The organism is Sphingomonas chlorellae, assembly GCF_056485145.1.
Map to the genome: position 1 here is coordinate 1 of NZ_JBQXXM010000003.1, position 56,411 is coordinate 56,411.

The window sequence follows — 56,411 nt, forward strand, 5'->3', positions numbered from 1 at the left end:
GGCCCCCACCAAGACCCCAATCCCACTCCTCCCCGGCCCCGCCGGGGAGGGGGACCGCCGGCCGCAAGGCCGGTGGTGGAGGGGCCGCCGCGCGAGCGGCGGAACGGCCCCCACCAAGACCCCAATCCCAATCCTCCCCGGCCCCGCCGGGGAGGGGGACCGCCGGCCGCAAGGCCGGTGGTGGAGGGGCCGCCGCACCAGCGGCGGAACAGCCCCACCAAGACCCCAATCCCACTCCTCCCCGGCCCCGCCGGGGAGGGGGACCGCCGGCCGTGAGGCCGGTGGTGGAGGGGCCGCCGCGCGAGCGGCGGAACACCCCCGCCAAGCCCCAACCCACTCCTCCCCGGCCCCGCCGGGGAGGGGGACCGCCGGCCGCAGGCCGGTGGTGGAGGGGCCGCCGCGCCAGCGGCGGAACAGCCCCCAAAAAACCACGAAGACCCGCCCGCCGGACCAGCCGCCGCCTTACCGCCCCGCACCCCCGTGCAGCGCCGCGAGCAGTTGCGGATAGGCCGCATCCGCCACCGCGGTCTCGAACTGGCATCCGATCCGTCCGCCCAGCGCCCAGCGGACCTCCGCCGCCACGCTGCCCAGCCCGGGCAGCGCGATCGTCACCCGCTCGCCCTCGGCGACCGGCGTGTCGCATCGCGCCATCAGCCCGTGCGGCGACAGGTTGACGATCCGCGCCTCCGCCGCCTGTCCGTCCGCCCGCACGATGCGCGTGCGGTGATCCACCGCATCGCGCGGGTCCACGCGGGAGTCGACGGCTGCCCCTTTTCCCCAAAGCAGTGCCACATGTCCCTCGCTCAAGCCTGATGCGTTACATTTAGGACGCGCACCGGGCAGGGGGCGGCAACTATCGCAAGAAAGCTGCTTAACGCCCCATAAGCAAAGGGATTTACACGGGTGTCAGCTCTCGGGGGTCAGCAGCCCGTGGTGCTTGCGCCCGGCCGAGACGCGCACCGGCGCGGCCACCGTGACCACCAGCGTCTCGTCCTCGACCTTCTCGCCGTCGACGCGCGCGCCGCCGCCCTTGATCAGGCGGCGTGCCTCGCCCTTCGAGGCGCACAGCCCCAGCCCGACGAGCGCGTCGACGATGCCGATCGTGCCCCCGGCGACGTTCATGCTCGGCAGGGCCGCGCCCGCGGCGCCTTCCTCGAACGTGCGGCGGGCGGTCTCGGCGGCTTCCTCGGCGGCGGCACGGCCGCGGCACAGCGCGGTCGCCTCGTTCGCGAGGATCTTCTTCGCCTCGTTGATCTCCGAACCCGCCAGCGCCTCCAGCCGCGCGATCTCGTCGAGCGGCAGGTCGGTGAACAGCCGCAGCCGCACGCCGACGTCACGATCGTCGGTGTTGCGCCAGAACTGCCAGTAATCGAAATGCGAAAGCTGGTCGGGGTTCAGCCACACCGCGCCGCCCACCGTCTTGCCCATCTTGGTGCCGTCGGCGTTGGTCAGCAGCGGCGTCGTCAGGCCATAGACCTGCGTGCCGTCGACGCGGCGCGCCAGCTCGATGCCGTTGACGATGTTGCCCCACTGGTCCGATCCGCCCATCTGCAGCCGGCAGCCCTGGCTGCGCGACAGCTCCAGAAAGTCATAGGCCTGGAGGATCATGTAGTTGAATTCGAGGAAGCTCAGCGACTGTTCGCGGTCGAGCCGCAGCTTCACCGAATCGAAGCTCAGCATCCGGTTGACCGAGAAATGCTGGCCGATGTCGCGCAGGAACGGGATATATTCCAGCTCGTCGAGCCATTCGGCGTTGTCGAGCATCACCGCGTCGGTGGGGCCGTCGCCAAAGGTCAGGAAATTCTCGAACACGCGGCGGATCGACGCGATGTTCTGGGCGATCGTCTCCTCGCCCAGCAGCTTGCGCGCCTCGTCCTTGAAGCTGGGGTCGCCCACCTTGCCGGTGCCGCCGCCCATCAGCACGATCGGCTTGTGGCCGGCGCGCTGGAGCTGGCGCAGCATCATGATCGACACCAGATGCCCGACGTGCAGCGACGGCGCGGTCGGGTCGAACCCGATATAGCCGGGCACCACCTGCGACGCGGCGATCGCGTCGAGCCCGGCGGGATCGGTGATCTGGTGGATATAGCCGCGCTGGGCGAGCAGGCGGAGCAGGTCGGACTTGTATTCGGTCATGGTGCCGCGGCCATAGCCAATGCCGCGGCGCCAGTCATCCCTTTGGCGTCATCATCCCGTCATCGCCCGCCGCGCATCACCGCCACCGTGCCCGCGACGATCAGCGCGTCCTCGGCAAAGCCCGTCCGCCGCCGGCCATGGTCGCGGATCGCGCGCATCCGCGCGGCAAAGCTCAGATAGGCCGATGCCGTCGCCACGCCCGCCGCGAGCAGGGCGCCCGCCGCGCGCCGGCCGCGCGGGGCGAGTGCGGCCCCGGCGATCCCCGCGCTCGCCAGCCGCGCCGCGATCCCGCGCGGGTCGATCCGGTCGGGCGCGCTCGCCAGCTTGTCTCCCGCCATCTCGGCGATCGCCAGCGCGGTCGTGCCCGCGGCGATCAGCGGGTGGCCGAGCAGCCGCACCGCGCGGTCGCGTTCGGGCAATTCGGATCGCGCGGCGGCGATGCTGGCGGCGGCGAGCGGCGTGATCGAACGCGATCCGGCCACCAGGCCGATCAGGGCGGAACGGAGCATCGGAACTGCCTTTCGTTGCGAACGGGTTCGCCCGCCAACGCACCGCGCCCGCCAAACGCTCCCGCGCCCGCCGCTTCCCATCGCCGCGCGCCCGGCCTAGGTTCCGGCGCATCGCAACCAGCACGGCCGCCATGTCGAACCCTCCGCACCGCCGTTTCGCGCCCGCCGACCGGCTCGTCGCGCATCCCGCGCACCCGCCGCGCCGCGTCGCCGGGGTCGAATGTCGCCTCGCCCGCGCGGGCGGGCTGCTCGAACTGCGCTACCGCATCGCCGCGCCCGTCGCGGCGCTGCGCCTCGCGCCGCCTGCCGCGCCCGATCGCACCGACGGGCTGTGGCAGACGACCTGCCTCGAGCTGTTCGCCGCCGCCGACGACGGCACGTCGGGCTATGCCGAGTTCAACTTCGCCCCCTCGGGCCAGTGGGCCGCCTATCGCTTCGCCGCGCCGCGCACCGGCATGGCGCCGCTCGCGCTGGCGCAGGCCCCGGCGATCGGGCTGGCCGGGGATGCCGATGCCGTCATCCTGTCGGTCCGCCTCGCGGGGCTCGCGCCGGGCGCGCTCCGCCTCGGCATCACCGCGGTGATCGAGGAGGCCGACGGCACCCGGTCCTACTGGGCGCTCGCGCATCGCGGCGATCGCCCCGATTTCCACGATCCCGATTGCTTTGTGCGCCAACTGCCGCCAGCAGACTGATGGTCATGCTTTTCGGAATCGATCGCCTCCTCGCCGAGCCCGACCTGCGCAAGCCGCTCGACGGCCGCCGCGTCGCGCTGCTCGCGCATCCCGCCTCGCTCACGCGCGACCTCACCCATTCGCTCGACGCGCTCGTCGCGGCGGGGGTCAACGTCACCGCGCTGTTCGGTCCGCAGCACGGCGTGCGCGGCGATCTTCAGGACAACATGATGGAATCGCCGGATTTCACCGATCCGGTCTATCATGTCCCCGTGTTCAGCCTGTACGGCGAGGTGCGGCGCCCCACCGATGCCTCGATGGACAGTTTCGACGTCATGCTCGTCGATCTCCAGGACGTCGGCTGCCGCATCTACACCTTCGTCACGACGCTGCTCTACGTGCTCGAGGCCGCGGCCAGGCACGGCAAGTCGGTGTGGGTGCTCGATCGTCCCAACCCCGCCGGCCGCCCCGTCGAGGGGCTGACGCTGCGGTCGGGCTGGGAAAGCTTCGTCGGCGCGGGGCCGATGCCGATGCGCCACGGCATGACGCTCGGCGAGCTCGGGCTGTGGTTCGTCGACCAGTTCGGGCTCGATGTCGACTATCGCGTCGTCGAGATGGCGGGCTGGGCGTCCGATGCCGCGCCGGGCTTCGGCTGGCCGCCCGAACGGCCGTGGATCAACCCCAGCCCCAACGCCGCCAACGTCAACATGGCGCGCGCCTATGCGGGCACGGTGATGCTCGAAGGCACGACGCTGTCCGAAGGGCGCGGCACCACGCGCCCGCTCGAACTGTTCGGCGCCCCCGATCTCGATGCGCGCGCGGTGATCGCCCAGATGCGCGCGCTCGCGCCGCACTGGCTGGCGGGCTGCACGCTGCGCGACATGTGGTTCCAGCCCACCTTCCACAAGCATGTCGGCCGGCTCTGCGCGGGCGTGTTCATCCATGCCGAGGGGCCGGATTACGATCACGCGGCCTTCCGCCCCTGGCGGCTCCAGGCGGCGGGGTTCAAGGCGATCCGCCGCCTCGCGCCCGATTATCCGCTGTGGCGCGACTTCCCCTACGAATATGTGTTCGACCGGCTGGCGATCGACGTCATCAACGGCGGGCCGGGGCTGCGCGAATGGGTCGACGACGCGGCGGCGACCGCGGCCGATCTCGATGCGCTCGCGGGCGCCGACGAGGCGGCGTGGCGCGAACGCCGCGCGCCCTTCCTGCGCTATTGATCCGCATGGCCGGGCGGCGGGGCATTGACGTGAACCGCGCGCCGGGCTCACCCATGGGCTTTCGGGCCGCAATTCCTGCAAGGTGGTGCAACGAACGACGATGCTGGCGGGGCTGATTTTCGCAATCGAGGAGGCAAGCGACCGGCCGGGGTCGCTCGTCGCGACGCTGCCGTTCGGCGCGACGAGCCTGCTCGAACATCAGGTGCGGCTGCTCGACGCCGCGGGGGCCGAACGGGTGCTGATCGCGGTCGGGCGGATGACGCCCGCGCTGCTCGCCGCGGTCAACCGCGCGGCGCAGCGCGACATCGCGGTCGACATGGTCCGCTCGGCCGAGGAGGCGGCCGAACGGCTGCCCGACGGCGCGCGCATCGTCGTGATGGCCGACGGCATGGTGACCAGCGAGCCCGTCGTCGCGCGGCTCGCCGCCGAGGGCGCGCAGGCGCTGCTCGTGACCGAGGATGCGCAGTCGCCCGCCGCGATCGAGCGGCTCGACATGCGCTGGTGCTGGGCCGGGCTCGCGCGGATCACGCTGCCCCAGCTCGCCGAGATCGCGCACATGCCCGAGGATTATGATTTCCAGTCGGCGCTGCTGCGCGTCGCCGCGCAATCGGGTGCCGAACTCGTTCCGCTCACCCCCGGCTGGGCGCGCGCGGGCCATGCCGTCGAACGCACCGCAGAGGCGCTGGCCTCGCGCAGCACCGGCGTCATCGCCGCGATCACCGATCGCCGCCACGACTGGGCCGATCGCTGGCTGTTCACCCCCGTCGCGCGGCGGCTGCTGCCCGAACTCGTGTCGCGCACGCTGCCCGGCTGGGGCGTGTCGGCGGCGGCCGGGCTGGTCGGGGCGGGGGCGGTCGGCGCGATCGTCGCGGGCTATGCCGGGGCGGGCGCGCTGGTCGCGCTGCTCGCGGTGCTGCTGCTCACGCTCGGCGCGGGGCTTGCCGCGCTGCGCGGCGAGGAACAGCGCGCCGCCGCGCACGAATGGGCACAGCTCGGGCTTGCCGCTGCGGTCGCGCTCGCGCTCGCCCATGCCGGCTGGCGCGGGGGGCAGGGGGTGGCGCCGCTCGTCCTCGCGCTCGTCGCGATCGGCGCGCAATGGCTCGTCGAGCGCATCCCCGCCTCGCCGCGCGCCTGGTGGAGCAGCGCGGGGGCACAGCTCGTCCTGCTCGCGCCGTTCGCGCTCGTCGGCCATGCCGCGCTGGGGCTTGCGCTCGTCGCGCTCTATGGCTTCGTCACGCTCGGCGCCGCGGTTGAGGGGCTGCGCGAAAAGGCTTAGGCTCGTCTTAACATTGTTTGCTTAGTCCGGGGTCCATGTCTGGCACCGAGGTCGACTTGCGCGGGGGCGATGCCGCCGGCGTCAACGAGCTGCTTGCCCGTGCGGCGGCTTCGCCCTCGGCTGCGCGCGACGATCTGACGATCGCGATCGACGATTTCTTCCTGCCCGATCATGCCCGGCTCGACGAACGCACGCGCGCCGCGCTCGCCGCGCTGCTTCATGCGCTGGTCGAAACCTTCGAGGGCGAATTGCGCGGCCGCGCCGCCCGGCTGCTCAACGCGCGCGGCGAAGGCACGCTGTCCGACGCGCTGCTCGATCCGGGCGATTCGGTGCTGCCGCGGCTCGCGCGCGCCGGGCTGCTGCGCGACCGCGAGCTGATGGGCGAACTCATCGCGCGCGTCCGTCAGGATGCGCTGGCGGGCGCGCTGCCGATGGCCGCGCCCGAAGAGCCCGATCGCCCCAGCCTCATCAACCGTTATGTCCAGCATCCCGATCGCGTGCTCGCCGCCGCGGCGATGGCGGTGCTGGTCGCCGAAAACCGCCGCCGCACCGGGCTCGAATCGGGGCCGCTCCAGCACAGCGACCTGCCCGCCGAACTCCATCACCGGCTGCTGTGGTGGGTCGCCGCCGCGCTGCGCGAACGCGTCGCGTCGATCGCCGCCGACGGGCTCGGCAAGCTCGACCGCGCGCTGTCCGATGCCGCGCTGCGCAGCCTTACCGCCTATGACGAGGGCGAACGGCTCGAGGCCGCGGCGCTCCGCTTCGCCGCCGCGATCGACCCCCAGCCGCTCGAAGTGCCGCAGATGCTCGTCGAGGTGCTCGGCGACCGTCAGCTCGTGCTGTTCATCGCGCTCGTCGCCCATGCGGTCGGTGTCGACTATGCGATCGTGCGCGACATGGTGCTCGATCCCGCGGGCGACCGGCTGTGGGTCGCGTTGCGCGCGATCGACGTGCCGCGTCAGGCGATTGCCCAGATCGGCTTCGCGCTGGGCGAGGCCGATCCGCGCCGCGATCTCGAAGGGTTCGCCGACAGGATCGGCACCATCGCCGCGGTCGAACCCGGCGCCGCGCGCGACGCGCTCGCGGCGTTGCGGCTCGATCCCGCCTATCGCGCCGCGCTCGCCGCGCTCGAACGCGCGGGGATGCCATGAACGCGCACGATCCGCGCCTTCCGGTCGCAGTCGCGCGGCTCGATCGTCATGCGCGGCTGCTCGACGGCGAGCCGCGGCTGCTCGAACTCAACGAACGCGCGGGGGGCAGCGTCGGCGCGCCCTTCGCGGTGCCCCAGATCGTCGCGCTCGCGCGGCTGGCGCTGCGGCTCGGCGTGGCGGTGTCGCGCAGCGTGATCGCCGCCGACGGCGACGACGATCTCGAACTCTGGGTCCGCGCCGAACCGGGGGCAGAGGGCGTCCGGCTCGAAGTCAGCGGCTGGCGCGCGCGCACCGCGTGGCGCGCCCCCGAAGGCGAGCAGGACCGCGACGGCGACTTTTTCCGCTCGGCCGCCGACTGGGTGTGGGAAACCGATGCGGCGCTGCGCATCACCTATCTCTCGGTCGAGGCGGGGACGCGCTACGGCTTCGACGCGATGGCGATGCTCGGCCAGCCGCTCACCCGGCTGTTCAGCCTCGAACAGGACGATGCCGGCAACCTGCCGATCCTCAGCGCGGTCGCCGCGCTCGCGCGTTTCGACGGCCAGCGTGCCGAACTGCGCGGCACCGGCCGCATGGTCCGGCTCGAAGCGACGCCGCGCACCGATCCGTCGGGCCGGTTCGCGGGCTTTGTCGGCGCGACGCACATGCTCGAACCCGCGGGCGGCGCCGCCGATCGTGTCGATCTGCCCGTACCCGCCGCCAGCGAGCCCTTCGGCGGCTTTCCCGACTCGTTCAGCCAGCGGCTCGACCGTGCGTTGCGCGGGCCGCTCAGCCGCATCATCGCCAATGCCGACAGCATCGGTGCGCAGACCGAGGGGCCGTTGCGCGCCGACTATGCCGAATATGCGACCGACATCGCCAATGCCGGGCGCCATCTGCTCGGTCTTGTCGAGGATCTGGTCGACCTCCAGGCGATCGAGCGTCCCGATTTCACGATCGACCCCGAACCCGTCGACCTTGCCGATGTCGCGCGCCGCGCGGCGGGGCTGCTCGCGGTGCGCGCCGCCCAGTCGAACGTGCGGATCGACCGTCCCGCGGCCGAGGAAAGCCTGCCCGCCACGGGCGAGTTCCGCCGCGCGCTCCAGGTGCTCGTCAACCTGATCGGCAATGCCGTGCGCTATTCGCCGCCGGGCGGGATGGTGTGGATCCGGCTCGAGCGCGAGGGCGATGTCGCCTGCGTGATCGTCGCCGATCAGGGCAAGGGCATCGCGCCCGAGGATCAGGAACGCATCTTCGAAAAGTTCGGCCGCGTCGATCCCAGCGAACCCGGCGGCAGCGGGCTCGGCCTCTATATCGCGCGGCGACTCGCGCGGGCGATGGGGGGCGACCTGCTCGTCGACAGCGCGCCGGGAATGGGCGCGCGCTTCGTCTTCACGCTGCCCTGGCGCGACTGACCGGCGGGGCGGCGGCTCAGCGCCGCGCGATCGTCCCGATTTCCGCCAGCAACCGGTCGCGCGCGACCGGCCCGCCATAGCCGCTGCCGATCGCCGCGCCCGCGATCATCCGGGCAAAGGCCAGCCGTCGCCCGTCCTTTTCGGCCCAGCCGACGAACCAGCCGAGCGGCGTGTCGCGTCGCGGCGTGCGGCGCGCGTCCTGCAGCCATCCCGATCCGGTCTTGCCGTGGACGCTCCAGCCGCCGGGGGCGTCGAACCGCGGCGTGATCGCCTCGACCGCCGCGTGCGCCTTTTCCCCGACGAGCCGGTGCGCGAGCATCGCCCGGACAAAGCCGAGCTGCTCGTCGGGCGAGATCTGCAACGAACTGCTCAGCCAGGCGCGCGTCAGCCCGTCGCCGCGCCCCGGCGTGCCGCGCAGGTCGCGGTTGCCATAGCCGAACGCGTCGACATAACGCTGGAACCGCGCCATCCCCAGCCGCTGCGTCAGCGCCTGCGAATACCACACCACCGACTCGGCCAGCCACCGCGTCGGGTCGGTGGTCGTCCGGTCGGTGTCGCGCGCGTCGGGAAAGCGCGCGGCATCATAGGGCCATGCCGGATGGTGCGCGTCGGTCAGCAGCCCGGCGTCGAACCCCATCAGTGCCAGCGGCAGCTTGAAGGTCGAACAGGGGGCAAAGCGCGTCGCGGCGGCACCCGTCCGCGCGATGATCCGTCCGCTCGCCGCATCGGCGACGACGCACGCCTCGATCGTGCGCGGGCGGGCGGCGGCGGGGCGCGCGATCAGCGTCGCGGGGGCGCCCAGCGCGATCAGGCGGAGCGTCTGGCGGCGGTCGAACATGCGCGATTTCCTACCATGTCATCGCGTGCCTGCGAATGGCGCGATTCGTCGCCCCTTTTGCGCCCGAACGACGGGGAAGGGCGCCGAACGGCCGTGAAAGCGGGGGCGATTGCGCCGATCCGCCGGGCATTGGGGCGCCCAAACGGCAAGGGGCGCCGCCGGTCCTCCCGGCGACGCCCCCTGGATCGAACGCGATCGGGCGATCAGCGCTGGCTCAGCGGCACGTAATCGCGCTGCGTCGGGCCGGTGTAGAGCTGACGCGGACGACCGATCTTCTGGGCGGGGTCCGAGATCATCTCGTTCCACTGCGCGACCCAGCCCACGGTGCGGGCAAGAGCAAACAGCGCGGTGAACATCGTCGTCGGGAAGCCGATCGCCGACAGGATGACGCCCGAATAGAAGTCGACGTTCGGGAACAGCTTCTTCTCGACGAAGTAATCGTCCTTCAGCGCCATTTCCTCGAGCTGCAGGGCGACTTCGAACACGGGGTCCGAAACCTTCAGCGCGTCGAAAACTTCACGGACGGTCTTCTGCATCACCGTCGCGCGCGGGTCGTAGTTCTTGTAGACGCGGTGGCCAAAGCCCATCAGGCGGAACGGATCGTTCTTGTCCTTGGCGCGTGCGATGAACTCGGGGATGCGCTCCGGACGGCCGATTTCGCGCAGCATGTTGAGCGCGGCCTCGTTCGCGCCGCCATGCGCCGGGCCCCACAGGCAGGCGATGCCCGCCGCGATGCACGCAAACGGATTGGCGCCCGACGAACCGGCAAGACGAACGGTCGAAGTCGACGCATTCTGCTCGTGATCGGCATGAAGAATGAAGATGCGGTCGAGCGCGCGCTCGACAACCGGGTTCACTTCATATTCCTCGGCCGGAACGCCAAAGGTCATGCGCAGGAAGTTGCCGGTATAGCTCAGGTCGTTCTTCGGATAGAGGAACGGCTGACCCACCGAATACTTGTACGCCATCGCCGCGATCGTCGGCATCTTTGCGATCAGTCGGTGGCTGGCGACCATCCGCTGGTGCGGATCGGTGATGTCGGTCGAGTCGTGATAGAAGGCCGAAAGCGCGCCGACGACGCCGCACATCACCGCCATCGGGTGCGCGTCGCGGCGGAAACCGCGATAGAAGGTCGCGAGCTGCTCGTGCAGCATCGTGTGGCGGCTGATCGTGTGGGTGAACTTCTTCAGCTCGTCCTGGCTCGGCAGCTCGCCGTTGAGCAGCAGGTACGAAACTTCCATGAAGCTCGAATGCTCGGCCAGCTGCCCGATCGGATAGCCGCGGTGGAGCAGCACGCCCTCGTCACCATCGATATAGGTCAGGCCCGACTCGCACGAAGCGGTCGAGGTGAAGCCGGGGTCGTAGGTGAACATGCCCGTCTGGGCGTAGAGCTTGCGGATGTCGACGACGCTGGGGCCGACGCTGCCGGTCAGGACCGGATAGTCGCCGTCCTTGCCCGCTACCTGCAATTTTGCGGTGTCGCTCATACTCATTGTCCCTATCTTGCCCGGGTTCAGTCGGGCTTGGTCATCTGGTCAGCGATGCGGGCCAGGCTCTCGTCCCGTCCCAGCAGCGCAAGGACGTCGAAGATACCGGGCGAAGTGCGCCGTCCGGTTAACGCCGCCCGCAAAGGTTGCGCTGCGGCCCCGAGCTTGACACCCGCATCCTCGGCAACGGTGCGTACCGCTGCTTCAATCGCCTCCGTATCCCAGCTTACGAGCGCGTCAAGCGCCGTATGAACACGGGTCAGGAGCGTGCGTGCCTCCGGCCCTAGCAGAGCCTGGGCATCTTCGTCCAATCCCAGTGGGCGAGTGCGAAACAGAAACATCGCGCCCTCGGCGAGTTCCACGAGATTCGCGGCACGCGGCTTCAATACACCCATGCTGCGGCGCAGAAGATCGCGCTGCGAGTCGTCGAGCGTGACCGGCAGCCGCGGCGCGATCAGCGCCGCGAGCCGCGCGTCGTCGGCCTCGCGGATGTAATGACCGTTCAGGTTCTCCAGCTTCTTCAAATCGAACCGCGATGGTGATTTTCCGACGCCCGACAGCTCGAACCATTCGATCGCCTGCTCGCGGCTGATGATCTCGTGGTCGCCATAGCCCCAGCCGAGTCGCAGCAGATAGTTCGACAGCGCTTCGGGCAGGATCCCCAGCGAATCGCGATACGCATCGACGCCCAGCGCGCCGTGCCGCTTCGACAGCTTGGCGCCGTCCGCACCGTGGATCAGCGGGATGTGCGCATAGACGGGCTCGGGCCAGCCCATCGCACGGATCAGCGCGAGCTGGCGGAAGGCGTTGTTCAGATGGTCGTCGCCGCGGATGACGTGCGTCACGCCCATGTCGTGATCGTCGACGACGACCGCGAGCATATAGGTCGGCGTCCCGTCCGAACGCAGCAGCACGAAATCGTCGAGTTCGGCGTTGTTGACCGTCACCGGCCCCTGGACCTCGTCGACGATCGTCACGGCGCCCTCGCGCGGCGCCTTCAGCCGGATCACGAACGGCGCGCCGGCGGGCGCCTCGGACGGATCGCGGTCGCGCCAGCGGCCGTCATAGCGCAGCGGCAGCTTCTTCGCCTTCTGCTCCTCGCGCATCGCCTCGAGCTCCTCGGGCGTCGCGAAGCACTTGTAGGCGTGCCCGCGCGCGAGCAGTTCGTGCGCGACTTCGGCATGGCGAGCGGCGCGCGCGAACTGATAGACGGGCTCGCCGTCCCATTCGAGGCCCAGCCACTTCATCCCGTCCAGGATGGCGTCGATCGCCGGCTGCGTCGATCGGACGCGGTCGGTATCCTCGATGCGCAGCACGAAGCTGCCGCCATGATGGCGTGCGTAAAGCAGGTTGAACAACGCGGTGCGCGCACCGCCGATGTGGAGGAAACCCGTCGGCGAAGGTGCGAAACGGGTGACGACGCGCCGGGCGCCGCTTTCAGATGTTGCGCTCAACCGCGCATGCTCCCAGACTGGTTATTCGATGGCCAGATCAGCCGCCGAGGCCCCTAGCACGGGGTTCCCGTCCCTACAAATGGGGAGGGTCCGCGACGTTTGCCAGCGGGCGGCGGCGCGCGTCGAGCATTGGCTCGACGGCGAGCGCGACCAGATCGTTCTGTGGATACCCGTCGTGCTCGGCGCGGGCGTGCTCGCCTGGTTCGTCCTGCCCGATTCTGCGCGGTGGTGCGGATTTCTCGCGGCGATGGCGGCGCTAGCGCTGGCGGCGGCACTCCTTCCGCGCGGGGGACGCCTGTCGCGGCTGGTCGGAGTCGGCGCGCTGCTCGCCGCCGCCGGATGCCTGCTCGCCTGGACGCGCGCCGAATGGGTCGCCGCCCCGGTGCTCGCCCGCCCCGCGATCGTGCGGTTCGAGGCGCGGGTCGAACGCGTCGAGTCGCTCGTCGCCCGCGATCTCGTCCGCCTGACGCTCGCGCCGGTCGGGCGGGGCGACCTGCCGCCGCGCGTGCGCGTCAATGTCGCGGCTGCCGATATGGGGGCGGGCATCGTCGCGGGGAGCCGTATCGCCCTGCGCGCGCGGCTGATGCCGCCGCCGGGGCCGGCGGTGCCCGGTGCCTATGACTTTGCGCGCGCGGCCTGGTTCGACGGACTGGGGGCGGTCGGGCGGGCGCTCGATCCGCCGGTGCTCGTCGTCGCGTCCCCCGCGCAGGGGCCGGGGTTGCGCGCCGCGCTCACCGCGCACATTCTCGACCGGCTGCCCGGCAGCGCCGGGGGGATCGCCGCGGCGCTGGCGACCGGCGATGAAGGGGCGATCGCCGCCGAAGATGCCGAGGCGATGCGCCGTTCGGGGCTCGCGCATCTGCTTTCGGTGAGCGGCCTTCATGTCAGCGCGGTCACCGCCGCGGCGATGACGATCGCGCTCCGCCTGCTCGTGCTCGTGCCCGGCCTTGCGCTGCGCGTCCGCCTGCCGCTGGTCGCGGCGCTTGCCGGTGCCGCCGCCGCGATCGGCTATACCTGGCTCACCGGCGCGCAGGTGCCCACGCTGCGGTCGTGCGTCGCGGCGTTGCTCGTGTTGCTGGCGCTTGTGCTGGGGCGTGAGGCGATGACGCTGCGCCTGGTTGCGGCCGGCGCGGTGGTGGTGCTGCTCGTCGCACCCGCCTCGCTGGTCGGCGCCAGCTTCCAGCTCAGCTTTGCGGCCGTCGCCGCGATCGTCGCGCTCCACGAATCGCCCCGCATCGAACGCTGGTTCGCCGCACGCGACGAGGGGCGGCTTGCCGGCTGGGGGCGTGCGCTCGCCGGGCTGCTCGTCACCGGCATCGTCGTCGAACTGGCGCTGACGCCGATCGCGCTGTTCCATTTCCATCGCAGCGGGCTCTACGGATCGGTCGCCAACCTTGTCGCGATCCCGCTGACCACCTTCGTCATCATGCCCGTCGAGGCGCTGGCGCTGCTCCTCGATCTGGCCGGGCTGGGGGCGCCGCTTTGGTGGGTGGCGGGCAGGGCGCTTGGCCTGCTGCTCGGGCTCGCGCATCTCGTCGCCGCAGCGCCCGGCGCCAACGCCAGCCTTCCCGCCATGCCGGGCGGGGCATTCGCGCTGATCGTCGCGGGCGGGTTGTGGCTCGCGCTGTGGCGGACACGATTGCGCCTGCTGGGCGCGGCGCCGATCCTTGCCGGAGCGCTCTGGGCCGTCGCCACGCCGCCGCCCGACCTCATCGTCACCGGCGACGGCCGCCACGTCGCCCTGCGTGCCGCCGATGGTTCGGTGCGGCTGCTGCGGGAGCGTGCGGGCGATTATGTCCGCACGATGCTCGGCGAAAGCGCGGGCAGCCCACCGCCCTTCGACGCACTCGATGCGTTCGATCCGTTGCCGGAGGCGCGGTGCAGCCCCGATCTGTGCGTCGTCGATATCGTTCGTCCGGACGGGCGCTGGCGCGTGGTCGCGACGCGAAGCCCCTATCCGATCGCGCGGGAGCAGCTGCTGCCGCTCTGCGCCGCGGCGGACCTCGTCGTCAGCGACCGCGCCCTGCCGCGCGGATGCGTGCCGCGCTGGCTTCGGCTCGATCGCCCGCTGCTGGCGCGGACGGGCGGGGTGGCGATCCGCTTTCCGGCACGCCTTGCCACCGTCCGCACCGGCGCCGGGCATCCGTGGGAACGCCCGCTGCGTGTGCTTCCGGCCGAAGTCGCGCCCCAGGCCCGCGCACACCGGCGGCCGGGGGCGCCCCAGCCTCAGTAGCGGCGGAGCAGCCCGGCCAGCCGGCCCTGAACGCGCACCTGATCGGGGCGATAGCGCTGCGCGTCATAGGCACGGTTCGCCGGGTCGAGCCGGATCATCGCGCCCTCGTGACGGAAATATTTGAGCGTCGCCTCGCTGTCGTCGATCAGCGCCACCACGATCTCGCCGTCGCGCGCGACTTCGGTACGACGGATCAGCGCATAATCGCCGTCGAGAATCCCCGCTTCGACCATCGAGTCACCCGATACCTCGAGTGCATAATGATCGCCCGCGCCCAGCAGCGCCGCGGGAACCGGCAGCATCGACGAGCCTTCGAGCGCCTCGATCGGCGTACCCGCCGCGATCCGCCCGTGCAGCGGGATCTCGATGACGTCGTTGGCGGCGCGCGGCGGCTCGGGTGCGGCGGGCGCAGGCGCAGGAGACGCCGCGGCGGCGCGGGCGCTGCCATGGCCCTTCCGTGCCTCGGGACGCTCGGGCATCCGCAGCACTTCCAGCGCGCGGGCGCGGTTGGGCAGGCGCCGGATGAACTGCCGCTCTTCCAGCGCGCTGATCAGCCGGTGCACCCCCGACTTCGACTTGAGGTCGAGCGCATCCTTCATCTCCTCGAACGAGGGCGAAACCCCGGTCTCGGCCAGTCGATCGGCAATGAAGCAGATGAGCTCGTGCTGCTTGCGCGTGAGCATCCAGGTCCTCCGTCCAGAACAGACGAGGAACGTTTACGCAATGTTCCCGTGCGCTGTCAAGCGATGCCGCGTGTTCGCGCGTCGTCTCGGGTCAGTCGTGGCTCAGATGCCCCCGCGCCAGCCCCATCGCGCGTTCGGGAAGCGGCAGGCGGAACGCGCAGAGCAGCCGGTCGGGGGCTGCGTCGATCACATTGGCGGGGCCGCCGCCGATGCCCGGCAACGACACCCACAGGTTCGTGCCCGGCGCACAGCCGGCGCGCGTCTCGAGCTCGACCAGGTTGCGCGTCAGCGATCGTGCGCGCGCGTTCCACCACTGCACGCCGCGCCGCAGCCGGACGGGCAGGTCGATGCGGATCGCGCGCAGGTCGGGCATGATCGCCCCTGCCTCGGCGCCGTCGACCGGCGCGGCCGGCTGGCTGTGCTTCGGCAGCGCGCGGAGCCACGGCATCAGCGTCTGCCAGCCGATCTCGTCGTCGAGCGCCAGCCCGGCATGGCGGCCGTTCACCCACCGCACCGTGCCGCTCAGCGGCGTCAGCGCGTCGAGCAGCAGTTGCACATTGTCGGCCTCGGCCAGCGGGCGGCTCGTCTCGATGCCCACGCCGCGCTGCGAGATGTTGCGCACCAGCACGAAATCGGTGTCGTCGCCGCACCGGAGCGTCGCCTTGTGCCAGATCGCGACGCGCGGCATCCGCCGGCGGTCGGCGGGAAGCGCGGCAAGCGTCCGCGCGAGCACGCCCACCACGTCGATCGGCTCGGCATAACGGAACAGCGCGCGCGCGTTGTCGCCGGGTTCGATCCGTCCGGCGATGCGTTCGCCGGTCGCCAGCCGCAGCGTCGCCTCGGGCGCGGCGGCCAGCGCCTCGGCGGCGGGCAGGCTCAGCGTCGCGGCGTGCGCGCCCAGACACAGCACCGCACAGCCATGCTCGTCCTCGGCCAGTTCGATCGCCGCCGATTCGAAATCGCACGCCGCCGGATCGGGGAGGTCGGTCGAGGAATGGATGTCGGGCAGCAGCGAAAACAGCGTTGCCGATCCCAGTAACTGGTACATTCTTGGTCTAATCCCAGCGCCCGTGCCGGACTCTGGACCGCGTTGCTGAAGGCGCGGTTAAGACGGATGGTTGTGGATTCCCTACCGCACCGCGCAGGCGCCTCAGCCGATCAGCGCCCGCGTGGCCGCCGCGACGTCGGGCTGGCGCATCAATGCCTCGCCGATCAGGAAGCAACGCACGTCATGCGCCGCCATCGCGTCGAGGTCGGCACGCGATGTCAGCCCGCTCTCGGCGACAAAGGTGCATCCCGCCGGCGCGAGCCGAACCAGTTCATAGGTGCGACGAAGATCGACGCTGAAGTCCTTGAGATTGCGGTTGTTCACCCCGATCAGGCGCGACTTGAGCCGCAATGCCCGCTCGAGCTCGGCTGCATCGTGCACTTCGATCAGCGCGTCCATGCCCGCCTCGATCGCCGCGGCCTCGATCTCCGCCATCTGCCCGTCGTCGAGCGCGGCGACGATGATCAGGATCGCGTCGGCCCCCATCGCGCGCGCCTCGCCCACCTGCCAGGGATCGACCATGAAGTCCTTGCGCAGCACCGGCAGCGGGCAGGCCGCGCGGGCGGCGATCAGATAGTCCTCATGTCCCTGGAAATAATCATGGTCGGTCAGCACCGACAGGCACGCCGCACCGCCCTCGGCATAGGCGCGGGCATGCGCGGGCGGATCGAAATCGGCGCGGATCAGCCCCTTGGACGGGCTCGCCTTCTTGATCTCGGCGATCAGCCCGAACCCGCCCGCCGCCACCCTGGCGTCGAGCGCGGCCTTGAACCCGCGCGGCGCGGTGGGGGCGGGGTATTCGCGCGGCGCGCGCCGGCGTTCGGCGACCTCGCGGCGCTTGGTCTCCAGAATGGTGTCGAGCATCGTCGTCATACGAAATCGATCCAGCAGTCGAGCAGCCGGTTGGCAAGGCCCTTGTCGATCGCCTCGGCGGCGCGCGCGGCGCCGTCGGTCAGCGTGTCGGCCGCGCCGCCGATCATCAGCGCGGCGGCGGCGTTGAGCAGCACCGCGTCGCGATACGCGCCATGCTCGCCCTGCAACAGCCGGCGCAGCGCGAGTGCGTTGTACGCGGGGTCGCCGCCGCGGATCGCGGCGAGCGGATGGCGCGGCAATCCGGCATCCTCGGGAACGATCCGGCCGGGCAGCGTCGCGGTGCCGACATTGACCGCGATGCTCACCCCCTCGGTCGAAAGCTCGTCGAGCCCTTCCTCGCCCGAAATCACCGCCGCGCATTCGGTGCCGAGCTGCGCGAGCGCCTCGGCATAGATCGGCGCATAGTCGGGTCGCGCGATCCCGATCAGCTGGCGCGTGACGTGCGCCGGGTTGGCGAGCGGCCCCATCAGGTTGAAGATCGTGCGGCGTGCGATCTTGCGGCGGATCGGCCCCAGCCGCGCCAGTGCCGGATGGTGGTGCTGGGCGAACAGAAAGGCGATGCCCAGCCGGTTCAGGCTCTCCTCGGCGCGCGCCGCCGCGCGGTCGAGGTCGAGGCCCAGCGCCTCCAGCGTGTCCGCCGCACCCGCCTTGGACGATGCGGCGCGGTTGCCGTGCTTCGCCACCGGGACGCCGCACGCCGCGACGACCAGGCTCACCGCGGTCGAGACGTTGAGCGTGTGGTGCCCGTCGCCGCCGGTGCCGCACACGTCGATCGCCCCGGCGGGCGCGGTGATCGGGATCAGCCGCTCGCGCATCGCGCGCGCCGCCTCGGCGATTTCGATGCTCGTCTCGCCGCGCTCGGACAGCGCGATCAGAAAGGCGATGATCGCCGCCTCGTCGACCTTGCCGTCGAGCATGTCGGCAAAGGCCTGCGCCGCGGTTTCGCGCGCGAGCGGGCTGGCGGGATCGGGAAGGAACGAATAGGTGGTCACCGCGCCTCTATTCCGTTCCGCCGCCGACAAGTCGAGCCCTTCCGTGCCGGCGCGGCGATCGGGGGCGGGAGGGCGATGCGTTTTGACGATGCCGGCGCGGTCCGGCCTGGATGCGGGAGATGGTGGGAATGGCAGGCGGCTGGCGCCCGATGCGCGTTGAGGATCTGGATGCGGTCGCCGCGATCTCGGATTCGGTCCACGGCGCCTATACCGAGGCGCCGCCGGTCTATGCCGAACGCCTCCGCCTCTATCCGGCGGGCTGCCATGTCCATCTCGGCACCGCCGCGGGCGATGCGGACCGGGTGACGGGCTATCTCGTCACGCATCCCTGGGTGCGCAACCATCCGCCGGCGCTCGGCGCGATGCTCGGCGCGCTGCCGCAGGACGCGGACACCTATTATCTCCACGACATCGCGCTGTTGCCTGCCGCGCGCGGCACCGGGGCGGGGGCGGCCGCAGTGGCGCTCGTGTGCGATCTCGCCCGCGCCGCCGGGTTCGGCGACATCACGCTCACCGCGATCAACGGCGCCGACCGGTTCTGGGCGGCGCAGGGCTTTGCCTATGTCGCTCCGGCCGAGACGCCCGCGGCGCTTGCCGGCTATGGCGATGCCGCGCGCTGGATGCGCCGCACGCTCTGAGCCCGCGCCGGGGCCGCCGGGCTGAGGCCGCATCGGCACCGCGGGGACGGGGTGCGCGGCGTCGGTGTCAGGCGGCGGCCGGCACGCCCTTGGCGGCGATTCCCGCGATTCGCAGGAAATTGGCCAGCATCGCGTGGCCGTGCTCGGTGGCGATGCTCTCGGGGTGGAACTGCACGCCATGGATCGGCAGCGTGCGGTGGCGCAGTCCCATCACCGATCCGTCGCCGGCGGTCGCGTTGACCACCAGCGTGTCGGGAACGTCGGTGACGATCAGCGAGTGGTAGCGCGTGGCGGTGAAGGGCGAGGGGATGCCTTCGAACAGCCCCGTGCCGTCGTGCGTGACCGGGCTGGTCTTGCCGTGCATCAGCCCGCCGCGCACGACCTTGCCGCCGAAATGCTGGCCGATCGACTGATGGCCCAAGCACACGCCCAGCAACGGCTTGCCCGCTTCGGCACAGGCGCCGACTAGGTCGAGGCTGATGCCCGCCTCGTTCGGCGTGCACGGGCCGGGGGAGATCAGGAACGCCTGCGCGCCGCTCGCGATCGCCTCCCGCGGCGAAAGCGCGTCGTTGCGCACCACCCGCACCTCGGCGCCCAGTTCCATCAGGTAATGGACGAGGTTCCAGGTGAAGCTGTCGTAATTGTCGATGACCAGGATCATGTCCTGCGCGTTAGGCCCTTTGGCGCGCGACGACAATCCGCCCGCAACGCCGCTGCCACGCGCGCGCCGCAATCGGCTGCAAAGCCTTTCGCTTCGCGCTACGGGGCTTTGCGAAGGGCGAACAGGGGCCTCGCCACCTTAAGGAGACCGAATGCTTGCCAGCCTGCTGATCGCCGCCGCCTTTGCCGCCGGCCCCGCACCGCTTCAGACCACGCCTGCCGCGACCGGCCAGGAAGCGCCGCCGCGCCGGGTGCGCTCGATCCTGCTTTACGGGGACGAGGCCTGCCCCAAGCCCGCCGCGCCCGACGAGATCGTCGTGTGCGCGAACGCCGGCGAATCGCCCTATCGCATTCCCAAGCGCTTCCGCGAACAGCCCGATCAGAGCCCGAAGGGCACCGCCTGGACGCGCCGCATGGAAACGGTCGAGGAAATCGGCGCCGCCAGCGCGGGGCTGCCGGGATCGTGCTCACCGGTGGGCGTCGCTGCGCAGACCGGCTGCACGCGCAAGATGATCCAGCAATGGGCGCAGGAGCGGCTCGACCGCGAGGCGAAGGAAGCGCGCGAGATGCGCCGCACCGACGTTCCCTGATCGCGCGACGCTTTCGGAAGCGGTGCCGGGCGGGGCGGGGGATCGCCCCCGCCCGTGCCGTCGCCGCAGCCGTCCCTAAGGCCGAAGTCCCGTCGGCCGGCTAAGATCCCGCGGCTCCGGTCCTACTGGCCGAAATCGGCCTCGGCGGCCTGCGCCACGGCCTCGCGTGCGGCGGCGAACAATGCGCCCGCCTTTGCCTCGCACTCGCGCTGCTCATAGGTGGGGTCGCTGTCGGCGACGATGCCCGCGCCCGACTGGACGTGCATCACGCCGTCCTTCACCAGCGCGGTGCGCAGCACGATGCAGCTGTCCATCGACCCGTCGGGGGAGAAATAGCCGACGCCGCCGGCATAGGGGCCGCGCGTCTCGGGCTCGAGCTCGGCGATGATCTGGCACGCGCGCACCTTGGGGGCGCCGCTCACCGTGCCGGCGGGAAAGCCCGCGAACAGCGCGTCGAGCGCGTCGGCGCCGGGGCGAAGCTGTCCCACCACGTTCGACACGATGTGCATCACATGGCTGTAGAACTCGACGGCATAGCTGTCGGTCACGCGCACGCTGCCCGCGGCGGCGGCGCGGCCGACATCGTTGCGGCCCAGATCGAGCAGCATCAGGTGCTCGGCACGCTCCTTGGGATCGGCGAGCAGGCTCTGGCGATTGGCATCGTCCTCGGCGGCGGTGCGGCCGCGCGGGCGCGTTCCCGCGATCGGGCGGATCGTGATCTCGCCGTCGCGCGCGCGCACCAGGATCTCCGGGCTCGATCCGGTCAGCGCAAAGCCCGGCAGGTCGAGGTGATAGAGGAAGGGCGAGGGGTTCACGCGCCGCAGCGCGCGATAAAGCTCGAACGGCGGCAGCGTGAACGGCGTGGTGAAGCGCTGCGCCAGCACCACCTGAAAGATGTCGCCCGCGGCGATATAGTCCTTGGCGCGCGCCACCATCGCGGCATAGCGGCCGGGTTCGAGCACCGGCGTCTGCGCCACCGGCACCGGCTCGGCGCGTACCGGCGCGGGCAGCGTCGCATGCGCCAGCCTGGCGCTCGCCGCCTCGATCCGCGCCGCCGCGGCCTCGATCAGCGCCTCGCCGTCGCGGCCGCCCTCGGGCCATACCGGCGCGACGAAGAACAGCGTGTCGGCCAGCCGGTCGAACACCAGCAGCACCGTCGGGCGCACGAACATCATGTCGGGCACGCCGACCGGGTTCTCGGCCGGACGCGGCAGCGTCTCGACCAGCCCGATCGTCTCATAGCTGAAATAGCCGACGAGGCACGCCAGCGCGCGCGGCAGGCTTTCGGGCACCTCGGCGCGGCAATCGGCGACGAGCGCGCGCAGCGCCTCCAGCGCCGGCGCCTCGCACGCGACGAACGCGTCGCGGTCGGTCAGCCAGCGGCGGTTGACCGCGGCCTCGGCGCCCGTCGCGCGGAACACCAGGTCGGGCGCCAGCCCGATCAGGCTGTATCGCCCGCGCACCGATCCGCCCTCGACCGATTCGAGCAGGAAGTCGCCGCGTCCCGGCTCGATCAGCTTCAGCGCGGCGGCGACCGGCGTTTCGGTGTCCGCCACCCGCCGGTGCCACAGCAAGGCCGGGCGGCCGGCGGCGAGCGCCGCGCGCGCCGCCTCGATCCCCTCGACCATGCTCAGTTGCCCGCACCCGTGCGCGACAGCTCGGTCCGGAGCGCCGCGATCGCCTTTTCGTTGCGCTTCACCTTCACGACGTTGCGCATCGACGCGACGAACTGGCGGGCATATTCGCCGCCCACCTGCGGGCCGATCATGCTGCGCGTGCGGCTGATCGTCGCCTGGTCGCCCTGGGCGCTGTGCTGCTCGATCGCGTCGAGGAACACGACATAATAGCCCTCGCGGTTCTCGCCCTCGACCAGCTTCGCCTTCTTCGGCGCCATCGTGAACGCCAACTGGATCGAACGCGCCATCTGGCGGCCCATGATGTCGGCGCGCTTGAAGTCGAACGGCTTGGGCGGCGGCGCCTTGGTGACGCCCGCCTGCGTCAGCGCCTGCTGCATCGGCACGCCCTTCTGGAGCGCTGCGACCACCTGCGACGCGACCGCGCGCGCCTTCTGGAGCTGCTTTTCGATCGCATAGTCGCGCAGCACCTGGTCGTGGATCTGCGCCAGCGGACGCGGTGCGGCGGGCACGATCTGGTCGACCGTCACCACGGCAAAGCTGCCGTCCTGGCCGGTCGCCACCACCTGCGGCTCGTCGCCCTGCTGCTCGAAGGCAAAGGCCGAACGCAGCACCGGCGCCAGCGCGGCGTCGGGCTTCGACGCGGGATCGTCGGGGTTGATGCCCGCGGCGGTCAGCGCCGGGGTCTTCACCGCGGTCAGCTTGGCGTCGCGCAGCGCCTCGTCAAAGGTCTTGCCGTCGCCGATCGCATCCTCGATCGACTGGCGCGCATCGGCCAGCTTCTGCGCCAGCTTGCGCTTGGCGATCGCGTCGGCCAGCTCGCCGCGCACCTGGTCGAGCGTCTTGGCCGGCACCTTCTCGATCTTCTCGACCTTCAGCACCGCCCAGCCGAGCGCGGAACGAACCGGGCCGATCACGCCGCCCTGCGCCGCGCCGAACGCCGTCTTGGCGATGTCGGCGCTCGTCTGGCGGGCCAGCGCGTCCTGCGTCACCCCGTCGAAATTGGTCGGCTGGAGCCCCGCCGCCTTGGCGACGTCGGCGATCGCCTTGCCGCCCTTCACCTCGCCCGCGACGCGGTTCGCGGTCGCCTGGTCGAGCAGGACGATCTGGCGCAGCGTGCGCTTCTCGGTCGCGGCATAGCGGTTGCCCGCCTTGGCATAGGCGTCGGCGATCTCGGCGTCGGTCGCGGCGGCCGCGGCCTTGAACGCGTCGGGATTGACCATCGCATAGCGGACGACGCGGCGCTGCGGCACCAGGTAACGGTTGCGCTGCGTCGCGTACCAGGCGGCGAGCGCCTTGTCGTCGGGCTTGGGGCCGGGGTCCATCGCCAGCGTCGGGATCAGCCCGACCACGCCCGTGCGCCGCTCGAGCTGGAGCGAGGCATAGGGGAGCAGCACGCCGTCGGGCAGGTCGCCCGACATCGTCACGCGGTTGACCAGCCAGTTCTGGTAACGCTCCTTGGTCGCGTCGGCATAGAGCTGGCTCATCGTGATCCGCTGTTCCGAAAGGAAACGCTGGAACGCCGTCTTGTCGAACTTGCCGTCGAACCCGGTAAAGGCCGGCGCGCTCGCGATGTCGCCGTCGATCAGCTTCTTGCTTACCGACATGCCCGATTCGCGTGCGAATTCGCCGACCACCGCATTGTCGATGATCTGGTTGACCGCCATTTCATAGCCGCCCTGCGCCAGGAACTGTTCCATGGTCACGTTCTGGCCCGATCGCTGGGCTTCGCGCAGGAAACGCTGGACGCGGTCGCGCACCTCCAGGTCGGTGATGCGCGTGTTGCCCACCGTGGCGATCACGTTGCCGCCGGGGCCGCTGTTGCCGCGCACGCCGGTGATATCGCTGGCCGCGAACGCGATCGCGATCAGCGCCAGAAAGGCGAACACCAGGGCCAGTCCCCAGCGTGACTTGGTGAAGCTCCGGAAAAAATTCAGCATGAAGCGCCGTTCGTTCGAGGAAATTGCCCCGTGCTTTAGGGCCGGGACGCGCCCCCTTCAAGCCGATGCGCGGCCGCAATGCTTGTGCGCCGCGTCAGGCTTGCTATCGCCGGCCGCACAATCGGGAGGAACGCATGCGTCGTAAATGGGTGGTCGGTAACTGGAAAATGCACGGGCTCAAGGCCCAGCTCGGCGAGGTTTCGGCGATCGCCGGCGCCGCGGCGGCGCATCCCGGCGTCGATGTCGCGCTGTGCGTGCCCTTCACGCTGATCGAGGCGGCGGCGACGGCCGCGGGGGCGATGCCGGTGGGTGCGCAGGACGTCCACGCCGCGGCCAGCGGCGCGCATACCGGCTGCATCGCCGCGCCGATGCTCGTCGAGGCGGGCGCGCGGCTGACGATCGTCGGCCATTCCGAACGCCGCGCCGACCAGGGCGAAACCGATGCGATGGTGAAGGCCAAGGCCCAGGCCGCGCACGCGGCCGGGCTCGCGGTGATCCTCTGCATCGGCGAAACGCTCGAACAGCGCGACGCCGGACGTGCCGAGGCGGTCGTCACCGCCCAGGTCGCGGCGGGGCTGCCCGACGACGCCGACGGCGCTTGGCTCGCGCTTGCCTATGAACCCGTCTGGGCGATCGGCACCGGCCGCACGCCCACCGCGGCCGACGTTGCGGCGATGCACGGCGCGATCCGGGCACAGTTGCGCGCGCTGGTCGGCGATCGCTCAGACGCGATCCGCATCCTCTATGGCGGGTCGGTCAACGGCGCCAACGCGGCCGAACTGCTCGCCTGCGCCGATGTCGACGGCGGGCTCGTCGGCGGTGCCAGCCTCACTGCGGAAAAATTCGTGCCGATCATCGCGGCTGCGGCGGCGATCGCCGGCTGACCGGTGCCCCGCCGGACGCGTTTGCGCGGCCGGCGGGGGCAGGGGCGCGGCTCAGCGCGCGTAACGGTCCTTCAGCACCTTCCAGGCGGCGCGCAGGCTCACCGCCTCGCCGCCCTTGGGACGGCCCGGCTTGGCCGATCCGTTCCAGCAATAGATGTCGAAATGCGCCCATTGCGCCTTTTCGGGAACGAAGGTCTTGAGGAACAGCGCCGCGGTCAGCGCGCCGCCGAACGGGCCCTCGGCCGCATTGACCATGTCGGCCACGTCCGACTTGAGCATGTCGCGATACGGCTCCCACAGCGGCAGCCGCCACAACGGGTCGCCCTCGGTCTCGGCGGCGCCGATCAGCTCGGCGGCCAGCGTGTCGTCGTTGGCGAACATCGCCTGCAGCTCGGGGCCCAGCGCCACGCGCGCCGCGCCGGTCAGCGTCGCGAAATCGAACACCAGCTCGGGTTCCTTCTCGCCCGCGCGCGTCAGCGCGTCGCCCAGTACCAGCCGGCCTTCGGCGTCGGTGTTGCTGTTCTCGACGGTCACGCCCTTGCGCGAACGCATCACGTCGCCGGGACGCGTCGCCTCGCCCGAAATCGCGTTCTCGACGGCGGGGACCAGCATGTGCAGCCGCACCGGCAGCCGCGCCTGCATCACCAGTTCGGCCAGCGCCAGCGCGTGCGCCGCGCCGCCCATGTCCTTCTTCATCAGCCGCATGCCGCTCGCGGGCTTGATGTCCAGCCCGCCGCTGTCGAAGCACACGCCCTTGCCGACGATCGCGACGCGCGGATGGTCGGGGTTGCCCCATTCGATCTCGATCAGCCGCGGCTCGCGCCCCTGGCCCGCGGCCTTGCCGACGGCCCAGATCATGCCATAGCCGTCCTCGATCTCGCGGCCCTTGGTGACGGTCACGCTCGCGCCATGGGTCTTGCCCAGTTCGATGGCGATCGCCTCGATCTCGGCCGGTCCCATGTCGTTGGCGCCGGTGTTGATGCGGTCGCGTACCTTGGCGGTCGCGGCGGCCAGGCGCACCGCCTCTTCCATCCGCGCCGGATCGCCGGTCAGCAGCACGCGCGGCCCCTGCGCGCGCGGATCGTTGCGGCGATAACGGTCGAACCGGTACTGCGCGACCAGCCAGCCGAAGATCGCCTTGCCGGGCTCGATCCCGGCAACGCGGTACGTCCCCTCGGGCAAGGTCTCGGCCAGCCGGGCGAGGCACCAGGGCGAAAGCCGGTCGACATCGGCGACCACGCTCACCACCGACCAGTCGTCGGGCTGGTCGCCGGGCAGGATCGCCGAGGCATAGCCGGTGGGGGCCAGCTTCTGCGCCTGCGCGGCGGCGCGGTGGCGCGGCGGCTGGGCGGTCAGCCAGGCGTCAAAGCCCTTGGCATCGACAAGGTGAATGGTCCGCGCGGACTGGCCGCGGTCGGGCTGAACGAGCGTGCTGGGATCAAACATGCCGCTGATCTAGGTCGTCGGGCCGCCCCCGCCTAGATCAATTTCGGTCGCGGCTGTCCCGCACGGCGCCGACGATCGCATCAAAAATCGCGTCGTTTCGCGGTGTTGCGGCGCTCGGCGGGCGGTCGAAACTTTTCGGCGCCGACGCGCCGGCGCGCACCGGCTGCCTCACCGCGTTGCTGCAGACGTGCGGCAAACGTGCAGCAAATGCGCGGCAAATTTGCCGCGATCGCGGGAACCGTCGCGGTGCGCGGCTGGTTGGCGCGGCACCGGCAGCATGAAGGACGAAGGCGAGGTGGCGGCGCCACCCCTTCGACTCGTCCGCATGTCTGGCCGCCCCCTTGTCGGCGCGTGTCGCACGCGCCCGCCAGTGCGGAGAGTGCCTGTGTCCCGAGTCGTCCGAACGCGTCCTTCCGATCCCGCCGCCGCCGCCGATCTTCGCTTCACCCAACGCCGCTGGGGCAGTTGGGCGGCGATCGCCGTCGGGATCGTGATCGCGCTGATCGGGCTGGTGCTTGTCGGCGGGGGCGGGTGGCTCGCGCTGCTCGGCGGCGCGCCTTACTATCTGCTCACAGGGATCGCGATGCTCGCCTCGGGCGTGCTGCTCGTGCGCGGGCGCAGCCTCGGCGGCTGGCTCTATGTCGCGGTGGTGCTCGCGACGATCGCCTGGGCGTGGTGGGAAGTCGGCGCCAATGCCTGGGCACAGGTGCCGCGCGTCGTTGCGCCGGTGGTGCTGCTCGTGTTCGTGATCCTCGCGATGGCGACGCTGACGCGCCGGCGCGGACGGTGGCGCAATGCGGGCATCGGCGTGCTCGCTGCCGTCGTGCTGCTCGGCGCCGATCTCGGCCTTGCCGCGGCCCGTGCGCCGGTCGCGCCGCCGCTCCCGCTCCCCGCGGCGGGCAGCGCGGGGATGGCCGATCCGTCGGGGCTCCAGACCGGTGCCGACTGGCCCGTCTATGGCGGCACCGGCAGCGCGCGGCGCTATTCGCCGCTCACCCAGATCAATGCCGACAATGTCGGCCGGCTCGAACGCGCCTGGGTGTTCCACACCGGCGACCTGCCGTCGTCGCCGCGCATCCGCGGCACCTACGGCGCCGAAACGACGCCGCTCAAGGTCGGCGATGCGCTCTATCTCTGCACGCCCAAGAACATCCTGATCGCGCTCGATGCGGGCAGCGGCCGCGAACGCTGGCGCTACGATCCCAAGGTGCCCGACACCGCGATCCCCTATACCGCGGCCTGTCGCGGCGTCGTCTATTACCAGGTGCCGGGGCAGGCGCCCGATGCGCCGTGCGCGACGCGCGTGATCGAGGGGACGCTCGATGCGCGGCTGATCGCGGTCGATGCGCGCAACGGTCGCCCCTGTGCCGGTTTCGGCAACAATGGTCAGGTCGATGCCAAGCTCGGCATGGGCAATGTCCCGGCCGGCTTCGTGTCGATCAACTCGCCGCCGACGCTCGTGCGCGGCGTGCTCGTCGTCGGGCACCAGGTGCTCGACGGCCAGGATCGCTGGGCGCCTTCGGGCGTGATCCAGGGGTTCGACGTCGTCACCGGCCGGCTGCGCTGGGCGTGGGACATGATGCACCCGCAATGGAACGGCTATCCGCCTGCCGGGCAGATCTGGGCGCGCGGCACGCCCAACATGTGGACCACCGCGTCGGGCGACGAGGCGCTCGGGCTCGTCTATCTGCCGATGGGCAACGCCGCCGCCGACTATTATTCCAGCCTGCGGCGGCCGGAGGAGAATTTCTACGCGACCTCGCTCGTCGCGCTCGACGTCACCACGGGCAAGCCGCGCTGGCGGTTCCAGGCGGTGCGCAACGACGTGTGGGACTATGATTTCGGCGCGCAGGCGACGCTGATCGACTATCGCGGCACGCCCGCGCTGCTGCTGCCGTCGAAACAGGGCGATCTTTACATCCTCGATCGCCGCACCGGCCGCCCGCTCACGCCCGTCGGGCTGATCCGCGCGCCCGGCGGCGGGGTCGAGCCGACGCAGCGCGCGCCGGTTCAGCCGGTGTCGCTCTGGCACAGCCTGCGCAAGCCCGACCTGACCGAGCGCGACATGTGGGGGATGTCGCCGATCGACCAGATGGTGTGCCGCATCCAGTTCCGTCGCGCCGGTTATCAGGGCTTCTTCACCCCGCCGGAGGCCGCCCGTCGCACGATCGAATATCCGGGCTATAACGGCGGCACCGACTGGGGCGGCGTCGCGGTCGATCCGCAGCGCGGCGTGATCGTCGCCAACTACAACGACATGCCCAACTATGTCCGGCTCGTCCCGCGTGCCGAGGCCGACCGCCGCGGCTGGGCGCCGCGCGATCAGGCGCGCGGCCAGATCGGCGGCGCCGAAGGGGCGGGCGATCCCCAAGCGAACACCCCCTATGCGGTCGACGTCAATGCCGGCTGGCGGCTGCCCTTCACCGGCATGCTGTGCAAGCAGCCGCCCTATGGCGGCATCCGCGCGATCGACCTCGCCACCGGCCGCACGCTCTGGGATCGCCCCTTCGGCGAGGCGCGCACCAACGGCCCGTTCGGCATCCCGTCGATGCTCCCCGTGACGATCGGCACGCCCAACAACGGCGGCGCGGTCGTCACCGCCAGCGGCATCGTCTTCATCGCCGCCGCGACCGACAACCTGATCCGCGCGATCGACCTGCGCACCGGCCGCACGCTCTGGAAGGACGTGCTCCCCGCCGGCGGCCAGGCGACGCCGATGACCTATTCGATCGGCGGCAAGCAGTATCTGGTCATCATGGCGGGCGGCCACCACTTCATGGAGACGCCCGTGGGCGACGCGCTCGTCGCCTATGCGCTGCCCTGATCGCCGCCGGGCGCCAGCAGCGTCGCACAATGGTCGCGCACCGCCGCCGCCACCTGGTCGAGCGGCGGTGTCGCGTCGATCCGCGCCCAGCCGCCCTCGTCCGGCGCGGGCGTGCCGATCCATCCCGACTGCGCGCGCGCCACCGCCGCGTCGGCGTCGGAAGCGTCGCCGCGCCGCTGCGCCACCCGCGCCAGCCGCACGCCTTCCTCGGCCTCGAGCCACAGCCCGGTAAAGCGCACGCCCGCCTTCGCCGCTGCCGCTTCGGCCTGCCGCCGCTCCTCGTCGCGCCCCAGCACCGCGTCCCACACCACGCACCGCCCGGTGCGCAGATGCTCGACCGCCAGCGTCTCCATCGCGGCATAGGTCGCCGCATTGCGCTCGGGCGTATAGCCGTCGGCGCCCAGCCGCGTCTCGGGCGCCACGCCCGCCAGCCGCTTGCGCACCACGTCGCTTCGCAGCAGCCGCGCGCCCGGTGCGATCCCCAGCATCCCCGCGACCCGCTTCGCCGCCGCCGACTTGCCCGACCCGGACAGCCCGCCGATCGCCACCAGCCCGGCCGGCGCCGGCGCCAGCAACGCCGCCGCCAGCGCCAGATGGTTGCGCGCGCTCGCCGCCGCCGCGGCATCGCCCTCGGCCGCCCGCGCCGCCGCGACATGCGCGCGCACCGTCGCCCGCACCGAAAGGAACAGCGGCAGCAGCACGCATCCCTGCTCGTCGCCCGACCGGTCGACATAGCGGTTGAACACCAGGTTCGCCTCGGTGCGCAGCCCGCGCTGCCACAGGTCCATCAACAGGAAGGCAAGGTCATAGAGCGTGTCGGTCGTCGCCAGCGCGTCGTCGAACTCCAGGCAGTCGAACGCCGTCGGCTCGCCGTCGATCAGCGCGATATTGGCAAGGTGCAGGTCGCCATGGACGTGCCGCACCAGCCCCGCGCGCGCCCGCGAATCGATCCGCGCCGACTCGGCGGCACAGGCGCGCCGCTGCGCCGCGATCAGCGCGTCGATCGCTTCGCCGCCCAGCAGCACGCGGTGCGGCGCCAGGCTGCGCGCATTGCCGTCGATCACCTCGGCAAAGCCGTGCGACCAGCGCGCGACCCGCGCGGCGGGCGCCGCCATGTGAAAGTCGTGGATGCGGTCCGCCAGCCGGTCGAGCAGCGGCCAGGGCAGCGGCCCCGCCGCCGCGCGCGTCGCCAGCAGCGCGTCGTCGGGAAAGCGGCGCATCTCGAGCACCCAGTCCACCGGCGCCCCCGCGCCGTCGATCGCCAGCCGCCCGTCCGCCTCGCGCGTGATCGCATGGACGCCGCGATACAGCGCGGGCGCCGTCCGCCGGTTGAGCCGGTCCTCGCGCTCCAGCGCCTCGCGCCGCAATTCGGGCGTCGAAAAATCGAGATAGGGAAAGCGCACCGCGCGCTTCAGCTTCCACACGCGGTCGCCGCGCAGGAACAGGTGCGCCGCGTGCGTGTCGATCCTGCGGCACGCCGACGCGCCCGCATCGCTTTCAGGGGCGGTATCGCGTTCAACGCCCGCACCCCCTTCAACGCCCGCACCCCCTTCCAGGAACGCCACCACCGCCGCCTGCGCGGCGGCGCCGGCCGCGTCCGGGCCGGTTTCAGGCAAAGAGGTCGCGCTCGTCATCGGCCTCGAGCGCGTCGGGCACCGGCAGGTCGTGCGTCGCCGGCTTGGCATGGTGCAGCCCGTGCGGGCGCGGCCATTCGCGGATCGCATTGCCCCACCACGCCGTCGCGACGCGCACGGGCAACAGCGCCATCTCGGTCAGGTCGGTGATCTCGCTCGCGGCGGGAGGGATCGGCTCGTGCGTTTTGGCGGACATCCTCGGTACCCCTCCTGTCATCGGCTCAGACGGCGTTGGGTCTCACGGCATCGGCGGATCTCACGGCATCGGCCGGGGCTGCACGCCGTTGTGCAGCCGCCCTCCGTGTCGGCACTATCCGGAACTATCCGCAGTCTGCGCCGCGTCGGCGTCGCGATCAAGCGCCGCCATCGCCCGCGAGCGCCGAAGCGAGCGGTTCCAGCCATGGGGAGAAGCGCCGCCACGAATCGATCGCGTCGCGATACAGCGGCCGGCGCACCTGTTCCGAACTCGCGGTGCGCACCGGCCGGTCCGACTCGAAAAAGCGCAGGCAGCGCGGCTCGGGCGGCAGGCCGACAAAGTCGAGCAGCCGGGCAAGCTCGGCCTCGGGCGCGGCGATCAGCGCCTCATAGCCGATCGTCAGCACCCGGCCCGGAAACAGCGCGTCGATCCGCGCCATCAGCCGTGCATAGTCGCGGAAATAGCGGCCCAGGCTCACAAGGTCATAGCTATAGGCCTGCCCCTCGGCAAAGCACTGGCGATAGAGCGAGACGCAGCACGCCATCGCCTCGCGCCGCACATCGACGATCCGCGCTTGCGGCATGGTGCGGAGGATCAGCGGGATGTGCAGGAAATTGCCGGGAAACTTATCGGTAAACCACGGCCGCTCGCTGCGCCGCACCGCGCGCGCCCGCCGGCGATAATCGGCACCCAGCGCCGCCGCGCGCGCCGCGTCGATCGTCGCCGCGGCGGCGGGATAGGGGGCTTGCCGCGCCAGCGCCCGCGCCACCTGGCTCAGATAGGGCAGCTCGGCGGTCGCCTCGACCGCGGGGTGGCACCCCAGCATCTGTTCGATCAGCGTCGATCCCGATCGCGGCATCCCGACGATGAAGATCGGCTGCGGCGCGTCCGCCCCGCCGCCCGCGCCTGCCGCGCCCGTTTCCGCCCCGGTTTCCGCCCCCGTTTTCGCACCCGTTTCCGCCAGCGCCTCGGCCGCGGCGATCGTCGCGTCGACGAAATCGCTGTGGCGCGCGGCGTCCCAGGGTTCGGTGGCGCGGCGCAACGCATTGGCGGCGCGATAGGCGGCGAATGCCCCCGCATCGTCGCCTTCCTCCTCGCGCGCCTTGGCGAGCGCAAAGCCCAGATGGACGCGGCTCGGCATCGGCAGGTCGTCGCGCGCCGCCAGCGTCGCCAGCCGCGCGCGATCGGCGGCGCTGAACCGCCACGTCTTGAGGTTGGCCAGGCTCCACCAGGCCTCGCCGTCGGCCGGGTCGCGCGCGATCGCGGCGCGATAGCTGTCGACGGCCGCCGCCTGCCGGCCCAGGATGCGCTCGGCATGGCCGCGCAACAGGTAATGCGCGGCACGGTCGGGCTCGCGTTCGATCGCCCGTTCGATCGCGGCGATCGCGGCGGGCTCGTCGCCCAGCCGCATCGCGATCGCGGCGGCGAGCGCGGCGACCGCGGGTGCATCGCCGCATTGCGTCGCCAGTGCCGCGCTCGACGCGGCCGCCTCGGCATCGCGCCCGGCGCGGTGCAGCGCCAGCGCGTGGCGATAGCGCAGCGGGGCGCTGTCCGGCGCGATCGTCAGCGCCGTTGCGCTCAGCGCCGCCGCCGCTTCGGCCCGGCCGCGCGCGGTGCCGATGTCGGTCGCCAGCGCGATCCAGCCGGCGTCGCTTGCGTCGAAACCTACCTGTGCGGCCAGCGCCGCCGCCGCGTCGGGCGCGCCCGCCATCAGCGCGTCGATCGCGTCGCCCAGCATCGGGTCGCCCAGTCCCAGCGCGACGGCGCGCGCCCGCGCTGCGGCCGCGGCGGCGCCGTCGCCGGTCAGCAGCGCCAGCTCGGCAAGCGCGTGCCACGCGATCAGCGCGGCGGGATTGGCGGTACAGGCGCGCGCCATCGCGGCGCGGGCGGCGGCCGGCCGTCCCTGCGCCGCCAGCGCCTGTGCATATTCATAGTCGGCGCCCCAGCCGCCGCGGCCGGTGTCGATCAGCGGCGCGATGGCGGCCGCGGCGCCCGCCGCGTCGCCCGTCCGGCGCCGCGCCGCGCCCAGCATCAGCCGCAGCGCCGCCGATTGCGGGTGGTGCGTCAGCGCCGCGTCGGCGATTGCCGCAGCCTGCGCCGGATCGCGCGCCAGCACGCCGCGCGCGCGGGCCAGTGCGGCGGGAGCGGTCTCGGGGACGGGCGGGGCGGGCCGGGCCATGATGTTGCGGGGGGCAGGGGGCGCGGGGCAGCGGGCGCGGTTCAGGCCGCGTCGACGGCAAAGGCGTGGCCGCGCGTCGGGCGCAGATGGATCGTCTCGCCCGGCGCCACGGCGACGCTGCGGTCGAACTCGCATTCGACCGGGCGCGCCTCGCCCGCGATCTCGGCCTCGACGCGGACCTGGCCGCCGCGCGGGCGCACCGCGCGCACCGTCGCGGCGATGGCGCCGGGGGCGTCCGCCGTCACCAGCGCGACGTCGTGCGGCCGGAAATAATAGCGTGCGGCGCCCTCCAGCCCGGGGGCGGCGACACCGTCGATCGGCGTCGTCCCGCGGCGGATCGCGCCCTGTTCGACCGTCACCGGCAACTGGTTCGATTCGCCGACGAAATCAAAGACGAAGGCGTTGGCCGGGTCTTCATAGACGGTGCGCGGCGGCGCCACCTGCTCGATCCGCCCGTTGCTCATCACCACCACCCGGTCGGCCAGTTCCAGCGCCTCTTCCTGGTCGTGCGTGACGAAGATCGAGGTCAGCCCCATGCGGTCGTGCAGTGCGCGCAGCCAGGTGCGCAGCTCCTTGCGCACCTTGGCGTCGAGTGCGCCGAACGGCTCGTCGAGCAGCAGCAGCCGCGGCTCGACCGCCAGCGCGCGGGCCAGCGCGACGCGCTGGCGCTGCCCGCCCGAAAGCTGCGCGGGAAAGCGGCGGCCCAGCCCGTCGAGCTGGACCAGCCGCAACAGGTCGTCGACGCGCTTCGCGATCTCGGCGCGCGGCGGGCGCGTGCGGCGTGGCCGCACCGACAGGCCGAACGCGACATTGTCGGCGACGCTCATGTGCTTGAACAGCGCATAATGCTGAAAGACGAAGCCGACGCGGCGTTCGGCGACGCTCAGCGCGGTGATGTCGCGGTCCTCGAACGCGACGGTGCCCGTGTCGGGGAATTCCAGCCCGGCGATGATCCTGAGCAGCGTCGTCTTGCCCGAACCCGACGGGCCGAGCAGCGCCAGGAACTCGCCCGGCCGCGCCGTCAGCGTGATGTCGCGGATCGCCGGATAATCGCCGAACCTTTTGCTGACGCCCTCCAGCGCGATACTCAATGCCCGTTCCTCCCATGGACGCCATAGCGCCATTCGAGGACGCTTTTGAGCAACAGCGTGACGAGCGCGAGCATCGCCAGCAACGATGCCACCGCGAATGCGGCGACGAAATTATATTCGTTGTACAGGATCTCGACCTGCAACGGCATGGTGTTGGTCTTGCCGCGGATATGGCCCGACACCACCGAAACCGCGCCGAACTCGCCCATCGCGCGGGCGTTGCACAGCAGCACGCCGTACAGCAGCCCCCAGCGGATGTTGGGCAGCGTGACGTGCCAGAAGGTCTGCCAGCCGCTCGCGCCCAGCGACAGCGCGGCTTCCTCCTCGGCATTGCCCTGTTCGGCCATCAGCGGGATCAGCTCGCGCGCGATGAAGGGCAGCGTGATGAACACCGTCGCCAGCACGATGCCGGGGACGGCAAAGATGATCTCGACATCGTGCGCCGCCAGCCACGGGCCGAACCAGCCCTGCGCGCCGAACAGCAGCACGAAGATCAGGCCCGACACCACCGGCGACACCGAAAAGGGCAGGTCGATCAGCGTGATGAGCAGGCTCTTGCCCGGAAAGCGGAACTTGGCGATCGCCCAGGCGGCGGCGAGGCCGAAGACGAGGTTGAGCGGCACGGCGATCGCGGCGACGAGCAATGTCAGCCGGATCGCCGACCAGCTGTCGGGGTCGTCGAGCGCGTGCAGGAAACCGGCGATCCCTTCCGAACCCGCCTGCACGAACACGACGAGCAGCGGCAGCACGACGAACAGCGCGAGATACAGGATTCCGGTCGTCGCCAGCGCGCCGCGGCGCCAGGGGGCGGGGCCGTGGATCATGCCGCGCTCCACCGGCGCGTCCAGGCCTGGATCAGGTTGATCTGCAACAGGATCGCGAACGAGGCGAGCAGCATCACCACCGCGATCGCGGTCGCGCCGGCATAGTCATATTGCTCGAGCTGGGTGACGATCAGCAGCGGCGCGATCTCCGAGACATAGGGCATGTTGCCCGCGATGAAGATCACCGATCCATATTCGCCGACGCCGCGAGCAAAGGCGAGCGCGAAGCCGGTGAGCAGTGCGGGGGTGATCGCGGGCAGGATGACGCGGCGGAACGTCTGGAACGGCGTCGCGCCCAGCGATGCGGCCGCCTCCTCGATGTCGCGGCCCAGGTCGGCGAGCACCGGCTCGACCGACCGCACGACGAAGGGCAGCCCGACGAAGATCAGCGCGATCGTCACGCCCGCGGGGGTATAGGCGACGCGGATGCCCGCGGCGGTCAGCGCGCCGCCGATCCAGCCGGTCGGGGCATAGAGCGCGGTCAGCGCGATGCCGGCGACCGCGGTGGGCAGCGCAAAGGGCAGGTCGACCAGCGCGTCGACGATCCGCTTGCCGGGAAACTCGTACCGGACGAGCATCCAGGCGATCGCCAGCCCGAACACCGCGTTGACCGCGGCGGCGAGCAGCGACGCGCCGAAGCTCAGCCGATAGGCGGCGATCGCGCGCGCCGACAGCCCGACCTCGGCAAAGCCGTGCCAGCCGAGCCCGGCGGCGCGCAGGAACACCGCGCTCAGCGGGATCAGCACGATGACCGCCAGCCAGGCGAGCGTGATCCCCAGCGTCAGTCCGAAGCCGGGCAGGATCGTGTTGCGCCGCCGCCGTCGCTGCCGCCGCTGCCGCCCGTTGCTCGGCGCGCGGCGCGGCGCGGTCCGGGAATCGGTGGGTGGATTCGATGTTCTCACGATCAGCGCCGAATCGCGGTATAAATGCGGTCGAACATACCCCCGTCGGCAAAGAAACGGGCCTGTGCGGCCTGCCAACCGCCGAAATCGCCGTCGATTGAGGCGAGTTTCAGGCTCGGAAAGTCCTTGGCATGGGCGCGGGCGACCTCGGGATCGCGCGGGCGATAATGGTTGCGGGCGATGATCTCCTGGCCCTCGCGGGTATAGAGGAATCGCAGGTAAGCCTCTGCGATCGCTGCGGTTCCGTGCTTCTGGGCATTGCCCGAAACCACCGCCACCGGCGGCTCGGCCAGCACCGATATCGACGGCACGACGATCTCGAACCGCCCCTTGCCCAGCGCCCGCTGCGCCAACAGCGCCTCATTCTCCCAGGCCAATAAAACGTCGCCAATTCCGCGCTCTACGAAGGTCGTCGTCGCCCCGCGCGCACCCGAATCGAGCACCGGAACATTGGCGTAGAGCCGCTTCACATAGTCCTCGGCCACCGCCTCGGACCGCCCCAGTGTCCGCCCATAGGCCCATGCCGCAAGGAAGTTCCACCGCGCGCCGCCGCTGGTCTTGGGATTGGGCGTAATGACCTTCACGCCCGGTCGGACCAGATCGCCCCAGTCACGAATTCCCTTGGGATTTCCTTTGCGTACCAGGAAAACGATTGTCGACGTATAGGGCGCGCTGTTGTCCGGCAGCGCCTTCTGCCAGTCGCGCGAAAGCTTGTTCGTGCGTTCGGCGATCGCATCGATGTCATAGGCGAGCGCCAGCGTCACCACATCCGCCTCGAGCCCGTCGATCACCGCCCGCGACTGTTTGCCCGACCCGCCATGGCTCAGATTGATGCGGATGTCCTCGCCGCGTTCGGCCTTCCACTTCTTGACGAATGCCGCATCGACGTCGCGGTAAAGCTCGCGCGTGGGGTCATACGAGACGTTGAGCAATTGCTTGCCCGTCGGCTGGCTTCCGCCTGAACAGCTCGCCAACGCCAGGCCGAGACCCAGCAACAGCCCCAGGCGCGTCATCATGCCGCGGCGGGTCGCGAAGGGCATTTTGGTGACGCGCGGCATGTCCGTTCCCCTTGTCTCGCCCTGCCATCGCAGCGGCATTGCGGCGCGGTCGGTGCGATCCGCCGCGTCGGTTCCTACATATTTCCATGAACGCGATAGGCAATGAAGGGACTCGCGCAATCGCTAAAGCGCGTCTTTAGCCGTGTTCATCGTAGCGCTAGGCGGCATCGGCCATAGCGGCGCGTTTGGGTGACAAAGGGAATGGGCATGAGGGGCGGAATCGAGCGACGCGAATTGTTACGTTGCGGGCTTGCCGCCGGCGCGGGGTTGTGGGCGTCACAGGCGCTCCCCGTCTGGGCGCGCCCGGTTTCGCACGGGATCGGACATGATGACGCGGCGGCCCAGGGGCTTGCGACGCTTTCGGGGGATCACATCCACCTGCGTATCGCGCCGCAGACGCTGACGGTCGACGGGGTGGCGACGCACGCGATCGGGATCAACGGCGGCGTCCCGGCGCCGCTGCTGCGCCTACGCGAAGGACAGACCGTCACGCTGATGGTCGAAAACACGCTGGCCGAGCAGAGTTCGATCCATTGGCACGGGCTGTTGCTGCCGTTCCAGATGGACGGTGTTCCCGGCGTATCCTTTCCGGGCATCGCACCCGGTGAGACCTTCACCTACCGTTTCCCGGTCCGCCAGTCGGGAACCTACTGGTATCACAGCCACTCGGGCTTTCAGGAGCAGATGGGGCTTTACGGGCCGATCGTGATCGACCCGGCCGCGCCTGCCGCCGACGACCAGGTCGCCCGCGACCATGTGGTCCTGTTGTCCGATCACAGCGCGACGCACCCGCACACGCTGTTCCGCAAGCTCAAGCAGCAGGCAGGCTACTTCAACAGGCAGCAGCAGACGCTGGCGGGCTTGCTGGCCGGAAAGGACCAGCCGCTTTCGGAGCGCCTGCAGTGGTCGCGCATGCGGATGGACCCGACCGACATTTCCGACGTCACCGGTGCGGCCTTCCGCTATCTGGTCAACGGCTACGGGCCGGCACGCCCCTGGACGGCACTGTTCGATCCGGGAGAGCGGGTACGGCTGCGGTTTATCAACGCCGGCGGCATGACGATCTTCAACGTGCATATTCCCGGACTGGCGATGCGTGTGGTGGCCGCGGACGGGCAGCCCGTCATGCCCGTGACGATCGACGCCTTTCAGATCGCGCCGGGTGAAACCTATGACGTCATCCTTTCGCCGGACGGCGGGGACCGTGCCTACGCAATCGTGGCAGAAGCGATCGACCGTTCGGGGCGGGCGCTCGCGATGCTGGCGCCGCGGGCAGGGATGACGGCGCCCGTGCCGCCGATGGGAAGGCGCCCGCTTGCCACGATGCGCGACATGGGAATGGACATGGGCGGTGGCGGCCACGCGCACGAAGGCGGCGCGACGGCCGACACGCCGGATATGCCGGACATGCCCGATATGCCGGGAATGAATCACCAGCCCTCGGCTGCAGGCCACGGAGGGGGGCACAGCATCCGGATGCGCGATCCGGCGAATGCTCCCGGAGTCGCCATGGGACCGGGTGTCCAGTCGATCGCACCGATGCCGGCCGATCGCACCGGCGAACCCGGACAGGGGCTGGCGACGCTCGGCAAGCGCGTGCTTGTCTATCGCGATTTGATGGCGTCGACGGTCAATCCGGATACGCGCGCGGCGGATCGCGAGATCCAGTTTCACCTGACCGGCAACATGGAACGTTACATGTGGTCCTTCGACGGCAAGACGCTGGCCGAAGCGGGCGCGCCGGTGCCGATGCGCAGCGGCGAACGCGTTCGCGTCACGCTCATCAACGACACGATGATGAACCACCCGATCCACCTTCACGGCCATTTCTTTGAACTGGTGACCGGCCATGGCGATCATTCGCCACGCAAGCATACGGTCAATGTCGCCCCGGGCGGGCGCGTGCAGTTCGACGTGACCGCCGAACCGGGCGACTGGGCATTTCATTGCCATATGTTCTTTCACATGCATGCGGGAATGATGCGCGTGATTCAGGTACGTCCTGCGACGGAGAATGCCGCATGAAGCCGCTCCGGACGCTTTTGCCGCTCAGCGCGCTCGTTCTGGCGAGCCACGCACAGGCGCAGTCGCATGACCATCCGACGATGCCATCCGTTCCGGAGACGACTCCGCAATCGGCGCCTGCCGTCCCGGCGCACCAGCATCACGTTACGCCGGACGTCGCGGTATCCGGCCATGACGCCCATGACGCCCATGCGGATCATGGCGCCCCCGTTGAGTCGCACGACCATGCTTCTCCGCCTCCGGCGGAAGCGGGAGCGTCCATGGCGAACCACGACCATATGCGAATGGATGCCGGCATGCCGCAAGGGACCGATCAGGCTCCCGGCCACGCCGTGCCGCCCCCGGTTGCCTCGGACCGCGCGGCGGATCGCTATTGGGATGCCGCCGCAATGGCGCGCGCCGAGCGCGCGTTGCTCGAATCGCATGGGGGCATGCGGTTCAGCCAGACCATCGTCGAGGTGGCTGAAGTCAGCCTTCGGCGCGGGGGCGAGAATTACCGGTGGAACGGCAGCTTCTGGTTCGGCGGCGACCGCAATCGGCTCGTCCTGAAGAGCGAGGGAGAGGGGCGTTTCGGCGACCGGATCGGCGATGCCGAGGTTCAGGCGCTCTATAGTCGCGCGCTCGACGCCTATTGGAACCTGCAGGCGGGATTGCGGCAGGATGTCGGTGCCGGCCCCGGGCGCACCCACGCCGCGTTCGGGATCGAGGGGCTCGCGCCCTACTGGACGCATATCGACGCTGCGGCCTTCGTGTCCGAAAAGGGAGATCTGACCGGCCGCATCGAGACAAGTTGGGACCAGCGCATCACCCAGAGGCTGGTGCTCCAGCCACGCGCCGAAGTGGCGCTTTCGGCGCAGGATGTCCCCTCCGCCCGTGTGGGCGCCGGCCTGTCATCTGCCGAACTGGGGGTTCGCCTGCGCTATGAGTTCCGGCGCGAGTTTGCGCCCTATGCGGGGCTGGTATGGGAGCGCCGTGTCGGCCGTACTGCCGACTTTGCGCGTGCCGCAGGCGAGGATGTCGGCGGCCTTCGGGTGGCGTTGGGGGTACGCGCCTGGTTTTGACGTGAAAAGCGGGCGCGGTGCGGCCATTGCCCGCCGCACCCCGGGCTTACCGGCCTGGGGGAAAAGTCGTTGCCGCGGAGGTTGCAATGAAAGGCCGTGGTGGACGCACTAGGGCTCGAACCTAGGACCCGCTGATTAAGAGTCAGCTGCTCTACCAACTGAGCTATGCGTCCATGCCAGACGGCTGCGGAAGATGTTGCGCGCCGCACTTTCGAAGGCGAAAATGGCGGCGGATGGTGGACGCACTAGGGCTCGAACCTAGGACCCGCTGATTAAGAGTCAGCTGCTCTACCAACTGAGCTATGCGTCCATTCCGGCAACGTTTGGCGCCTTTGGTGCGGCGCCACCGCGATGGAGGCGCGCGTTTAGCAGACCCTCCGCCCAGCGCAACCCCGAAAATGCAAAAATGTCACCATTTCTGGACCTGGGCCTGGCGGCTTTGACGATCGATCGACATCAGAATGCCGAAACAGATCATGATCGTCATCAGCGCGGTGCCGCCAAAGCTGATCATCGGCAACGGCACACCGACCACCGGGGCCAAGCCCATCACCATCGCCATGTTGATCGAGACATACAGGAAGAGCGTTCCCGAAAGCCCTGCGGCGGTAAGGCGTCCGAACCGGCTCTTGGCGCGCAGCGCGACCGAGATGCCCCAGCCGATCAACAGCCCAAAACCGATGATGAGGCCGATTCCGCCGATCAGCCCCCATTCTTCCATCATCGTCGCCAGCGCGAAGTCGGTATGGCCTTCGGGGAGATAGTCGAGATGGCTTTGCGTGCCGTTCAGAAAGCCCTTGCCGAACACACCCCCGGAACCGATCGCGATCTTGGACTGGCTGATATGATAGCCGGTGCCGAGCGGATCGCTTTCGGGATCGAGGAAGATCAGCACGCGATTGCGCTGATATTCGTGCAGCACATATTTGAAGGCGATGGGGGCCGATACCGCAAGCGCCAGCGCGCCGCCGATGAACAGCCGTAACGGCACGCCGGCGAGGAAAACGACCATAACCCCGCAACCGCTGATCATCAGCGCAGTGCCGAGATCAGGTTGGAGCATCACCAGCCCTGCGGGGAGTCCGATCAGGATGGCGGCGGGCCAGATCGCCCCGAATTTGCGGATCTCGCTGACGGGCATGATCTCGTAAAAGCGGGCGAGCGTTAGGACGATGATCGGCTTCATCAGCTCGGATGGCTGGAGCCGGATGATGCCCAGGTCGAGCCAGCGCTGGCTGCCGCCGGCCACCGCGCCCAGTGCCTCGACGCCCAGCAGCATCACCACGCAGATCGCGTACATCGGGAACGCGCCGAGCGCCCAGAAACTCTCCGGCACGCGCGACAGTCCGATTGCCATCGCCATGAACAGGATCAGCTTGGTGCCCTGGTTCCAGGCCCATGGGTTCACATTGCCGTTCGCCGCCGAATAGAGGACGAGCAGGCCGAAGCCGCCGATCGCCAGCACGAGCAGGATCACCCGCCATGGCAGTTGGGCCAGCGGCTGGGGAACGATGCCGGGGCCGCGCTTGCTCATTCCTCAACCTCCACGCTGCCCCGTTCGGCCGCGCTGGCATCGACGGTGTTGTTCGTCGTCGCGTCCGCAGCCTCCTCGGCGACGGTGCTTGCGGCTTCGGCCGCGTCTTCGGGCGCCGGGGGCGGGGGCGCGGCATGCGTCTTGCGGAACGCGTCGGCCTGTGCCGCCATGCGGGTGCGGTAATCGCCGCCCCAGGTCGGTTCGACATCGGCGAGCGATGCAAGCGCCCGGTCCCGGTCGAACAGATAGGTCATGATGTCGCGCCCGATCATCGGCGTGTCGAGGTTGCGGATCACGTGACCGTTATGTTCGAGGACGATTCCAGCAGCATAGCGCGGATTGTCCGACGGCGCGAAGCAGACGAACAGCGCATGGTCGCGCAGCTTGAACGGCAGCGCGGCGTTGTTGAGCACGCCAGACCGGCGTTCCGCCATCGTGATGCGACGCACCTGGGCGGTGCCCGTCTTCGCGGCGAGCGCGACGCCGGGAACCATCAGTCGCCCGGCGCCGCCGGTTCCGCCGCCGTTGACGACGCCCCACATCGCGTCGCGAATGATGGCGAGCTGTTCGTCGGAAACGCCAAGGCTGGGCGCAACCACGCGGGGCGCGTCGGCGATCAGCCGCGGAACCAACTGCCGCCCCGACGCCAGCCGGCTCGCCATCACGGCGAGCTGGAGCGGGTTGGCCAACACATAGCCCTGGCCGATCGAGGCATTGAGCGAGTCGGCGACAGTCCAGGAATGCTTGTACTTGCGCAGTTTCCATGCGCTGTCGGGAACCGTGCCATAGCGTTGCGTCGTGAAGGGCAGGTCGAACTTCTGGCCCAGCCCGACCTCGCGGGCGACCGGCGCGATCGCATCATAGCCGACGCGACGAACCATCTCGTAGAAATAGATGTCGCAGCTCTGCATGATCGCGTTCTTGAGGTCGAGCGGACCATGGCCGTGACGTTTGTGACAGTGGAACACGCCGTTCCCGACGCGCAGGGCGCCGGTGCAGTTGATGCGCATGTGCGGGTCGACGCCCGCCTTCATCAGCGCCAGCCCATTCATCGGCTTGACGGTGGAGCCGGGGGGGTAAAGCCCCTGGAGCACCTTGTTCATCAAGGGGACGTGATCGTCCTCTGACAGCATCTTCCATTCGCTCTGGCTGATGCCGTCGGAAAAGCTGTTGGGGTCGTAGGCGGGCATCGACACCATCGCGAGGATGTCGCCGCTGAGACAGTCGATGACCACCGCAGAGCCCGAATTGGTGCCGAGCCGGCGCGCGACATATTCCTGAAGCCCCGAGTCGATCGTCAGCCGGACATTGTTGCCCGGCTTATCGGCGCGGGTCGCCAGTTCGCGGACGAGCTTGCCGTGCGCGGTCACTTCGACCCGCTTGGCGCCGGGGGTGCCGCGCAGTTGCGGCTCCAGAACCTTTTCCAGCCCGTCTTTGCCCAGCTTGAACCCCGGAGTGACGAGCAGCGGATCCTTTTCCTTGCGATATTGCTCGGCCGACGCCGTGCCGACATAGCCGACCAGATGTGCGACGGCTGCGCCCAGCGGATAGTTGCGCGCATAGCCTTGCGTGGGCGCGACGCCGGGCAGTTCCGGGATGCGCACGCTGACTGCGGCGAATTGCTCCCAGGTGAGGTTTTCCTTCACCTGAACGGGCTGGAAACCCGCCGCGCGCTTCAGGTCGGTCTGGATCCGCGCCATTTCCTCCTCGGTGAGCGCGAGGAGCTTCTGCAACGCTGCCAATACGCGGTCGCGATCCTCCAGGCGGTCGGGGATCAGGTCGACGCGGAAATCGGTGCGGTTGTTGGCGATCGGCGCGCCCTTGCGGTCGAGAATCCAGCCGCGGCGGGGCGGGATCATCGTCATGTTGACGCGATTGCTTTCCGCCATCATCCGATAGCGCTCGTTTTCGAACACCGACAGCCACGTCATGCGGCCCGCAAGCACCAGCCCGACCGCGACTTCTCCCGCGCCGAGCAGCAGCGCCCGACGAGTGAAGCTATAGGCCTGGCTTGCCTCGGTGATCTTGTTCACAAATTCAGTTCTTCTTCACGTCGCTGTCGAACCACGCGCAGAGCCGGTAGATCAGCGGGAAAAGCGCTGCCGACGCCAGGATCTGCAGCACCAGCGCCGTGTCGACATGTGCACTCATCGGCACGGCAATCAAGCGTCCAATTGCCAGGCAGAAGGTGATCGCGCCGGCGGCGATCAACCAGTCCTGCCAGAAATCGCGCCACACCAGCCGCGTGTCCAGAACGTCTATCACCAGGATACAGCTGGTCCAGAGGACCATTGCCGATCCCATCGGTTGCCCGCTGACCAGATCGTCGAACAGGCCGAGCGGTACCGATGCCCAGACTCGCATCGAATCGCCGCGCGTCATTCGCCAGCCCAGCAGCAACAGCAGGCCGAACGGCGGCAGCACCGGAAAGCTCGTCACGATCGGCAGCAGGGTCATCAACGATCCGAGCATCACCGAAAGCGGGGCTAGCCAGCGGGCGCGGGGCGGGCGATCCGAATGGCCGAGTGGGACCAGTTCCATCGCGCTCAGTGTTTTGGTTTTGCCGCGGGCGGCGGCGGAGGTGGGAGGGGAGGAAGGAACAGCCGCTGCACCAGCGCAAAATCGAGCGTGTCGGGGCTGGCCGCGGGCGTGGCCAGCGCCATGTCACGGCCCGCGCTCGCCACATGCGCGACAGGAATATTGGGCGGGAAGACCCCGCCGGTCCCCGAGGTGACGAACGTGTCGCCGGGCTGGAACGTCATCGGCCCGGCACCCGCCGCGCGCACTTCCAGCATCCCGTCGCCGCGCCCGGAAACGAGCGCAGGGAAGCCATCGCGCGTCCGACGCGCAGGGACGATGCTCTCGCTGTCCACGATCAGCAGCACGCGTGCGGTATTCGGCGTTGCTTCGACGACCTGGCCGATCAGGCCGCCGGCTTCACGGACGGGCTGGCCGGGATGGACGCCCTGCCAGCTACCGGCGTTGAGCGTCGCGAACCGCCGCGTGCTGCCCGAGGTACTGTTGACGATCCGAGCGACCGCGACGACATCGGTCGCCGCCTCCCGCACCTGAAGCAGCGCGCGCAGCCGCTGGTTTTCGTGAACAAGTGCGCGCGCCTGTGCCAGTTCCTGCGCCTCGCGTGCGATCTGTGCACGCAGGCGGCCATTCTCGCCATGGACGTTGAAATAGCTGCCGATCGCGCCCGGAACGCTGGCGACGCCGCCCCATATCCAGGAGATGCCGGAGGAAACCGGCGTCGTCACCTCCGCCACCACGCCTCGCATCACGGCAAAGGCGGGTGGGTTGAAGTTGGAGGCGATCAGGAACACGCCGCCGACGAGAATCCCGCCGACGGCGCCGACATAGCCGATGAACCGTCCGTACTGCGCCCGCCGCGAGTATCCCGGGCGCCGATTTGCTTGCGGCGCCATAGCTCCGCAGTCTCCCGATCAGACAGCCAGAAGCACGCCGCGGAACACCGGATCCTCCAGCGCGCGACCGGTGCCGAGTGCAACGCAGGTAAGCGGGTTTTCGGCCACGGTGACCGGCAGGCCCGTCTCGTCGCGGATCACCTCGTCGATGCCCTGAAGCAGCGCGCCGCCGCCGGTAAGCACGATTCCCTGGTCGACAATGTCGGCCGCGAGTTCGGGGGCGGTGTTTTCGAGCGCGATTCGCACGCCTTCGACGATCGTGCCCACGGGCTCGCTCAGCGCCTCGGCGATCTGGCCCTGGTTGATCTGGATTTCCTTGGGTACGCCGTTGACCAGGTCACGGCCCTTGATGTGGATCGTCGCGCCGATCCCGTCGACCGGCGGCTTGGCAACGCCCACTTCCTGCTTGATCCGTTCGGCGGTGGCTTCGCCGATCAGCAGGTTGTGGTTGCGGCGGACATAGGAAACGATCGCCTCGTCCATCTTGTCACCGCCGACGCGCACGCTGGTCGAATAGGCGAGGCCGCGCAGCGAGAGCACCGCGACTTCGGTCGTCCCGCCGCCGATATCGACCACCATCGAGCCGATCGGTTCGGTAACGGGCATGTCGGCGCCGATCGCCGCTGCCATCGGTTCTTCGATCAGCCATACCTGGCTGGCACCCGCGTTCGATGCTGCATCGCGGATCGCACGGCGTTCGACCGAGGTCGAACCCGACGGTACGCAGATCACGATCTGGGGCCACCGCATGAAGCGGCGCTGGCCGTGCACCTTCTGGATGAAGTGCTTGATCATCTGCTCGGCGACATCGATGTCGGCGATCACGCCGTCGCGCAGCGGGCGAATCGCCTCGATCGTGCCCGGCGTCTTGCCCATCATCAGCTTGGCGTCGTCGCCGACGGCCTTGACCTTCCGCACGCCGTTGAGCGTTTCCACCGCCACCACCGACGGTTCGTTCAGAACCACGCCGCGTCCACGCAAATAGACGACCGTGTTTGCCGTACCCAGGTCGATCGCCATGTCCTGCGACATGAATTTGAAGAAACGCGAGAAAGCCATCTAATATCCGTCCTGCCGCGCGCCCGCCGGCGGCTGTTCGCACCGAGATTGCCCGCGTCCTGCCGCGGCTGGATCGGAATCGAAATCCGGCCAAATGCCATCGGATCAGGGTCGCGGGATGCCGCCCGTTGGGCTAGACGGGAGACCATGTCAATACGCCGTCTGCCCGAGCATCTTGTCAATCGCATTGCAGCGGGCGAAGTGGTCGAAAGACCTGCCAGCGCGCTGAAGGAACTGGTCGAAAACGCGATCGACGCCGGCGCCGGTCGGATCATGGTCCGGCTGGCGGGCGGCGGGATCGACCTGATCGAGGTGATCGATGACGGGTGCGGTATGGCGCCCGACGAAATGGCGCTTGCGCTGGAGCGACATGCGACGTCCAAACTGCCCGACGACGCGATCGAGGCGGTCGCCACGCTGGGGTTTCGGGGGGAGGCGTTGCCGTCGATCGCCAGTGTCGCGCGGCTGACGCTTGAGAGCCGCGTGCGCGGCCGCGACGGATGGGCATTGCTCGTCGACAATGGTGTGCAGGAAAGCGCAGGGCCGGCCGCACTGCCGCCCGGCACGCGCGTGCGCGTCGAGGCGCTGTTCGCCCGCGTCCCCGCCCGGCGCAAGTTCCTGCGATCGACGCGCGCCGAATATGCCGCATGCCTCGACGTCGTGAAGCGGCTGGCGATGGCGCGGCCGGAAATCGGCTTCACGGTCGAGCACGAGGGGCGACGGGCCTTGTCGGTACAGGCGGGAGAAACGCGCCCGCAGCGGGTGGCCGCGCTTACCGACCGGGCGCTTGCCGACAACAGCGTCGGCATCGACTTCGAGCGTGAAGGGCATGTGCTGGGCGGCGTTGCCGGCCTGCCGACGTTCAATCGCGGGGTGGCCGACCATCAATATCTGTTCGTCAACGGCCGCCCGGTAAAGGATCGGCTGCTCGCCGGGGCGGTGCGGGGCGCCTATGCCGAGATGCTGGCACGCGATCGGCATCCGGTGGTCGCCCTGTTCCTCGATGTTCCGCCCGATGCGGTCGACGTGAATGTCCACCCCGCGAAGACCGAGGTGCGATTTCGCGACCCCGCACTCGCACGGGGTCTCATCGTCAGCGGCCTTCGTCGCGCGCTCGACGCGGCAGGCCATCGCAGCGTTCAGCGCCCGGCCGATGCCGCGCTCGCGATGTGGCGGCCGGGCGACATGCTGCCCGAGCAAGCGCTTGAACGATCGGATGACGTCGCGGCGGCGTCTTCGTTTCGCGACCGTGCGATGGATTTCGGGTACGGTGCGAGCGTGCCCCCGTCCGACGGCGGGCAAGCCGTGATGTTCGCCCGGCATAGCGGTTTGCCGCGCGGCGATTTTGCCGGAGGTTTCGTGGCCGCACCGCAGGCGCGGGCCGAAGCGGCGCATGCCGAGGTTCCTGCCGGTCCTGAATTCCCGCTGGGTGTCGCGCGCGGACAGGTCGCCCGCACCTATATCGTCGCAGAGGCAGAGGACGGGCTGGTGATCGTCGATCAGCACGCTGCGCACGAACGCCTTGTTCTCGAACGGATGCGCCGCGCAATGCAGGGCGGTCGCGTTGCCGCCCAGGCGTTGCTGTTGCCGGAGGTTGTCGAGCTCGACGAACCCGGCTGCGATCGGCTGGAAGCGCGGGCTGGCGAACTCGCAGATTTCGGACTGGAACTCGAACGTTTCGGACCGCGTGCGATGCTGGTTCGGGCCACGCCCGCGATGCTCGGCAAGGGCGACGTTCACGCGCTGGTGATCGACTTGGCGGACGAACTCGCGAGTTTCGATGAGGCGCTGAGCCTGCGCGAACGGCTCGACCATGTTGCCGCGACCATGGCGTGCCACGGCTCCGTACGCGCCGGGCGCGTGCTGTCGGTGGCGGAAATGAACGCGCTGCTTCGCGAGATGGAGGCAACCCCGCATTCGGGACAATGCAACCACGGCCGCCCCACCTGGGTGAAGCTGGCGCACGGCGACATCGAAAAGCTGTTCGGACGTAAATAGTTGCGCCGGTCACGACCGGCGGTTGCGCTGGCTGCGCCGGCGAATCTCGGTTAGCCTCTTCGGGTTCCATAGGGGGAGTGAACCGATGAAGTGCATCCCGATCCTGTCCTGGGCGGCAGCATCGTTACTGATGGCGCAGCCGGTGACGGCGTCCGTGCTGCAATCGGCGGCTCCGGCCGCCGCGCCGACTGCGGCGCCGGTTCCGGAGGCCGACCGCAAGATCTGTCGGTCGATGACGCCGACCGGGTCGATCATGGCCAAGCGCATCTGCATGACCAAGCGGCAATGGGTGGAGTTTCGCGATGCCACGACGCGCGCTGCGGAGAGCATGCGCGACCACCAGCATGGTTATGACCCCCGTCTGGGGAATTGAGGGCGTCCGGGCGCGCCGGTTGTCGACGGCGCGCCAATGAAAAGGGCCGCTCCGACGGATCGGAGCGGCCCCTTCATTCCGGTTGCCCGGCCGTGGATCAGCCCTGGGCTTCCTCGGTCGGCTCGGCGGCGATTTCGCCCGGCTCGAGGTTCGGATCGCGATCCTCGGTGAAGCCGGCTTCCTCGCGCTCGAACATCGCAGCCATGACGTCGACGCCCTGCGCCTGCATCTCGGCCTCTTCGGGCGAGCGCGCAACGTTGACCTTGACCGTCACCGACACCTCGGGGTGCAGCGCGACGCGGACTTCGTACACGCCGATCGCCTTGATCGGGCGGTCGAGCACGATCTGCGACTTGGTGACCTTGTGGCCATCGGCAACCAGCGCCTCGACCAGGTCGCGCACGGCGACCGAGCCATAGAGCTGGCCGGTGTTCGACGCCTGACGGATCAGGGTCACCGAAACGCCCTCGAGCGTGCCGGCTTCCTTCTGCGCGTCGACGCGGCGGGCGGCGTTTTCAGCCTCGATCCGCTCACGGTTGGCTTCGAAGACCTTGCGGTTGGCTTCATTGGCGCGAAGCGCCTTCTTGCGCGGAAGCAGGTAGTTGCGGGCGAAGCCGTCCTTTACCTTGACCACATCGCCGATGTGGCCGAGCTTCTCGATGCGCTCCAGCAGAATGACGTCCATCGGGTCCGCTCCTTACTTCACGATGTAGGGCAGCAGGCCCAGGTGACGGGCGCGCTTGATGGCCTGAGCCAGCTCGCGCTGCTTCTTCGCGCTCACCGAAGTGATGCGCGACGGGACGATCTTGCCACGCTCCGAAACGAAGCCCTGCAGCAGGCGGACGTCCTTGTAATCGATCTTCGGCGCATCCTTGGCCGAGAAGGGGCAGCTCTTGCGGCGGCGGAAAAAGGGTCGTGCCATGATACTTTCTCCTTAGCCCTCGAAGCTCTGCTCTTCGCCGCGCTCGCGACGGCCGCGACGCTCGCGATCGCCCTTGCGCATCATCACCGACGGGCCCTGCTCATGCGCGTCGACCTTGACGGTCATGTAGCGGATGACGTCTTCGTTGATCTGCGTCTGGCGTTCCAGCTCGGCAACCACGCCGGCCGGCGCGTCGATTTCGAGCATGACATAGTGCGCCTTGCGGTTCTTCGCGATGCGATAGGCAAGGCTGCGAAGACCCCAGGTCTCGGTCTTGACGACCTTACCGGCATTGTCTTCGACGATCTTGGTGGCGGCTTCCGCCAGTGCGTCCACTTGCGCCTGCGCCAGATCCTGGCGCGCAAGGAACACATGCTCGTAAAGCGGCATGGGCTTCTTTCATGTTGGCCGATCGCTGGCGCCGCCCCATGCGGACACCCCTCCGGCTGTCGTCTCACTAAGCTAAAGCACGCGCGGAAAAGCAGCGCCCTCCGCTCGTGGAGCGGCGCCCTTAGCGGTCGTGGCCGTAAAAGGCAAGGGAAATGCCGGTCGTCGGCCGCGATCCGGCCTTGCGCGCAAGGGGGGCAACGCACTAACCCGCGCGGTCACGATAAGACAAACAAGCAGGAGTAGCCAATGCGCGCCTTCATCTTCCCGGGGCAGGGCAGCCAGGCCGTGGGCATGGGCAAGGCGCTGGCCGAAGCCAGCGTTCACGCCCGCGAGGTGTTTCAGGAGGTCGACGACGCGCTCGGCCAGCACCTCTTTCGCCTGATGAGCGAAGGGCCCGAGGACGAACTGACGCTCACCGCCAATGCCCAGCCGGCGATCATGGCCAACGCCATCGCGGTGCTCCGCGTGCTCGAACGCGAAGGCGGCATCCGCCTGGCCGACAAGGGCGATTTCGTGGCGGGGCACAGCCTGGGTGAATATAGTGCGTTGTGCGCAGCCGGAGCGATCGACCTGCCGACGACCGCGCGCCTGCTGCGCCGGCGCGGCGAGGCGATGCAGGCAGCGGTGCCGGTGGGCGAGGGCGCGATGGCTGCGCTGCTGGGCGCCGATGTCGAAAAGGCTGCGGCGATCGCGGCGGCGGCAGCCGAGGGGCAGGTCTGCACCGTCGCCAACGACAACGACCCGACTCAGGTCGTTATTTCGGGGCATCGCGCCGCCGTCGAACGCGCGCTGCCGCTCGCCAAGGAAATGGGCGCCAAGCGCGCGGTGCTGCTGCCGGTTTCGGCGCCGTTCCACTGTCCGCTGATGCAGCCTGCTGCCGACGCGATGGCCGAGGCGTTGGCGACCGTGGCGGTCCAGTCGCCGCTCGTGCCGCTCTATGCCAATGTCACCGCAGCGCCGGTCGTCGATCCCCAGGTGATCCGCTCCCTGCTGGTCGAGCAGGTCACCGGCATGGTCCGCTGGCGCGAATCGGTGGCGGCGATGGTCGAGGCCGGCGTCGATCAGTTCGCCGAACTCGGGGGGAAGGTGCTGGCGGGCATGGTCAAGCGGATCGCGCCCGATGCGCCGACGCACAGCCTGATCGGCATGGCCGATATCGAGGCTTTCGCCAAAACGCTCTAATCGCGGCGCGCTGCGTCGTTTTGCAGATACAAGGAAAACAGCACCATGTTCGATCTTAGCGGGATGACCGCACTCGTCACCGGCGCGTCCGGCGGTATCGGTTCGGCGATCGCTCGCGCGCTGGCGGCGCAGGGCGCGCGCCTGGCGCTTTCGGGCTCGAATGTCGAAAAGCTCGAGGCCTTTCGCGCCGAACTGGGGGGCGATCATGTCGCATTGCCGTGCAACCTTGCCGATGCGGCGGCGGTCGACGCGCTGGTGCCGCAGGCGGTGGAAGCGCTCGGCAAGCTCGACATCCTCGTCAACAATGCGGGCGTGACGCGCGACAATCTGGCGATGCGGATGAAGGACGAGGAGTGGGAACAGGTCATCAAGGTGAATCTTGAGGCCGCGTTCCGCCTGATCCGTTCGGCCGCCAAGCCGATGATGAAGGCGCGGTTCGGCCGGGTCGTGTCGATCACGTCGGTCGTGGGCGTGACGGGCAATCCGGGGCAGGCCAACTATGCCGCGTCGAAGGCGGGCCTGATCGGCATGTCGAAGGCGCTGGCGCAGGAACTGGCGAGCCGCAACATCACCGTCAATTGCGTCGCGCCCGGGTTCATCCGCTCGGCGATGACCGACGCGCTTCCCGATGCGCAGAAAGAAGCGTTGCTCGGCCGCATTCCGGCGGGCAAGCTGGGCGAGGGCGACGATATCGCCGCCGCCGTCGTCTATCTGGCGAGCCGCGAGGCATCCTATGTCACCGGCCAGACGCTGCATGTGAACGGCGGGATGGCGATGATCTGACGCGGTTGCGAAGCTGTTGGGGGAGGGTGTCTTGACGATGCGAAACGGGGTGCGACCCGCCGGCGCGGCGGCGGCGCTGCTGCTGCTCGGTTGCGCGGCGGCGCCCGCAAGGGCGGCCGATCTCGGCACGCTCGACTGTGTCGTCACGACGCTCGATCCTGCGGTTCGCAAGGAGATCGAGACCGATACCGCGCGCAACCTGGCCGAAAGCGGCCACAGGCCCAGCTATGCCGCGACGGTCGGGTCGGGCATCGGCACCGCGGCGGCCGAGTGCGCACGCACGCATGGCTGGTCGCCGACGGCGGTGCGGGCGGCAAGCATCTTCGCGCTCGCCAAGCTGGGGCTGCCGATCGCGCAGCGGGTGGTGAGCGAGCGGGGATTCGATCCCGCCGTGCTCGAAGATGCCTTTCAGGCGCTTCCAGACGATGTGCGCAGCCGTCCGCTGACCGCAACCGAGACGCAGGCGCTGGTGCGCTCGGTCGTGACCGACGAGGCGCAGCAGACGCGCGAGAATGCAGAATTGCTTGCGGAGTTCTTCGCCTTTCTGAATAGCGTCCAATATGCGAGCATCGCCTTCGCCAACGCCTGACCGGCGGCGGGGCGTGTGCAGCGGCGGGCCGGTGCCGCTGCTTCGCGTCAGCGAACCTCTTGCAACGTTCCCGGCAGCATTCTAGGTGCGGTTCAAGCAATCTGAGCCCCAATCAAAGGACAACAGGGTTTATGGCCAACCAGGAAGAAATCACCGCGCGCGTCACGGCGCTCGTCGTCGATCACCTCGGCGTGGACGCGGCTGAGGTGAAGCCCGAGGCGAGCTTCATCGACGATCTCGGCGCCGACAGCCTCGATATCGTCGAGCTGGTGATGGCGTTCGAGGAAGAATTCGGTGTGGAGATCCCCGACGACGCGGCTGAGAAGATCAGCACCGTTGCCGATGCGGTGAGCTACATCAGCGAGCACAAGAAGGACTGATTGGTCCGTGGCGTTCCACGCCTGCGGGCGGGGTCCTGCCCTTCAGCGGCTTTCCGGCCCCGACCAACGGGGACGGGAAGCCGTTTCGCGTTCCGCCACCCGCCTTGCGCCCGCCCGGGCGCACCCGGCGGGCCGGTTCGCGGATTGAACGTTGTTTGACGGAGAAATTGCCATGCGCCGCGTAGTCGTCACCGGCCTTGGGCTCGTCACCCCGCTTGGTGCGGATGTGGAGACGAGCTGGAAGAACATCATTGCGGCGCGTTCGGGCGCCGGCACGATCACCCGCTTCGATGCGACGGATTTCCAGAGCAACTATGCGTGCGAGGTGAAGCCGGCGGACCACGAATATGGTTTCGATCCGTCGCGGCGCGTCGACCACAAGGTGCAGCGCCAAGTCGATCCGTTCATCGTCTATGGCATCGACGCCGCGGGCCAGGCGATCGAGGATGCCGGGCTGCTCGACATGCCCGAGGAGCTGCGCCTGCGCGCCGGTTGCTCGATCGGTTCGGGCATCGGCGGCCTGCCGGGCATCGAGAGCGAGTCGCTGGTGCTTGCCGCCAAGGGGCCGAAGCGTGTCTCGCCGCACTTCGTCCACGGGCGCCTGATCAACCTGATCTCGGGCCAGGTCTCGATCAAGTACGGTCTGATGGGGCCGAATCATGCGGTCGTCACCGCCTGTTCGACCGGCGCGCACTCGATCGGCGATGCCGCGCGGATGATCGCGATGGACGACGCCGACATCATGCTCGCGGGCGGCGCCGAGGGCGCGATCTGCCCGATCGGCATCGCGGGGTTCGGCCAGGCGCGTGCGCTGTCGACCGGCTTCCGCGACGACCCCACCAAGGCAAGCCGCCCCTATGACCGGGACCGCGACGGCTTCGTGATGGGCGAGGGTGCGGGCGTGGTCGTGCTCGAGGAATATGAGCATGCCAAGCGCCGCGGCGCCAAGATCTATGCCGAGGTGATCGGCTATGGCCTGTCGGGCGACGCCTATCACGTCACCGCGCCGCATCCCGAGGGTTCGGGCGCGTTCCGGTCGATGCAGATGGCGATGAAGAAGTCGGGCCTCGCGCTTGAGGACATCGACTATATCAACGCGCACGGCACCTCGACCCCGCTGGGCGACGAGCTGGAACTGGGCGCGGTGCGCCGGCTGTTCGGCGACGCGATCGGCGGGCTGTCGATGAGCTCGACCAAGTCGGCGATCGGCCACCTGCTGGGCGGCGCGGGTGCGGTGGAGAGCATCTTCTGCATCCTCGCGCTGCGCGACCAGGTGGTGCCGCCGACGCTGAACCTCGACAACCCTAGCGAGAATTGCGCGGGCGTCGACCTGGTCCCGCACGTCGCCAAGCAGCGCAAGGTCAAGGCCGTGCTCAACAACAGCTTCGGCTTTGGCGGCACCAATGCCAGCCTGGTGATGAAGGCGATCTGACATCGTGTCACCCCAGCCTCCGCGGCGGCGAACAAGCGGCTGCGCACTGATCGCAGCGTTGCTCGCGCTGCTCGCGATCGGCCTCGGCGTCCTCCACATGTGGGGCGGCGCCGGGCCGGCGGCGGCGAATGTCAGCGTGGAGATCCCCGAAGGGGCCGCGCTGGCACGCGCCGCGGATGCCCTCGAAAAGGCGGGGGCGATCGGATCGGCCCGCCGCTTCGTGGTGCTCGCCCGCATCTTCGGCGGTTCGACGCCGATCCAGGCGGGCGAATACCGCATCCCCGCGCATCTGAGCCAGGCCGACATCCTGAAGATGATGCAGGGCGGCCGCACCGTGCAGCGCTTTGTCCGGGTGCCCGAGGGCACGCCGTCGATCCTCGTCCACGAGGCGCTGATGAAGGCGCCCGAACTGACCGGCAGCGTCGAGGTCCCCGCCGAGGGATCGGTGCTGCCCGACAGCTATGCCTATAACCGCGGCGACACGCGCCAGAGCGTGCTCGACCGGATGCAGAAGGCGATGACCGCCTATCTCGCCAAGGCCTGGGCGGCGCGGCGCCCCGGCATCGCGGTCAAGACGCCGCAGGAAGCGGTCACGCTCGCCTCGATCGTCGAGAAGGAGACGGGCAAGGCCGAGGAACGCCGGATGGTCGCCGCGGTCTATGCCAACCGGCTGAAGCAGAACATGCGCCTGCAGGCCGATCCGACGGTGATCTATCCGATCACGCACGGCAAGCCGCTGGGCCGCCGCATCCTCCAGTCCGAACTCCACGCGCGCAACGCCTATAACACCTATGCGATGGCCGGGCTGCCCGCCGGGCCGATCGCCAATCCGGGCCGCGCGTCGATCGACGCGGTGCTCGACCCCGCGGCGTCGAACGCGCTCTATTTCGTCGCCGACGGCACCGGCGGCCATGTGTTCGCCGAGACGCTGGAACAGCACAACGCGAACGTGCAGAAATGGTACGCCATCCGCCGCAGCCGCGGCGAGATGTAGGCAAGGCCCCGGCGGCCGCGTCGCCCGGCGCGGCCGCAAAGGTTCCAAAGGTTCCGCAAAAGCGACATCAACGCGCCCCCGACGGATCGTCGCGGCGGAAGCGCGTCATCGGCTCGCCATAGCAGGCGGCGAAGAGCAGGCGATTGTCGTACCGCCGCCGATGGCCGACGACCTTGCCGCGCCGCATCACGGGGACGACCACGCCCTCGCGCCCGCGCCGCACCGCCTCGTCATAGGATCGCAGCCGCCCTTCCTGCACCGCCGCGTCCCAGGCGCGCGCGAACGCCGCCGCATCGGGCCGCTTGCGCAGGCGATTGGCGGTCTGAGGCGTCATCCCCACCGCGCGCGCCGCCGCCCCGACGCCGCCATGCTGCGCCAGCTCGGCAATGAAGCGCCGCTGGCGCTCAGGCGACCACCCGTCGCTGCGCGCGCCGGTGGCGACAGGCGTGAAGGCGAAGGGATCGTCCGATTCGGGTTCCATCCACCAGTTTATGCCTGAAGGGCAGGGTTGTAGGAAAGTGTTTGTTTTTGGTTTGTTCCGGGTGGGGTGCTTTAGTTTCTTGGGCTTGCCGCCTTTCGACCAGCTCAGGACATTCCACGGCGTTAAATTTGGCATCGGCTTTTGCTGAAACCCGCCATTTGGGTCCGCAAACCGGTCGGTCGGCTTTGCGCCCTAATTCCGGCCATTTCAAACGGAGCGCGCCGACCTCGAAACCGGCCGCCCCACCATTACCTCATGGTGCAGTGCGAGCGCACCGACGTCGCTTTGGCCAAATGACGAAGTGCGCGAGATTGACGACTCCACAGGCTAAGCCTCAGTCCCTCGGGTTACGGTCTTCGTCGTCACGCGCGTCCCAGTGTCCATCGTCCTCATCCTCAAAGGGATCGAAGATATCGAACGCGTCCTCCGGTCCGTCGTCAATGTCGGAAACGTATCGCTCGCCAGCGAGTAGTTCCCTCAGGATTTGCAGCCGCTCCAGCATTTCATCAAACGTGATGATCCGCACGTCCTTGAACGAATTTCTGATCAATTCGAACGAGCGGATCGTCGCCTCCTCGCTCGGCATCGTTCCAGCCACAACTACGCACTCAATGGCCGACACGTCGAGGTTGTTGATCTTGCTGTTATAGAGGGTGTGCGCAATGTTCGTTGTGAGCTTGACACGCTGGTCGAGCACCTGAGTAACCGCCCCCATCAACTCTTTGGACGGGCCGAAAACCCCTCCTCTATATTCGGTGTGTGTCAACAGAGCCGTCTTCGGCCGCTTGATTTCCACTAAGGCTGCATTGTGAGATAGAGCGTTCTTGGCGAGGAAGTCGGCTATTTTAGTGCCGCTGCCCGAAAGCGTCTGCCCACCCACTGACGCGCTAGCCTGCAAGAGCACGATAGGCTGGCCGAACAGCATGGACAGGATGAAGGGATTTAACTCAAGCAGCGTCTGCCAGACGCCCTCTGCGCTGTTGCGTCCAATATGGCTCTTCACGGCATCAATGAGCTTGTCGAGGCCGACAATCTCGATGTCCTTCTGTAGCTGCACAAACTCTCGAGGATCGCGCTTTGCGAGGGCGTCGGCGTTGCCCGCAATCGCATTGAGGACGCTGACCCGATCCCTGCCCCGCAGCTTTACCACCGCGCTCTGAGTGCCTCCCAGCAACTTGTAGACTGTGCCTGGGCGGTAAGGTCTCTCTTTGTAGCGATGAACATCCGGCATCGCTTTGTGGATCGAGTTGTTGTGCGCCATCATTTCGCGTTCGATCAGGCTATCGGCCTGATGGTGGCGCGCGATGCG

Annotated in this window: 51 protein-coding genes and 2 tRNA genes (1 of these 53 running past the window's edge); 20 read left to right on the top strand and 33 right to left on the bottom strand. The window is 69.4% G+C overall.

The window, feature by feature from the left end; genetic code table 11:
* Positions 1-462: 462 nt before the first annotated feature.
* The 3 genes from ACT3CF_RS08780 to ACT3CF_RS08790 form a co-directional block, all read right to left on the bottom strand.
* Positions 463-750, bottom strand: coding sequence for a PilZ domain-containing protein (locus ACT3CF_RS08780; RefSeq protein ID WP_478421946.1), 288 nt, complete (start codon positions 748-750; stop codon positions 463-465).
* Between the two features lie 156 nt (positions 751-906).
* On the bottom strand, positions 907-2,136 hold the full coding sequence (gene tyrS, locus ACT3CF_RS08785; RefSeq protein ID WP_478421948.1) for a tyrosine--tRNA ligase: 1,230 nt from the start codon (positions 2,134-2,136) through the stop codon (positions 907-909).
* A 59-nt stretch (positions 2,137-2,195) separates the two neighbouring features.
* Positions 2,196-2,645, bottom strand: a complete 450-nt coding sequence (locus tag ACT3CF_RS08790; protein ID WP_478421950.1) for a DUF4126 domain-containing protein — start codon at positions 2,643-2,645, stop codon at positions 2,196-2,198.
* Between the two features lie 131 nt (positions 2,646-2,776).
* Here ACT3CF_RS08790 and ACT3CF_RS08795 point away from each other — a divergent pair, with 131 nt between their 5' ends.
* From ACT3CF_RS08795 to ACT3CF_RS08815, 5 genes are all read left to right on the top strand, one after another.
* Positions 2,777-3,337 carry a DOMON-like domain-containing protein gene (locus tag ACT3CF_RS08795; RefSeq protein WP_478421952.1) on the top strand — a complete coding sequence of 187 codons (561 nt, stop codon included), beginning with the start codon at positions 2,777-2,779 and terminating at the stop codon, positions 3,335-3,337.
* A 5-nt stretch (positions 3,338-3,342) separates the two neighbouring features.
* Positions 3,343-4,539, top strand: a complete 1,197-nt coding sequence (locus tag ACT3CF_RS08800; protein WP_478422787.1) for an exo-beta-N-acetylmuramidase NamZ family protein — start codon at positions 3,343-3,345, stop codon at positions 4,537-4,539.
* A gap of 100 nt (positions 4,540-4,639) precedes the next feature.
* Positions 4,640-5,815 carry a zinc ribbon-containing protein gene (locus ACT3CF_RS08805; protein ID WP_478421953.1) on the top strand — a complete coding sequence of 392 codons (1,176 nt, stop codon included), beginning with the start codon at positions 4,640-4,642 and terminating at the stop codon, positions 5,813-5,815.
* Positions 5,816-5,850: 35 nt separating this feature from the next.
* A complete protein-coding gene (locus tag ACT3CF_RS08810; protein ID WP_478421955.1) occupies positions 5,851-6,966 on the top strand; it encodes a DUF2336 domain-containing protein in 1,116 nt (371 codons plus the stop codon).
* Positions 6,963-8,360 carry a sensor histidine kinase gene (locus tag ACT3CF_RS08815; RefSeq protein ID WP_478421957.1) on the top strand — a complete coding sequence of 466 codons (1,398 nt, stop codon included), beginning with the start codon at positions 6,963-6,965 and terminating at the stop codon, positions 8,358-8,360. Before ACT3CF_RS08810 ends, ACT3CF_RS08815 begins: the two co-directional genes overlap by 4 nt.
* Before the next feature lie 16 nt (positions 8,361-8,376).
* On the opposite strand, the gene blaOXA is transcribed toward ACT3CF_RS08815, so the two are convergent.
* The 3 genes from blaOXA to gltX form a co-directional block, all read right to left on the bottom strand.
* Positions 8,377-9,198 carry a class D beta-lactamase gene (gene blaOXA, locus ACT3CF_RS08820; RefSeq protein WP_478421959.1) on the bottom strand — a complete coding sequence of 274 codons (822 nt, stop codon included), beginning with the start codon at positions 9,196-9,198 and terminating at the stop codon, positions 8,377-8,379.
* Between the two features lie 203 nt (positions 9,199-9,401).
* Positions 9,402-10,685 (bottom strand): citrate synthase, encoded by a 1,284-nt coding sequence (locus tag ACT3CF_RS08825; RefSeq protein WP_478421961.1) that lies wholly within the window; start codon positions 10,683-10,685, stop codon positions 9,402-9,404.
* Positions 10,686-10,711: 26 nt separating this feature from the next.
* Positions 10,712-12,139, bottom strand: coding sequence for a glutamate--tRNA ligase (gene gltX, locus ACT3CF_RS08830; protein ID WP_478421963.1), 1,428 nt, complete (start codon positions 12,137-12,139; stop codon positions 10,712-10,714).
* A 79-nt stretch (positions 12,140-12,218) separates the two neighbouring features.
* Between gltX and ACT3CF_RS08835 the strand changes: the two genes are divergently transcribed.
* Positions 12,219-14,372 carry a ComEC/Rec2 family competence protein gene (locus ACT3CF_RS08835; RefSeq protein ID WP_478421964.1) on the top strand — a complete coding sequence of 718 codons (2,154 nt, stop codon included), beginning with the start codon at positions 12,219-12,221 and terminating at the stop codon, positions 14,370-14,372.
* On the opposite strand, the gene lexA is transcribed toward ACT3CF_RS08835, so the two are convergent.
* From lexA to trpD, 4 genes are all read right to left on the bottom strand, one after another.
* Complete coding sequence (lexA, locus tag ACT3CF_RS08840) at positions 14,366-15,055, bottom strand: transcriptional repressor LexA (RefSeq protein WP_478421966.1); 690 nt, start codon at positions 15,053-15,055, stop codon at positions 14,366-14,368. The two genes, ACT3CF_RS08835 and lexA, sit on opposite strands and share 7 nt — an antisense overlap.
* A 91-nt stretch (positions 15,056-15,146) precedes the next feature.
* A complete protein-coding gene (locus tag ACT3CF_RS08845) occupies positions 15,147-16,103 on the bottom strand; it encodes a PilZ domain-containing protein (protein ID WP_478421968.1) in 957 nt (318 codons plus the stop codon).
* A gap of 102 nt (positions 16,104-16,205) precedes the next feature.
* Complete coding sequence (gene trpC, locus ACT3CF_RS08850) at positions 16,206-16,976, bottom strand: indole-3-glycerol phosphate synthase TrpC (protein WP_478421969.1); 771 nt, start codon at positions 16,974-16,976, stop codon at positions 16,206-16,208.
* The gene (trpD, locus tag ACT3CF_RS08855; RefSeq protein WP_478421971.1) at positions 16,973-17,968 is read right to left on the bottom strand and encodes an anthranilate phosphoribosyltransferase; all 996 of its coding nucleotides are present in this window, start codon (positions 17,966-17,968) and stop codon (positions 16,973-16,975) included. Before trpD ends, trpC begins: the two co-directional genes overlap by 4 nt.
* A gap of 119 nt (positions 17,969-18,087) precedes the next feature.
* On the opposite strand from trpD, the gene ACT3CF_RS08860 reads away from it, so the two are divergent.
* A complete protein-coding gene (locus ACT3CF_RS08860) occupies positions 18,088-18,606 on the top strand; it encodes a GNAT family N-acetyltransferase (RefSeq protein WP_478421973.1) in 519 nt (172 codons plus the stop codon).
* A gap of 67 nt (positions 18,607-18,673) precedes the next feature.
* On the opposite strand, the gene ACT3CF_RS08865 is transcribed toward ACT3CF_RS08860, so the two are convergent.
* Positions 18,674-19,267 carry an anthranilate synthase component II gene (locus ACT3CF_RS08865; protein ID WP_478421975.1) on the bottom strand — a complete coding sequence of 198 codons (594 nt, stop codon included), beginning with the start codon at positions 19,265-19,267 and terminating at the stop codon, positions 18,674-18,676.
* 151 nt (positions 19,268-19,418) lie between these two features.
* On the opposite strand from ACT3CF_RS08865, the gene ACT3CF_RS08870 reads away from it, so the two are divergent.
* Positions 19,419-19,856, top strand: coding sequence for a hypothetical protein (locus ACT3CF_RS08870; protein ID WP_478421977.1), 438 nt, complete (start codon positions 19,419-19,421; stop codon positions 19,854-19,856).
* 122 nt (positions 19,857-19,978) lie between these two features.
* Here the strand turns inward: ACT3CF_RS08870 and trpE are convergent, their stop codons facing one another.
* Both trpE and ACT3CF_RS08880 read right to left on the bottom strand, forming a co-directional pair.
* Positions 19,979-21,484, bottom strand: coding sequence for an anthranilate synthase component I (trpE, locus tag ACT3CF_RS08875; protein WP_478421979.1), 1,506 nt, complete (start codon positions 21,482-21,484; stop codon positions 19,979-19,981).
* 2 nt (positions 21,485-21,486) lie between these two features.
* Positions 21,487-23,430: a peptidylprolyl isomerase gene (locus ACT3CF_RS08880; protein WP_478421981.1), complete on the bottom strand. Its 1,944-nt coding sequence runs from the start codon at positions 23,428-23,430 to the stop codon at positions 21,487-21,489.
* A gap of 134 nt (positions 23,431-23,564) precedes the next feature.
* On the opposite strand from ACT3CF_RS08880, the gene tpiA reads away from it, so the two are divergent.
* Positions 23,565-24,314, top strand: a complete 750-nt coding sequence (tpiA, locus tag ACT3CF_RS08885) for a triose-phosphate isomerase (protein ID WP_478421983.1) — start codon at positions 23,565-23,567, stop codon at positions 24,312-24,314.
* 51 nt (positions 24,315-24,365) lie between these two features.
* Here tpiA and ACT3CF_RS08890 read toward each other — a convergent pair whose 3' ends face one another.
* Entirely contained in the window at positions 24,366-25,760 is a 1,395-nt protein-coding gene (locus ACT3CF_RS08890) for a leucyl aminopeptidase family protein (RefSeq protein WP_478421984.1), read from the bottom strand.
* 385 nt (positions 25,761-26,145) lie between these two features.
* Here ACT3CF_RS08890 and ACT3CF_RS08895 point away from each other — a divergent pair, with 385 nt between their 5' ends.
* Positions 26,146-28,584, top strand: a complete 2,439-nt coding sequence (locus ACT3CF_RS08895) for a membrane-bound PQQ-dependent dehydrogenase, glucose/quinate/shikimate family (protein ID WP_478421986.1) — start codon at positions 26,146-26,148, stop codon at positions 28,582-28,584.
* Here ACT3CF_RS08895 and ACT3CF_RS08900 read toward each other — a convergent pair.
* The 7 genes from ACT3CF_RS08900 to ACT3CF_RS08930 form a co-directional block, all read right to left on the bottom strand.
* Positions 28,569-30,200 carry a bifunctional aminoglycoside phosphotransferase/ATP-binding protein gene (locus ACT3CF_RS08900; RefSeq protein ID WP_478421987.1) on the bottom strand — a complete coding sequence of 544 codons (1,632 nt, stop codon included), beginning with the start codon at positions 30,198-30,200 and terminating at the stop codon, positions 28,569-28,571. The two genes, ACT3CF_RS08895 and ACT3CF_RS08900, sit on opposite strands and share 16 nt — an antisense overlap.
* Positions 30,193-30,414: a hypothetical protein gene (locus tag ACT3CF_RS08905; RefSeq protein WP_478421989.1), complete on the bottom strand. Its 222-nt coding sequence runs from the start codon at positions 30,412-30,414 to the stop codon at positions 30,193-30,195. Before ACT3CF_RS08905 ends, ACT3CF_RS08900 begins: the two co-directional genes overlap by 8 nt.
* Before the next feature lie 157 nt (positions 30,415-30,571).
* Positions 30,572-32,593, bottom strand: a complete 2,022-nt coding sequence (locus tag ACT3CF_RS08910) for a sulfotransferase (RefSeq protein ID WP_478421991.1) — start codon at positions 32,591-32,593, stop codon at positions 30,572-30,574.
* A 41-nt stretch (positions 32,594-32,634) separates the two neighbouring features.
* Entirely contained in the window at positions 32,635-33,684 is a 1,050-nt protein-coding gene (locus ACT3CF_RS08915) for a sulfate/molybdate ABC transporter ATP-binding protein (RefSeq protein ID WP_478421993.1), read from the bottom strand.
* Positions 33,681-34,508, bottom strand: a complete 828-nt coding sequence (gene cysW / locus ACT3CF_RS08920; RefSeq protein WP_478421995.1) for a sulfate ABC transporter permease subunit CysW — start codon at positions 34,506-34,508, stop codon at positions 33,681-33,683. Before cysW ends, ACT3CF_RS08915 begins: the two co-directional genes overlap by 4 nt.
* Positions 34,505-35,410, bottom strand: a complete 906-nt coding sequence (gene cysT, locus ACT3CF_RS08925; protein ID WP_478421997.1) for a sulfate ABC transporter permease subunit CysT — start codon at positions 35,408-35,410, stop codon at positions 34,505-34,507. Before cysT ends, cysW begins: the two co-directional genes overlap by 4 nt.
* Positions 35,411-35,412: 2 nt before the next feature.
* Positions 35,413-36,468 (bottom strand): sulfate ABC transporter substrate-binding protein, encoded by a 1,056-nt coding sequence (locus tag ACT3CF_RS08930; RefSeq protein ID WP_478421999.1) that lies wholly within the window; start codon positions 36,466-36,468, stop codon positions 35,413-35,415.
* A 207-nt stretch (positions 36,469-36,675) separates the two neighbouring features.
* Between ACT3CF_RS08930 and ACT3CF_RS08935 the strand changes: the two genes are divergently transcribed.
* Entirely contained in the window at positions 36,676-38,493 is a 1,818-nt protein-coding gene (locus ACT3CF_RS08935) for a copper resistance system multicopper oxidase (protein WP_478422001.1), read from the top strand.
* Between the two features lie 296 nt (positions 38,494-38,789).
* The gene (locus tag ACT3CF_RS08940; RefSeq protein ID WP_478422003.1) at positions 38,790-39,554 is read left to right on the top strand and encodes a copper resistance protein B; all 765 of its coding nucleotides are present in this window, start codon (positions 38,790-38,792) and stop codon (positions 39,552-39,554) included.
* 97 nt (positions 39,555-39,651) lie between these two features.
* Here ACT3CF_RS08940 and ACT3CF_RS08945 read toward each other — a convergent pair.
* The 7 genes from ACT3CF_RS08945 to ACT3CF_RS08975 all read right to left on the bottom strand — a co-directional run bounded on the left by ACT3CF_RS08945 (position 39,652) and on the right by ACT3CF_RS08975 (position 45,578).
* Positions 39,652-39,727, bottom strand: a tRNA-Lys gene (locus ACT3CF_RS08945).
* A gap of 61 nt (positions 39,728-39,788) precedes the next feature.
* Positions 39,789-39,864, bottom strand: a tRNA-Lys gene (locus ACT3CF_RS08950).
* Positions 39,865-39,963: 99 nt separating this feature from the next.
* Positions 39,964-41,088 carry a rod shape-determining protein RodA gene (rodA, locus tag ACT3CF_RS08955; protein WP_478422005.1) on the bottom strand — a complete coding sequence of 375 codons (1,125 nt, stop codon included), beginning with the start codon at positions 41,086-41,088 and terminating at the stop codon, positions 39,964-39,966.
* On the bottom strand, positions 41,085-43,121 hold the full coding sequence (mrdA, locus tag ACT3CF_RS08960; RefSeq protein WP_478422006.1) for a penicillin-binding protein 2: 2,037 nt from the start codon (positions 43,119-43,121) through the stop codon (positions 41,085-41,087). Before mrdA ends, rodA begins: the two co-directional genes overlap by 4 nt.
* A gap of 4 nt (positions 43,122-43,125) precedes the next feature.
* Positions 43,126-43,545, bottom strand: a complete 420-nt coding sequence (locus tag ACT3CF_RS08965; protein ID WP_478422008.1) for a rod shape-determining protein MreD — start codon at positions 43,543-43,545, stop codon at positions 43,126-43,128.
* Positions 43,546-43,634: 89 nt separating this feature from the next.
* On the bottom strand, positions 43,635-44,519 hold the full coding sequence (gene mreC, locus ACT3CF_RS08970; protein WP_478422010.1) for a rod shape-determining protein MreC: 885 nt from the start codon (positions 44,517-44,519) through the stop codon (positions 43,635-43,637).
* Between the two features lie 18 nt (positions 44,520-44,537).
* Positions 44,538-45,578 carry a rod shape-determining protein gene (locus ACT3CF_RS08975; protein ID WP_478422012.1) on the bottom strand — a complete coding sequence of 347 codons (1,041 nt, stop codon included), beginning with the start codon at positions 45,576-45,578 and terminating at the stop codon, positions 44,538-44,540.
* A 147-nt stretch (positions 45,579-45,725) separates the two neighbouring features.
* Between ACT3CF_RS08975 and mutL the strand changes: the two genes are divergently transcribed.
* Together mutL and ACT3CF_RS08985 are read left to right on the top strand one after the other, a co-directional pair.
* On the top strand, positions 45,726-47,576 hold the full coding sequence (gene mutL / locus ACT3CF_RS08980) for a DNA mismatch repair endonuclease MutL (RefSeq protein ID WP_478422013.1): 1,851 nt from the start codon (positions 45,726-45,728) through the stop codon (positions 47,574-47,576).
* Positions 47,577-47,661: 85 nt separating this feature from the next.
* Complete coding sequence (locus ACT3CF_RS08985; RefSeq protein ID WP_478422015.1) at positions 47,662-47,949, top strand: hypothetical protein; 288 nt, start codon at positions 47,662-47,664, stop codon at positions 47,947-47,949.
* A gap of 97 nt (positions 47,950-48,046) precedes the next feature.
* Here ACT3CF_RS08985 and rplI read toward each other — a convergent pair whose 3' ends face one another.
* The 3 genes from rplI to rpsF are packed head-to-tail and all read right to left on the bottom strand — an operon-like array spanning position 48,047 to position 49,261.
* A complete protein-coding gene (rplI, locus tag ACT3CF_RS08990; RefSeq protein ID WP_478422017.1) occupies positions 48,047-48,634 on the bottom strand; it encodes a 50S ribosomal protein L9 in 588 nt (195 codons plus the stop codon).
* 12 nt (positions 48,635-48,646) lie between these two features.
* Complete coding sequence (gene rpsR, locus ACT3CF_RS08995; RefSeq protein WP_188055160.1) at positions 48,647-48,871, bottom strand: 30S ribosomal protein S18; 225 nt, start codon at positions 48,869-48,871, stop codon at positions 48,647-48,649.
* A 12-nt stretch (positions 48,872-48,883) separates the two neighbouring features.
* Positions 48,884-49,261, bottom strand: coding sequence for a 30S ribosomal protein S6 (gene rpsF, locus ACT3CF_RS09000; RefSeq protein ID WP_478422019.1), 378 nt, complete (start codon positions 49,259-49,261; stop codon positions 48,884-48,886).
* 246 nt (positions 49,262-49,507) lie between these two features.
* Between rpsF and fabD the strand changes: the two genes are divergently transcribed.
* The 6 genes from fabD to mltG all read left to right on the top strand — a co-directional run bounded on the left by fabD (position 49,508) and on the right by mltG (position 54,621).
* Positions 49,508-50,443 carry an ACP S-malonyltransferase gene (fabD, locus tag ACT3CF_RS09005; protein ID WP_478422021.1) on the top strand — a complete coding sequence of 312 codons (936 nt, stop codon included), beginning with the start codon at positions 49,508-49,510 and terminating at the stop codon, positions 50,441-50,443.
* Positions 50,444-50,488: 45 nt separating this feature from the next.
* Positions 50,489-51,226: a 3-oxoacyl-[acyl-carrier-protein] reductase gene (gene fabG, locus ACT3CF_RS09010; RefSeq protein ID WP_478422022.1), complete on the top strand. Its 738-nt coding sequence runs from the start codon at positions 50,489-50,491 to the stop codon at positions 51,224-51,226.
* 37 nt (positions 51,227-51,263) lie between these two features.
* On the top strand, positions 51,264-51,815 hold the full coding sequence (locus tag ACT3CF_RS09015; protein WP_478422789.1) for a hypothetical protein: 552 nt from the start codon (positions 51,264-51,266) through the stop codon (positions 51,813-51,815).
* A gap of 131 nt (positions 51,816-51,946) precedes the next feature.
* Positions 51,947-52,195, top strand: a complete 249-nt coding sequence (locus ACT3CF_RS09020; RefSeq protein WP_478422024.1) for an acyl carrier protein — start codon at positions 51,947-51,949, stop codon at positions 52,193-52,195.
* A 172-nt stretch (positions 52,196-52,367) separates the two neighbouring features.
* Positions 52,368-53,627, top strand: coding sequence for a beta-ketoacyl-ACP synthase II (fabF, locus tag ACT3CF_RS09025; protein WP_478422026.1), 1,260 nt, complete (start codon positions 52,368-52,370; stop codon positions 53,625-53,627).
* Positions 53,628-53,631: 4 nt separating this feature from the next.
* Positions 53,632-54,621, top strand: a complete 990-nt coding sequence (gene mltG / locus ACT3CF_RS09030) for an endolytic transglycosylase MltG (protein WP_478422028.1) — start codon at positions 53,632-53,634, stop codon at positions 54,619-54,621.
* Between the two features lie 67 nt (positions 54,622-54,688).
* Here mltG and ACT3CF_RS09035 read toward each other — a convergent pair whose 3' ends face one another.
* A complete protein-coding gene (locus ACT3CF_RS09035; protein ID WP_478422030.1) occupies positions 54,689-55,102 on the bottom strand; it encodes a hypothetical protein in 414 nt (137 codons plus the stop codon).
* A gap of 334 nt (positions 55,103-55,436) precedes the next feature.
* Positions 55,437-56,411: the 3' portion of a Shedu immune nuclease family protein gene (locus ACT3CF_RS09040; RefSeq protein WP_478422032.1), read on the bottom strand. 579 nt of this gene lie beyond the right edge of the window; only the last 975 of its 1,554 coding nucleotides appear in the window; its start codon lies off the right edge, out of view; the stop codon is at positions 55,437-55,439.

Coding starts and splice junctions, on each gene's coding strand:
- ACT3CF_RS08795 (WP_478421952.1), top strand. CDS start 2,777: ATGTCGAACCCTCCGCACCGCCGTTTCGCGCCCGCCGACCGGCTCGTC.
- ACT3CF_RS09015 (WP_478422789.1), top strand. CDS start 51,264: ATGCGAAACGGGGTGCGACCCGCCGGCGCGGCGGCGGCGCTGCTGCTG.
- rodA (WP_478422005.1), bottom strand. CDS start 41,088: ATGAGCAAGCGCGGCCCCGGCATCGTTCCCCAGCCGCTGGCCCAACTG.
- ACT3CF_RS08890 (WP_478421984.1), bottom strand. CDS start 25,760: ATGTTTGATCCCAGCACGCTCGTTCAGCCCGACCGCGGCCAGTCCGCG.
- lexA (WP_478421966.1), bottom strand. CDS start 15,055: ATGCTCACGCGCAAGCAGCACGAGCTCATCTGCTTCATTGCCGATCGA.
- ACT3CF_RS08790 (WP_478421950.1), bottom strand. CDS start 2,645: ATGCTCCGTTCCGCCCTGATCGGCCTGGTGGCCGGATCGCGTTCGATC.
- ACT3CF_RS08800 (WP_478422787.1), top strand. CDS start 3,343: ATGCTTTTCGGAATCGATCGCCTCCTCGCCGAGCCCGACCTGCGCAAG.
- ACT3CF_RS08860 (WP_478421973.1), top strand. CDS start 18,088: ATGGTGGGAATGGCAGGCGGCTGGCGCCCGATGCGCGTTGAGGATCTG.
- ACT3CF_RS08835 (WP_478421964.1), top strand. CDS start 12,219: ATGGGGAGGGTCCGCGACGTTTGCCAGCGGGCGGCGGCGCGCGTCGAG.
- ACT3CF_RS08810 (WP_478421955.1), top strand. CDS start 5,851: ATGTCTGGCACCGAGGTCGACTTGCGCGGGGGCGATGCCGCCGGCGTC.
- ACT3CF_RS08935 (WP_478422001.1), top strand. CDS start 36,676: ATGAGGGGCGGAATCGAGCGACGCGAATTGTTACGTTGCGGGCTTGCC.
- ACT3CF_RS08940 (WP_478422003.1), top strand. CDS start 38,790: ATGCCGCAAGGGACCGATCAGGCTCCCGGCCACGCCGTGCCGCCCCCG.
- blaOXA (WP_478421959.1), bottom strand. CDS start 9,198: ATGTTCGACCGCCGCCAGACGCTCCGCCTGATCGCGCTGGGCGCCCCC.
- tyrS (WP_478421948.1), bottom strand. CDS start 2,136: ATGACCGAATACAAGTCCGACCTGCTCCGCCTGCTCGCCCAGCGCGGC.
- ACT3CF_RS08870 (WP_478421977.1), top strand. CDS start 19,419: ATGCTTGCCAGCCTGCTGATCGCCGCCGCCTTTGCCGCCGGCCCCGCA.
- cysW (WP_478421995.1), bottom strand. CDS start 34,508: ATGATCCACGGCCCCGCCCCCTGGCGCCGCGGCGCGCTGGCGACGACC.
- ACT3CF_RS08865 (WP_478421975.1), bottom strand. CDS start 19,267: ATGATCCTGGTCATCGACAATTACGACAGCTTCACCTGGAACCTCGTC.
- ACT3CF_RS08815 (WP_478421957.1), top strand. CDS start 6,963: ATGAACGCGCACGATCCGCGCCTTCCGGTCGCAGTCGCGCGGCTCGAT.
- rpsF (WP_478422019.1), bottom strand. CDS start 49,261: ATGCCGCTTTACGAGCATGTGTTCCTTGCGCGCCAGGATCTGGCGCAG.
- fabG (WP_478422022.1), top strand. CDS start 50,489: ATGTTCGATCTTAGCGGGATGACCGCACTCGTCACCGGCGCGTCCGGC.
- ACT3CF_RS08905 (WP_478421989.1), bottom strand. CDS start 30,414: ATGTCCGCCAAAACGCACGAGCCGATCCCTCCCGCCGCGAGCGAGATC.
- trpE (WP_478421979.1), bottom strand. CDS start 21,484: ATGGTCGAGGGGATCGAGGCGGCGCGCGCGGCGCTCGCCGCCGGCCGC.
- ACT3CF_RS08930 (WP_478421999.1), bottom strand. CDS start 36,468: ATGCCGCGCGTCACCAAAATGCCCTTCGCGACCCGCCGCGGCATGATG.
- trpC (WP_478421969.1), bottom strand. CDS start 16,976: ATGACGACGATGCTCGACACCATTCTGGAGACCAAGCGCCGCGAGGTC.
- ACT3CF_RS08985 (WP_478422015.1), top strand. CDS start 47,662: ATGAAGTGCATCCCGATCCTGTCCTGGGCGGCAGCATCGTTACTGATG.
- mreC (WP_478422010.1), bottom strand. CDS start 44,519: ATGGCGCCGCAAGCAAATCGGCGCCCGGGATACTCGCGGCGGGCGCAG.
- ACT3CF_RS08965 (WP_478422008.1), bottom strand. CDS start 43,545: ATGACCCTGCTGCCGATCGTGACGAGCTTTCCGGTGCTGCCGCCGTTC.
- mutL (WP_478422013.1), top strand. CDS start 45,726: ATGTCAATACGCCGTCTGCCCGAGCATCTTGTCAATCGCATTGCAGCG.
- ACT3CF_RS08910 (WP_478421991.1), bottom strand. CDS start 32,593: ATGGCCCGGCCCGCCCCGCCCGTCCCCGAGACCGCTCCCGCCGCACTG.
- ACT3CF_RS08975 (WP_478422012.1), bottom strand. CDS start 45,578: ATGGCTTTCTCGCGTTTCTTCAAATTCATGTCGCAGGACATGGCGATC.
- ACT3CF_RS08825 (WP_478421961.1), bottom strand. CDS start 10,685: ATGAGCGACACCGCAAAATTGCAGGTAGCGGGCAAGGACGGCGACTAT.
- rpsR (WP_188055160.1), bottom strand. CDS start 48,871: ATGGCACGACCCTTTTTCCGCCGCCGCAAGAGCTGCCCCTTCTCGGCC.
- rplI (WP_478422017.1), bottom strand. CDS start 48,634: ATGGACGTCATTCTGCTGGAGCGCATCGAGAAGCTCGGCCACATCGGC.
- fabF (WP_478422026.1), top strand. CDS start 52,368: ATGCGCCGCGTAGTCGTCACCGGCCTTGGGCTCGTCACCCCGCTTGGT.
- ACT3CF_RS09035 (WP_478422030.1), bottom strand. CDS start 55,102: ATGGAACCCGAATCGGACGATCCCTTCGCCTTCACGCCTGTCGCCACC.
- fabD (WP_478422021.1), top strand. CDS start 49,508: ATGCGCGCCTTCATCTTCCCGGGGCAGGGCAGCCAGGCCGTGGGCATG.
- ACT3CF_RS08845 (WP_478421968.1), bottom strand. CDS start 16,103: ATGTACCAGTTACTGGGATCGGCAACGCTGTTTTCGCTGCTGCCCGAC.
- ACT3CF_RS08805 (WP_478421953.1), top strand. CDS start 4,640: ATGCTGGCGGGGCTGATTTTCGCAATCGAGGAGGCAAGCGACCGGCCG.
- tpiA (WP_478421983.1), top strand. CDS start 23,565: ATGCGTCGTAAATGGGTGGTCGGTAACTGGAAAATGCACGGGCTCAAG.
- ACT3CF_RS09020 (WP_478422024.1), top strand. CDS start 51,947: ATGGCCAACCAGGAAGAAATCACCGCGCGCGTCACGGCGCTCGTCGTC.
- ACT3CF_RS08880 (WP_478421981.1), bottom strand. CDS start 23,430: ATGCTGAATTTTTTCCGGAGCTTCACCAAGTCACGCTGGGGACTGGCC.